Source organism: Streptomyces sp. NPDC042336 (assembly GCF_055581985.1).
The window spans coordinates 222,716-276,359 of sequence record NZ_JBVJEA010000007.1; the positions used below are offsets into that span (position 1 = coordinate 222,716).

Consider the following 53,644-nt stretch of genomic DNA (forward strand, 5'->3'; position numbering starts at 1 on the left):
GGCTCGTTCCGGATGCCCGACGGCGCGCGGGCCGTGGCGCGGGCACTGGAGGAGGGCGCGCGGCCCGACGCGTTGCTCTGCCTGAACGACCAGCTGGCGCTGGGTGCGTTGCGCGCCCTGCACGAGCACGGGGTGTCGGTGCCCGAGGAGGTCGCGGTGATCGGCTTCGACGACGTGGAGGGCGGGAGGTTCAGCGTCCCGACGCTGAGCACGGTGGCGCCGGACAAGGCGGCGGTGGCCAAGGTCGCCGTACAGCTGCTCCAGCACCGCATCGAGGAGGCGACGGCGCCGGACGGTGCCGTGTCGGGGGTGCAGGCGCCCCAGGACCGCATCGTGGCCCACCGGCTCGTCCTGCGGGAGAGCACGGAGGGCCGCGAGCGGCGTTGACGCTCAGTTCGTGTAGACCTCGGCCCGGTCGACGCTCACGAAGGACGCCCCGGACTGGGAGTTGTGCTCGCCGGTGACCCTGATCCGCAGGGTGTGCCTGCCGTTCGCCAGCCGTGGACTCGTGTACTGCACCGCCTCACCGACGCGGATCGGGCCGTGGAGGTCCACCCGCTGCTCGGGCCCGCCGTCGACACTGACGCCCGCGTAGCCGTTGCCGGTGTCCTTGACGGAGAGCAGGACGATCCGGGTGCCCGTGAAGGAGAAGGTGGCCGTGGCACCCGCCCGGTCGCTCCAGTGGTCGTCGCTCCAGAAGCACTGCGTGGCGCAGCCCGTGCCGGAGTTCCAGGCACCGGTGTAGGTGACGCCGCCGGGGCCGCCGGCACGGCCGTCGTCGTTGATCCAGTAGTTGCCCGAGCCGGGATCGCCGGAGGGCAGGTCCTGGGTGGCGCCCATGGCGAGCGGACGGCCGAAGTCGGGGGTGCCGTCGGCCCGCCAGGTGAACCGCTGCGCCCGCGTGGTGCGGTTGGTGTAGGTGTTCACCGAGGTGGTCTTGGCGTGGTAGACGATCCAGTCCTGGGTGCCGTCGGGGGACGTGAAGAAGGCGTGGTGTCCGGGCCCGAACACGCCCCGGTCGTCGGCCCGGGAGAACACCGGGCCCTGGTGCTGGTGCCAGTTCCCCGGCACCAGCGGGTCGGCGTCCAGCGGCATCGACATCATCCAGACCTGGTAGTCGGGCTTGCCCGTGTCGCAGGTGGAGTACGTCATCCAGACCCGGCCGTTGCGGTACAGGAACTCGGGTCCCTCCCGCACCTCGGGGCAGCCGCCCGCCGCGTCGATCGCGACCGCGTTCCCGGAGACCGTGTACGGGTTGGACATCGGGGCGATGTTGATCCCGTTGTGCTGGTACTGGTTGATGCCGCTGTAGGCAAGGTAGAGCCGCCCGCCGAGTTGGAGGATGCCCGCGTCGATGGCGAAGTCGTCCGCGTGGTTGGGCGGGGCGAGCTCGGCCTTGAAGTGGTACGGACCGGTGGGGTCGTCGCGCTCCGACTCCAGGACGTACAGCCGGTGGTGGTCGTCGACGCCGTCGTCGGCCGTGTAGTAGAGGTACCAGCGGTCGCCGAAGCGGTAGAACTCGGGGGCCCAGATGTTGCGGTTGCGGGACGGGTCGGTGTCGGTCCATACCGTGACCGGGTCGGCGGTGGCCAGGGTGCCCAGGGACGGGGAGCGCCACATCCGGATGCTGCCTCCCTGGGTGGTGGTCAGGTAGTAGGTCCCCTTCCAGTGCGTCATGAAGGGGTCGGGCCCGCTGTTGAGCGGGTTGCGGAAGGTGCCGGCCGCCGCGGCGGCTTCGGCAGGGGGTGCGGATGGGGCGGGAGCCGCGGTGGCCGGTCCGGTGAGCCCGGGCAGCAGGCCCACGACCAGCGCGAGAAGGGCGGCGAGGAGCGGGCCGAGGCGCGCGCCGGGACGGGAACGGGGGCGGGTTGCGGGGCTGGGAAGCACGTGGGGGTCCTCTCCCGAAGCCTTTACATCGATGTAACGACGGGGCGTCAGGTTAGGGACGGCCCACGGGGCTGTCAACGGGACCAAAAATGGTATTCCATTTGCCGCAGACCCCTTGACGGTGCGGTTTGGCGAAAACTACGTTCTGTTCACCGGAAAGCCGCTTCCGCTTTGTGGAACCCTCCAACTCCCCCGCACCTGATCCCAGGAGTCCCGTATGACTGCCCTGGAAGACCGCCGCTCGTCCGCCCGGGCCGGCGACACCGCCACCAGTTCCGGCCTCTACACCTACGACCTCGCCCCGACGAAGCGGGAAGGGCGCCGCTGGGGCGCCTACAACGTCTTCACGCTCTGGGCCAACGACGTGCACAGCCTGGGCAATTACGCCTTCGCCATCGGACTGTTCGCCCTCGGTCTGAACGTGTGGGGCATCCTCGCGGCCTTCGCGCTCGCCTCGGTCCTGCTCTTCCTCCTGCTCACGCTCTCCGGATTCATGGGCCACAAGACGGGCGTCCCGTTCCCCGTGATGAGCCGCATCGCGTTCGGCATCAAGGGAGCGAAGATTCCGGCCGCCGTCCGCGGCGCCGTGGCCATCGCCTGGTTTGGTATCCAGACTTACCTGGCCTCGGCCGTGCTGAGCGCCCTCCTGGTGGCCATGTTCCCGTCCCTGGCCTCCCTGGACACGAACTCCCTGCTCGGACAGTCGACGCTCGGCTGGATCACCTTCCTGGTGCTGTGGGCCCTCCAGGTGCTCATCGTCAGCTACGGGATGCAGATGATCCGCCGGTACATGGCCTTCGCCGCACCCACCACCCTGCTGACGATGTGCGCGCTCGCGGTGTGGATGTTCGTCCGGGCCGACGGCTCGGTGTCCGTGTCGATCGACGATCCGCTGACCGGCGGCGCGATGTGGCTCCAGGTGCTCCAGGCCGCCGCCCTGTGGGTGGTCATCTACGGGACGTTCGTGCTGAACTTCTGCGACTTCACCCGGTCCGCGCGCAGCCGCGGCTCCATCGTCCGGGGCAACGTGATCGGCATCCCGGTGAACATGCTCTTCTTCGCCGTCATCGTGGCCGTCCTCAGCGGAGCCCAGTTCACCCTCGACGGGCACGTGATCACCAGTCCGACGGACATCGTCAGGACGATCCCCAACATGTTCCTGCTGGCCGTCGCGTCGCTGTGCCTCATCGCCCTCACGGTGGCGGTCAACCTGCTGGCCAACTTCGTCGCGCCGATCTACGCCCTGGTCAACCTCTTCCCGCACCGGCTCGACTTCCGCCGCGCGGGTCTGGTGAGCGCGGTCCTGGGCCTGGTGATCACGCCGTGGAACCTCTACGACAGCCCGGTCGTCGTGAACTACTTCCTCGGCGGGCTCGGCGCGCTGCTCGGCCCCCTGTTCGGCGTGATCATGGCGGACTACTGGCTGCTGCGGAAGTCCCGCGTGAACGTGCCGGCCCTCTACACCGAGGACGCGGGCGCCGAGTACCACTACCGGCGCGGCTACAACCCGCGGGCCGTCGCCGCCTTCGTCCCCGGCGCCGCGATCGCCGTCGTCGTCGCGCTCGTCCCCTTCTTCCACGCCGCGGCCGGGTTCTCCTGGTTCATCGGAGCGATCATCGCCGCCGTGCTGTACGCGCTGATCGCCGACCGCGCATCGCTGTTCCGCGACGTGGACGGCGAGTCCATCGCCGTCGCCGCGGACTAGCCCGCGCCCTCCCGACCCGTCCCGTCGCGGCACACCCCGTCCGAGCAGAAGGCCCAGGCCCACCCATGCGCATCCTCGTGGTCAACGTCAACACCACGCAGTCCATCACCGACGCGATCGGCAGGCAGGCGGCCGGCGCGGCCGCTCCGGGCACCGAGATCGTGCCGCTGACCCCGGCCTTCGGCGCGGAGTCCGTGGAGGGCAACTACGAGAGCTACCTCGCCGCCGTCGCCGTGATGGAGGCCGTGCGCGCCCACCGGGAGCCCTTCGACGCGGTGATCCAGGCCGGTTACGGCGAGCACGGCCGGGAGGGGCTCCAGGAGTTGCTCGACGTGCCCGTCGTCGACATCACCGAGGCGGCGGCGAGCACCGCGCAGTACCTGGGCCGCCGCTACTCCGTCGTCACCACCCTCGACCGCACGGTCCCCCTCATCGAGGAACGGCTGGCGGTGGCCGGACTGAGCGCCAGGTGTGCCTCGGTGCGGGCCAGCGGGCTCGCCGTGCTCGACCTGGAGCGGGACGAGCAGGCCGCCGTGGACGCCATCACCGAGCAGGCCGCCCGCGCGGTGGAGGACGACCGGGCCGAGGTGATCTGCCTGGGCTGCGGAGGCATGGCGGGCCTCGCCGAACGCGTGGTGGAGCGTACCGGTGTCCCCGTCGTCGACGGGGTCGCCGCCGCCGTGACGGTCGCCGAGTCCCTGGTCCGGCTCGGTCTGTCCACGTCCAAGGTGCGCACCTACGCCCGCCCGCGCCCCAAGCGCATCGTCAACTGGCCCCCGCAGGCGGGCTGACCGTCGTCGCGCCGTCCCGCCCGGGCCGCCCGCGGGCCCCGGGGTATTCTGACGGGCCGCCCGACCGCCGCTGCGCACGGCGCGGTCGGCGTACCGCGAACGGGAAGAGCGACGAGGGACGGCGATGGCTGCGTCAGAGGGCTTCAGGCCCGAGTCCGAGCGGGTCACGCGGCGGTTGCGCGACGAGATCATCGACGGTGTGCGGGCCCCCGGCAGCCGCCTGGTCGAACGGGACCTGGCCGAGTCCCTCGGCGTGAGCCGGCTCCCGGTCCGCGAGGCCCTCAAGACGCTGGTGTCGGAGGGACTGGTGACGCCGCGGCCGCGGAGCTGGGCGGTGGTGCGGGAGTTCACCACCAGCGACATCGCCGACCTGGACGAGGTCCGCTCGGGCCTGGAGACCCTGGGTTTCCGCCTCGCCGCCCAGCGGCACACGCGGGAGGGACTGGAGCGGCTGCGCGCGACGGTGGACGCCGAACTCGACGCGGCCCGCGCGAACGACGCGGTACGGGCCCGCCGGGCGGCCGCCGACTTCCACGAGACCGTCGTCTCGCTGGCCGCCAACGAGCTGCTCAACGAGCTCGAACGGGTCCTGCGCAGCCGGCTGCGCTGGCTCCTGGGCCAGCACGACGACCTGATGGCCGTCGCCCTGGAACACGACGCCCTCTACCGGGCCATCGCGGCACGCGACGTGGACCGCGTCCAGGAACTGGTCCTGCACCATCTGGCGACGAGCCGCAGCGCGGCCCTGGGACACCTCGCGCAGGAGCGGTCCTAGGCTCGGCCGGCCCGCCCCCGGTGGTGACCCCGTGTGAACCGGGACGGCGGGACGCCGAAGGTGCGGGTGAAGGCGGCGGTGAACGCGGCGGGAGAGGCGTAGCCCAGCCGGCCGGCGACCTCGGTGACCGAACCGGACCGCAGCAGCGGCACCGCCGCGAGCAGGCGCGCGCGGCCCCGCCAGACGGCGGGGCTGTCCCCCGTCTGGGCCCGGAAGCGCCGGGTGAAGGCCCGTTCGCTCAGGTTCGTCCGCGCCGCCCACGCGGCGTTGGTGACCCCGGTGTCCGGGGCGGCCAGGTACTCCCTGCACAGCGTCGCCAGGTCCGCGGAGGCGGGGATGCTGACGTGGAACGGGAGCGGCGCGCGCGCCGCGATCTCGTGCAGGAGGAGGTCGGCGACGCTGCCCTCGCGCCCGGACAGGCTGTAGTCGGCCTCGAACTCGACAGCTGCCAGGAGCAGTTCGCGCAGGAGCGGCGGCACGTCCACCACCGTGCAGGTGCCGGGCCACCACGGGACGGCGTCCGGCTCGATGTACAGGCTGCGGGTGCTCACGCCCAGCATCCGCACCCGGTGCCGGGTGGCGGCCGGGATCAGCACGGCGCGCTCGGGCGGCACGGTCCAGGTGCCGTCGTCGGTGTCGACCACCATGACTCCGGTGGCCCCGTACAGGAACTGCGCGCGCCGGTGCTCGTGCCAGTCCAGGACGTGTCCCGGCGGGTAGTCGGTGCCGATCGGCAGCACGGCCCGGTCCACGTGGTCGACGTCGGCCAGGGAGACGTTCTTCACCAGGTCACCCTACGGCCGTCCTGGCCGGGTCGCGAAGGAAGAGTGCCGGACATCGAATGCGGGCCATGGCGCCGGGCTGGTGGAGTGGCCGGTGTGGATTTTGTGGCTCTGCTCGGAATCGGGCTCCTGACCGGTGTGACCACCGTCCTGTTCGGATTCGGCGGCGGTTTCGTCGCCGTCCCCGTCGTGGTGTGGGCCGACTCCGCGCTCGGCGCGGACGCGATACGGGTGGCGACGGCCACCTCGGCCCTGGTCATGGTGGTGAACGCCGCCTTCGCCACGGCCGTCACACCGCGCCGGGTGCTGACCGCCCTCCGGGGCGGCGGCCCGCTGCTCGTCCTGCTGGGCGTCGGCGCCTCGGCCGGGGCGCTCGCCGCGCGTCACGCCCCGGCCGGGCTGATCCGCTGGGCGTTCGTCGCGTACGTCGCGCTGACCGTCGTGGACCTGCTGCTGCGCCCCGGCTTCCTGCGCCCGCGCGCCCCGGACGCGGTCGCCCCGGGCACGCCGCGTCCGCTGCCGGCCGTCGTCGGTGCCCCCGTCGGCGCCGTCGCCGCCTTCCTGGGCGTGGGCGGCAGCGTCATGACCGTCCCCGCGATGCGGCGGGCCGGGCACACGATGCAGGTGGCGACCGCGCTGGCCAACCCGCTGACCCTGGCGATCGCGCTCCCGGCCGCCGGCGTCTTCCTGGGCGGCTCCGCGGGCCCGGCCGGGGCCCACGCGCACCCGGCCCTGGTGGGCCTCGTCGACCTCCGCGCGGCCGGGGCCCTGCTCCTGGGCGCCCTGCCGGTGATCGCCGTACTGCGCCGGCGCCCGCCGCGCATCCCCGACCGCCCCCACGCCTGGACGTACGTCGCGTTGCTCGGCGCGGTGGCGGTCGCGATGGTGCTGTGAGGCGCCGTCAGGCGATCACGGCCTCCCAGGTGTCGACGGCGAAGTGCACCGTCATGCCGTGGCGGCCGTACAGCCGCGGGGCGCCCGTCGCGTTGGCGGTGTCGACACCGAGGCCCACCGTGTCCCGGCCTCGCGCGGTGAAGTGCCCGAAGGCGTGGCGCAGGAGGAACCCGCCCAGGCCGCGGCCGCGGGCCTCGCTCAGCACCCCGATGCTCCGGATCCAGCCCATGGCCTCACGGTCGTCCCGGGCGAGCAGGAACCCGGCATCGCCCAGGTCGTCGGTCCCGGCGATCCACACCAGGGACCAGTCGAGGCCCGCGGCGTCGATGTCGTCGAGCCACAGCCGGTAGGGGCGCGGCTGGAAGTCGAAGTGCCGGTCGAACGACCGCTGGTACAGCTCGTGCACCCGGACGCGGTCCGCCTCCGTGGTGCACGCCCGCACCCGTACGCCCGCCGGGGCCTCGGGCGGGAGGTCGGCCGCCGGGTCCAGCGCGCGGCGCAGTACGTGGTGGGTGCGGACGACGCCCCAGCCGCGCTCGGCGAGGAGCGCGGTGTCGGTGGTGGGCTCGGTGTTGAGGTGGAGGTGGACGACGGCGCGCTCCGCGCCGTTGGTCCGGGCCTTGGCCAGGGCGCGGGTCTCCATGGCCGCCAGCATGCGCAGGCCGGTCCGCTGGTGGTCGGGCAGCACGTAGTGGTCGATGTCGACGCGCTCCCCGCCGGACTCGTCCCACAGCAGCCCGTACGCGACCAGCCGGCCGTCGTGGAAGGCGAGCCACGAGTCCTGGGCCAGGTCCCTCTGCTGGTGCTTCAAATCGGCTTCGACGGTGTGCTGGTCGGTCTCGGGGCGGCCGATCTCGATCCGGTCTATCTCGTTGAGGAGGTCGGTGACGGCGGGGGCGTCGGCGAGCGTGGCCGGCCGCAGGTCGGCAGGGGACATGAGGAGCAGAGTCGGGCACGGCGGCGGGTGACCGCAACGGATTATCCGCCGGACGCGACAGCATGACGTACGACGGCGAACCGGGGGCATAAGCAAGTCCCGAGGCCTTCTCCCCCGCCGACCCACGGGAGTCCCCTGTGACGCCGAGCCTGCGCACCGCCCGCGCGTGCCGTGCCGCCGCCGTGCTCCTGGCCGCCGCCGCCGTGTACGCGGCCACCCATCACTCCTGGCTCGCCCTGCCCGGCCTGTACGTCGCCGCGGTGTTCGCCTGGTGCGCCGCCCGTGAGGGCGCGGAGCACCGGCGCAGGGTCGCCATGGCCCAGCGGGCCGAGCTGCTGGCCCGGCCCCCGCTGCGGGACCCGTTCGCGCACGGTCTCGAGCCGTGCTGCGCGTTCTGGCGGCATTCCGACGGTGTCGTGCACGGACCGGAGTGCGCCCGCCCCTCGCTCTCCCGCGCTCCGCTGCCCGAGGACTGCTGCGAACGCTGGTGGACCTCGCTCGGCGCGCGGCACGACGCACAGTGCCGTCGCCGCAGCGGCGCCCCGGGCCAGGACCGCGCCCGGCCCGCGTCGCAGTAGCGGGGTCAGGCACCTGTCGGCTCCTGCCCCAGCGCCGTCCGCAGGGCCAGCCGGGGTGGCGGCGGCCCAGGCATGCGGCGAGCAGGAATGGGGGTAGGGAGCCGGCGCGGCGGTCGCCGAGCGGTCGTATCCGGCGAGGACCTCGGGCAGCCGGTGGCCGTGATGGGCCGCCGCCGCGACGAGTCCCTCCCTTCGAGGAGTTGCTGGACCACTGCGAGGCGGTGGCGTTCGCCGTGCCGCCCGCCGTCCAGGCCGAGCTGGCGCCGCTTGCGGCGAAACGGGGCAAGGACCTGTTGCTGGAGAAGCCGCTCGGGCCCGATCCGGCCGCGGCCCGGCGCGTGGCCGACGCGGTCGCCGAGGCCGGGGTCGTCACCGAGCTCGTACTGACCAAGCGCTACCACCCGGCCACCCGGGCCTTCCTCGAAGCCGCCCGCTCCTTCGAGGCGGCCGGGGCGCGCTCCTGCTGCCTCCACGGTGCCTTCCTGCAAGGGGAGTTCGCCACCGGCCGGCGCTTGGAGCACGGTGCCCTGCTCGACCTCGGCCCCCATCTGCTCGACCTGCTGGACGCCGCGGTCGGCCCGGTCACCGCCGTCCGCGCCACGGGCGACCCGCGCCGCTGGGTGGGACCGACCTGCGCACACGAGAACGGCGCCGTGAGCCAGGCCTCGCTGTCCGGTTCCGTGGCCGGCCCCCGCGCGCTGACCCGCGTCGAACTCTTCGGTGCCGCAGAGCCCCTGGTCTACGACACGGCCGGCATCGACCACGAGGAGTGCCGGCCCGTCCTGCGCCACGACTTCGCGACGGCCGTCCGCACCCGAACGCCGACACCGGTCGACGCCGGACGCGGCCTGTACCTGCAGAGTCTCCTCGACCGGGTCGTGTACGACTGGGCGGGGCAAGGGGGGTCAGTCGAGGACGGCGGTGGCCTCGACCTCGACCAGGTGCCCGGGCACGTCCAGCGCGGCGACGCCCAGCAGGGTGGCCGGCGCGAGCGGGGTCACCCCCAGCCGGGCGGCCGCCCGCTCGATGCCCGCCAGCAGGAGGGGCATCTTGTCCGGCGTCCAGTCGACGACGTGGACGTTCAGCTTGGCCACGTCCGCGAAGGAGGCGCCGGCCGCCGCCAGGGCGGTGGCGACGTTGAGGTAGCACTGCTCGGTCTGCGCGGCCAGGTCTCCTTCGCCGACCGTGACGCCGTCGGCGTCCCAGGCGACCTGCCCGGCGACGAAGACGAGCTTCGATCCGGACGCGATCGACACCTGCCGGTAGACGTCGACCGCGGGCAGCCCGTCGGGGTTCACCAGGGTGATGGCCATGACGTCGGTCTCCTTGCTCATGTGCTCTCTTGTGGTTACTCGGGAACCGTAGGAGAGCGACCGCCGACATGGAAGAACGCACTTCTCAGTGACTGGGGAACCTGTTGGTGACCCAGCAGTTCAGCGACTCGCCCGACCGCGCGGACCTGCGGCGCGCCGGTGGTCCGGGCCGCGGAAGACGGCCAGGCGCAGGACGACGAAGCGCACGACGGTGACGGCGACGGACGTGGCCGCGAGGACCGCGGTCTCGGCGGCGGGCGAGGCGTCGGGCAGCCGGTGCGTGAACCACAGCACGGCACCGGAGGTGACCAGATAGCCGAGCAGGAACAGACCGCCCGCTCCGAGGTGCGCACGGGCCGGTTTCGTGGCGGCGTGCCGGAACGTCAGCCTCCGGTTCGCCTCGGTGTTCAGCACCGTCAGCACGAGGAGGGAGACCAGGTTGGCGAGGGCAGGGGGCGACCACGGGCGCAGCCCCCAGTAGAGCAGCGCCTGCCCGGCGGTCGACGCGACACCGATCGCGACGAACCAGCCGACCTCCCGCGACCACACCACGCGCCCTCACCCCGTCGACCGGTCCGCGAACTCCCCGGTGGCGCAGCGTACTCGACCCCACCAGGCGCTTTGCCTTTTCTTTGCCCATCGGGAACCCTGTGGTCCCCGGGTGCGTTCATCGTGGTGACCGCGGGAGACCGCGACCGGGGACAGACCGATACGCAGCAACAGAAGCCGAGGTGGCACGAGTGGCGATGTGGGACAAGATCAAGGACCAGGCCAAGACCTTCCAGCAGTCCCAGGGCACTCGGGGAGCGAGCGGATCCGGCCAGGGATCGCACGGACCCTCGCAGGGCGGCAGGCCGGGCTCGTCCTCCGGCGGTTCCAAGGCCCAGCTGATCGGGATGTTCAAGTCCCAGCTCGCCTCGGCCAAGAACGAGCTCAAGAGCGGTGCCTACCGGGACGCCAGCATGGCCATGTGCGCGCTGGTCGCCGCGGCGGACGGCCGGGTGGAGCCGGCCGAGCGGCAGCGCGTGGAGGAGCTGATCGTCTCCAACGAGGTGCTGCAGAACTTCCCGGCGGACCAGCTCCGTCAGCGGTTCAACCAGCACGTGGACCGGCTCCTCGCCAACTTCGAGCAGGGCAGGGCCGAGGCGCTCCAGGTGATCGCCAAGGCCGCCAAGAAGCCCGCGGAGGCCCGTGCGGTCGTCCAGACCGGCATGGTCGTCGCCGGGGCCGACGGGTCCTTCGAGCCGTCCGAGCAGTACGCGATCCGCGAGGCCTGCACCGCGCTGAACATCCCGCCCTCGGAGTTCGGCGTCTGACCACCCGCCGGTCCGGCGGTCAGCCGTCGGCCCGGCGCCGGTGCGCCGCGACGCGCTCCCGGGTCGCGCAGCGACGTGAGCAGTAGCGGCGCTCCGGACCGCTGCCCCGGGTGATGAAGACGTTCCGGCAGCGGCCGGAGGCGCAGACCCTGCCGGGTGGGCGTTGACGGTCCCAGACCAGGACCGTCAACGCCAGGCAGGAAGAAGCCAGAAACCATTCCGGCCACGGTGCGTCGTCGTCGTGGTCCAGGTGGGGGTGCCAGGGAGAGGCACCCTGGTGCGACGTCAGGCGCAGGCGTCCCGTGTGCGCGCCGAGGAGACGGTTCAGGACGTGCGCGGCGGCGTCGGCGGACTCCGCCGCGAACACGTCCCGCAGCAGGGCGGCGGCCTCGCGCATCCCGTCCACGTCCCGGACGGTGAGGCCGGTCGGGTCGCTCTCGCCGTAGGCGCGCAGCACCTCCGCGACGGCTTCGGGGGTGGGTTCTCGGCCGGCGTCGGCAGCGTCCGCGCCGAGCACGTTGACGAGGGCGGCGGTGCGCCGCGCCGTGGACAGCACGGAGTGCCTGGTGGGCCAGTCGTCGTCGGGAGCGAGGGCGTCGCGAGGAGTGGACACCGGCCGAATGTAACGCATATTGCGGAGTTTTGAGTTACCTCCGTAACGTCTCCCCGATGTCAAAGGGTTACTCGTTACGCTCCTATCTGGCCGCGGCCACGGCGGCGCGCGTCGGGGACGAGATGTCGGGACCCGCGCTGCTGCTGGCGGGCCTCGCCGTCACCGGTTCGTCGACGGACGCGTCGACCCTGCTCGCGGGCATCACGGTCGCCGCCGCGATCGGCGGGCCGCCGCTCGGAGTGCTCCTGGACCGGGCGGTGCGGCCGGGCCGCCTGCTGGCCGGCACGCTGGCGCTGTACGCGACGGGGCTGACGATGGTCCTCGCCGGACTCGGCCGCCTCCCCCTGGCCTGCACCGTCCCGCTCGCGGTGCTCACGGGGCTGCTGGGCCCGGCGCTGTCGGGCGGCTGGACCGCGCAGCTCCCCCGCGTGACGGCGGACGCACGGCTGCCCAGGGCCAACGCGCTGGACGCGATGACCTTCGGCGTGGCGAGCCTGGCCGGTCCGGCCCTGGCCGGAGGCGTGGCCGAGCTGCTGGGAGCCTCCACGGCGGTCGCGGTCTCCGCGGCACTGATCACGGCGGCCGTGCCCGCCGCGTGGCGGCTGCCGGCGCGCCCCTCCCCTGACCGGGACACCCGGCCGGGAACGGTGACCGGCGCCCTCGCCGCCGGGTTCCGGGTCCTCCTGCGGCGTCCGCTCCTCGCCCGGGCGACCCTCGTCTCGGTCGTCTCCTGTGCCGCCCAGGGCATGCTGGTGGCCTGCGTCCCGCTCCTCGGCGCGCAGCTGCTCGGCGCGGCCGGTCGCGGTGTCCTGCTGTTCTCCTGCGCGGCGGTCTCCGCCCTGGCGGCCAACGCCGTCCTCGCACGGCATCCACGCGCCGTCGCCCCGGACACGGTCGTCCGGGCCGGCGCCCTGGTCCAGGCCGCCGCGCCGGCCCTAGCGGCGACGGGCCGGCCGGTGGCGCTCGTGGTCGCCGTGCTCCTCCTCGGCGCGGGCGAAGGCCCCCAGCTCACCGCGCTGTTCGCGATACGCCACCGGGAGGCCCCGGAACACCTGCGGGGCCAGGTCTTCACCACCGGGGCGAGCCTCAAGATCACCGCGTTCGCCCTGGGCGTGGCCGTCGCCGGTCCCCTCGCCGCGTGGTCCGTGCCGGGCGCGCTGACGGTGGCGTCGGGCATCGCGGCGGGCGGGGCTCTGGCCGGCGCTCCGACCGGTCGCGGCTTCCGGCGATGAGCGAGGGCCGCCGCGCACCTCGCCCGGCGCGAGCGCCGTCGGCCGGGAAAGCGTTTGACGCGCTTGCGCGTCGAAGGGTCGGATGAGAGCCATGAGTTCAGGGCAGCCGCATCCCTACCCGTGCCGCGTCGACGACCGTCTGGTACGGCGTCTGGTCGACGCGCAGTTCCCGCGGTGGTCGGGGCTGCCCGTCGAGCGCTTCCCCTCCGGCGGCACGGTCAACGCCGTGTACCGGCTGGGCGAGGACATGGTCGTACGGCTGCCGATGGTCGAGGGCGGCGTGGCGGACGTCGCGACGGATCGGGCGTGGCTGCCCCGGCTGTCGCCCCTGCTCCCCGCCGCCGTGCCCGAGGTGCTCGGGGAAGGGGTGCCGGCCGACGGGTACCCGTGGCCCTGGTCGGTCTACCGGTGGCTGCCCGGGGAGAACCCCGAGGCCGGAGCCCTGGCCGACCCCGTGCCGCTGGCGGAGGATCTGGCCGCCTTCGTGGCGGCGATGCGCGGCATCACCCTGCCCGACGCGCCGGAGGCGTACCGCGGTGGGCCGCTCACCGCGCTGGACGGGCCGACCCGGGTCGCGCTCGACGAGCTGCGCGGCCTGCCCGAGGAGGGCGTCGACTGCGACACGCTGGCCGCGGTGTGGCAGGACGCGCTGCGCGCCCCGGTGTGGCAGGGGCCGCCGCGCTGGCTGCACGCGGACCTGATGCCGGGCAATCTCCTGGTGAGCGGCGGCAGGCTGTCCGCGGTGATCGACTTCGGGTGCATGGGCGTGGGTGATCCGGCCTGCGACCTCTTCCCGGCGTGGAACCTGCTGCCGCCCGGCGCGAGGGAGGTCTTCCGCGAGGCGCTCGGCGTGGACGACGCGACCTGGCGGCGCGGCCGGGGGCGCACCCTCTCCCAGGCCCTGATCGCGCTGCCGTACTACCGCAAGAGCAACCCCGCGATGGCCGGCAACGCCCGCCATGTGATCCGGGCGGTGCTGACGGAGGCGGAGAGCCGCTAGGACAACGGCCCTCCGCCGGGTCGTGCGGCCTACGGCGCGATCCCCACGCCCTCGATCCCGCTCCACGCCCGCTCCTGCGCTGCCGTCATGGCGGGCCAGACGAGACCGCCCGGCCGGGGCAGCACCCGTGAGGCGTAGGGGGACGGGCGGAAGCCGGGGTCGTGGAAGCACCCCTCTCCGTACCTCGCGTCGAAGGCGGCGCAGGAGTCCGCGATCGAGCGCGGGCTCGGCCTGCGCCCGGTGCGCACCCAGGAGTCCAGTGCGGACAGGGAGTTGGCGTACTCGGAGTCGCTCAGCGAGCTGTGCTCGTGTTCCCGCGTGAAGGTCTGGACGAGGTTCCGCTCCCGGCCGGCGCCGCGGAGCGTGTCACGGTAGGCCGCCTCGTGCTCCACGAACGCGGTCGGGTCGTCGATGGCGTGCAGGGTGAGGACGGGGAGGGAGACCCTGCCGGTGAGATCGCTGTCCCAGGACAGGTCGCGCCGCGCGGTGGGGTCGGCCGAGAAGCGCTCGACGCCGGCGTTGAGCGCCTTGTCGTCGTGCGAACCCGAGTAGCGCACCCCCCGGTTGCTCCAGGGGTTCCGCCCGTCGAGCCGGTCGGTCACGATGTCGCGGAACGTGAAGGTGGCGAAGCGCAGATGCGACTCCAGGGTTCGCTCGGGGATGCCCGTGACGGCGAGGATGTCGTCGAGGTTGCGCTGCTGCGGTTCGGTGCGGTCCGCCGGGTCGGAGGCGTAGCCCGTGCACTCCTGGAGGCGGGCGCGCAGCCCCGCGGTCGTCATCGTGGAGCCGGGGCGCAGCCCCTGCCACAACGGGTACTGCGGCTCGGTCGGGCGCGGGTGGTTGTGGCAGTAGTACTGGTAGACCACCCGCAGGTCCACGCGGTAGTCGTAGCCGCGCGAACCCCCGCCGAGCACGCCGTTGGTCAGCAGCACCCCGTCGTAGGCGCCGGGGCGCCGGCCGTAGGTCTCGGCGGCCTTGGCGGCGACGTTCCCGCCCCAGGACTGGCCGTGCAGGTAGGTGTGTTCCGGCCGGCCGAACCGTTGCGTGAACAGGCGGCGCACGTTCTCGGTGTCGGCGGCCGCCATCCGGGCTCCGTAGCCGCCCCGCCGGTAGGAGGAGGCGGCCCAGGCGTACCCCTGGTCGACCATCACCGACCAGCGTTCCAGGTCCTCGGTGCTGCGGGCGGGGTCCGAGGCGTCGCCGAGGTCGGGGCCGCCGTGGGCGTGCACGACGAGGGACCCGTTCCAGCGGTGGGGCACGGCCATCGTGTAGTAGGCGCCGCCCGCGTCCCGGCCGGTGTAGCAGGCGGCCTTCTCGGCGACGGCCGGCGGACAGTCGGACGCCACCGGCTGCCCGGCCGCCGGGGCGGGGGCGGCGGAGACGTTGCCGAGGGTGCCGAGAAGGACGGCGGCGAGCGCGGCGGCGACCACCACGGGGCGGCTTCTGCGGCGGTCGGGCCGGATGTCGTGCCCGGGCGCGGGGGGTGTGGTCAAGGTGCGGCTCCTGTACTGCTGCGGACCTGCGCGAAGTTGCGCTGCGAGCGGGGATGCTAGGAATTCCCCGGATCCGGAGCCACCCCTTGGGCCTTTGCGTTCATAGTGTTCGCCGGTCACCGCCGACCCGGACGTCCGCGCCTTCCTGCGCGGCCTCTTGACGCCCCATTGGTCTCTGCCTGTCGTCACCGCCCGGTCCGAAGACCGTCCCGAGCCGGCTGTGCGGGGGCTCTGAGGGGGCGCGGACCGACGCCCGGTCAGCTGTCGTAGTCCACGGTCAGCTTCTCGGAGACCGGGTACGACTGGCAGGTCAGGACGTAGCCGGCGTCGACCTCGGCGGTTTCGAGCGCGTAGTTGCGGCGCATGTCGACACTGCCGTCGGTGACCAGGGCCCGGCAGGTCCCGCAGACCCCGCCCTTGCAGGCGAAGGGCAGGTCGGGGCGGGTCTGCTGGGCCCCGTCGAGCACCGACCGCTCCCGGGAGAGCGAGGCGGTCGTCGAGCGGCCGTCCAGGGTGATGGTGACCTCACTGACGGGGCCCTCGGGGCCGCTCTCCTCGTGGCGCACCTCCCGCACGGGCTCGTCGTCGGCGTAGAACAGCTCCCGGTGGACGCGCCCGGCCGGGACACCGAGGCCGGTCAGGACCTGCTGGGCGTCGGCGACCATGCCCTGCGGACCGCACAGCCACCAGTGGTCCGCGCTCTCCACGTCCACCAGGGAACCGATGAGCTCCGCGAGCCGTCCGGCGTCCAGGCGGCCGGAGAGCACCTCGGACTCGCGGGGTTCGCGGGAGAGCACGTGGGCGAGGTGGAAGCGGGTCGGGTGGAGGTCCTTCAGGTCGGCCAACTCGTCGGCGAACATCACCGTGTCGGTGCGGCGGTTGCCGTAGAAGAGGGTGACGGCGGAGCGCTCGTCGGCGGCGAGCACCGACTCGGCGATGGACACCATCGGGGTGATGCCCGATCCGGCCGCGATCAGTACGTGGTGGCCGGGGGTGCTCAGGTCGGGCGTGAAGAGGCCGGTGGGCGCCATCACCTCGACGATGTCGCCGGGCCGCACCTCGTCGACCAGCCACGCCGAGAACAGTCCGCCCGGCACCACCCGCACTCCGATGCGCGGCGCCGAGCCGGCCGGTGCGCAGATCGAGTAGGAGCGGCGCTCGTCCCGGCCGTCCACCTCGCGCCGCAGGGTGAGCGACTGGCCGGGCGCGAAGGCGAACTCCCCGGCCAGCTCGTCGGGGATCTCGAAGCTCACGGCCGCCGCGTCCGCGCACAGCCGCTCGACGGCCGCGACGCGCAGACGGTGGAAGGCGGGCCGGCGGCGGCTGCGCACCGGCGGCGCCGGGACGGGGGCGGTCGGGGCCATCAGATCTCCTTGACGTACTCGAACGGCTCGCGGCAGGCCCGGCAGCGCCACAGGGCCTTGCAGGACGTGGCGGCGAAGCGGGAGGTCTCCTCGGTGTCCGCCGAGCCGCAGCGGGGGCAGGGCACCGCGGGCCGGGTGGGCGACAGCACCAGGGAGACCGGGCCGCGGGGTGCGGCCCCGGGCGGGGCGATGCCGTGCTCGGCGAGCTTCAGACGGCCCGACTCGGTGATCCAGTCGCTGGTCCAGGGCGGGTCCAGGACGGTGCGGATCTCCACGCGCGGGTACCCCGCCGCCCGCAGCCGCGCGGCGACGTCCGCCCGCATCTCGGCCATGGCCGGGCAGCCCGAGTAGGTGGGGGTCAGGCTCGCGACCACGGTGCCGTCCCCGCCCACCTCCACGTCGCGCAGGACGCCGAGGTCGGCGAGGGTCAGCATGGGCAGCTCGGGATCGGGCACCTGCTCGGCGACCTGCCGGGCGCGGCGGGCGTCAAGGAGTGCGGCCTCTCGCGTCACCATGTCGCCTCCGGGTGGGCGCGGGCGACGCCCTGCAGCTCGGTCAGGAGCGGCGCCAGGTGTTCGGTGTGCCGGCCGGCGCGGCCGGATCCGGGCAGCGGCCGGTGGACGGGCAGGGTCAGTCCGGCGGCGTCGGTGACCTGGCGCAGGTCGTCGGCGACCTCGTCGCGGACGTCGTACGCCGTGTGCAGCTCGCCGAGGTAGGGGGCGACCTCGTCCAGCGCGGCGCGCATCCTGCGGTGCGACTCCTCCGTCCCGTCGCCCAGCCGCACGCACCACTCGGCGGCGTACTGGCGGTGGTACGTCAGCTCCTTGACCCCCTTGGCCGCGACCGCCGCGAGGATCGGGTCGGGGTGGGCCTTCAGCCGCCGGAAGTGCGCCAGGCGCCAGCTGGAGAGCACCAGCAGCCGCACTACGGCGAACGCGAAGTCGCCGCCCGGGAGTTCGGCCAGACGGACGTTGCGGAAGTCGTCGGCGTCCCGGAAGTAGGCATACGCGTCCTCGCCGCGTCCGGTGCCGTCGGCCTGGCCTGCCCGGGAGTAGAGCAGGCGGGCCTGGCCGAGAAGGTCGAGGCCGATGTTGGCCAGCGCCACCTCCTCCTCCAGCTCGGGCGCACGGGTGACCCACTCGGCGAGCCGCTGGGCGCTGACCAGGGCGTCGTCGGCGAGCGCCACGCAGTCCGCGGCCAGTGCGCCCGCGTCGACGCCCTCGGGCACGGTGGTGTCGACGCCGTGCAGCGGGTCCTCGAAGCCGGTGCCGTAGGCCCAGCGGGTGTCGTCCTCGTGCCCCTCGGCGAGGGTCATGTAGACGTGGTCGTCACTCATGCCCTGCTCCTAGATGTGGGGGACGTCGTCGGGGATGTCGTAGAAGGTCGGGTGGCGGTAGACCTTGTCGGCGCTGGGGGCGAAGAAGGGGTCCTTCTCGTCGCGGGTGGAGGCGGTGATGTGCTCGGAGCGCACCACCCAGATGCTCACGCCCTCGTTGCGCCGGGTGTAGAGGTCGCGGGCGTGGGTGAGGGCCATCGCGTCGTCGGCGGCGTGCAACGAGCCGACGTGCACGTGGTTGAGGCCGCGCTTGCCGCGCACGAACACCTCGTACAGCGGCCAGCCCCGCTTCTCGGGCTTCCGGGTCTCCTCGGTGCTCATGCCGCCGCTCCCTTCTCCGCGCGGGCGGCCTGCTTGGCGGCGTGGGCGGTGGCCGCCTCGCGCACCCAGGCGCCGTCCTCGTGGGCGGTGCGCCGCCGCTCCATCCGCCGGTCGTTGCAGGGGCCGTCGCCCTTGATGACGCGCATCAGCTCGTCCCAGTCGGGGGTGCCGAAGTCGTGGTGCCCGGTCTCCTCGTTCCAGCGCAGCTCCGGGTCGGGCAGGGTGACGCCGAGCTTCTCGGCCTGCGGGACGGTCATGTCGACGAAGCGGCGGCGCAGTTCGTCGTTGCTGTGCCGCTTGATCTTCCAGGTCATCGACCGGGCCGAGTTGGGCGAGGCGTCGTCGGGCGGGCCGAACATCATCAGGGACGGCCACCACCAGCGGTTCACCGCGTCCTGGACCATCTCCCGCTGGGCGTCGGTGCCGCGCATCATGGTCATCAGCAGCTCGTAGCCCTGCCGCTGGTGGAAGGACTCCTCCTTGCAGATGCGCACCATCGCGCGCGCGTAGGGCCCGTAGGAGCTGCGGCACAGCGGCACCTGGTTGCAGATCGCCGCGCCGTCCACGAACCAGCCGATCACCCCGACGTCGGCGAAGCTGAGGGTCGGGTAGTTGAAGATCGACGAGTACTTCTGGCGGCCCTCGATCAGCCGCTGGGTGAGGTCGTCGCGGTCCGCGCCGAGGGTCTCGGCCGCCGAGTACAGGTACAGGCCGTGGCCGGCCTCGTCCTGGACCTTGGCGAAGAGGATCGCCTTGCGGCGCAGCGACGGCGCCCGGGTGATCCACTCGCCCTCGGGCTGCATGCCGATGATCTCCGAGTGCGCGTGCTGGGCGATCTGCCGGATCAGCGTCTTGCGGTAGCCGTCGGGCATCCAGTCCCGCGGCTCGATGCGCTGGTCCCGCGCGATCGTCGCGTCGAAGTGCTCCTGCAGTCCGTCCGGCGCGTCCGGGGGCGGCACCTCGGCGGCGTGTGTCGTGGTCATCGTCACCAGCTTCCCAACCGACCATTCGTTCGGTGTCAGTGTGACGCGTTTCCGCGCGCCGGGCAAGAGCCGGACCTCCCCCGGTCACACTCTTGACAGCGCCGCCGCGCGGCTGGATTACTTGGCCTTGCCGCGCGCTAACCGAATGGTCGGTCGGGAGTCAAGGTGGTGGGTACGGTGTCGCAGGCCACTGATCGATCGCCCACGGAGGCGATGTTCTCCGCGGACGAGGCCTCCCGGGGGCTCGGCATCGAGCTGGTGGAGCACGGCGCGGGCAGCGCCGTGGTCCGCATGACCGTGACCCCGGCGATGGTGAACGGACACCGGATCGCCCACGGCGGCTTCCTGTTCCTGCTGGCCGACACCGCCTTCGCCTGCGCCTGCAACAGCCACGGTCCCGTGACGGTGGCGGCCGGCGCCGACATCGTCTTCGTCGCCCCGGCCCGCGAGGGCGACGTGCTCGTGGCCCTCGCCGAGGAACGCGTCCGGTACGGGCGCAGCGGCGTCTACGACGTGAGCGTGCGGCGCGGAGACGAGGTGATCGCGGAGTTCCGCGGCCGGAGTCGCAGCGTGCGGGACGACGGACGCGGCCCCGCGGCGGAGAACGGCGGACGCGGCCGCGGTGCGCGGGACGACACGGCGCGCGAGACGCCGGGCACGACGACGAAGGAGTCGCGATGAGCAGCGAGCCGACGACCGGGACGGCCCCGGCGCCCCGACCGGGCGATCCCCTCCCCCACGACCTGCTGGACGACGCCGAGCGCCTGTCCGGTGAGCAGCTCCGCGAGCTCCAGCTGGACCGCCTGCGCGCGACCCTGCGGCACGCCTACGACCACGTGGAGCTGTACCGCAAGAAGTTCGACGCCGCCGGGGTGAGTCCCGACGACTGCCGCAGTCTGGCGGACCTGTCCCGGTTCCCCTTCACCACCAAGGCTGACCTGCGGGACACCTACCCCTTCGGCATGTTCGCCGTCCCGATGGCCGACGTGCGGCGCGTGCACGCCTCCAGCGGCACCACCGGCCGCCCCACCGTGGTCGGATACACGGAGAACGACCTGTCCATGTGGGCGGACGTCACGGCCCGTTCGATCCGCGCGGCCGGCGGCCGGCCCGGCCACAAGGTGCACATCTCCTACGGCTACGGCCTGTTCACCGGCGGCCTCGGCGCGCACTACGGCGCCGAGCGCGCCGGCTGCACGGTGATCCCCGCCTCCGGCGGCATGACGGCACGACAGGTGCAGATCATCCAGGACTTCCGGCCCGAGATCATCATGGTCACCCCGTCCTACATGCTCACCCTGCTCGACGAGTTCGAGCGGCAGGGCGTCGACCCGCGCACCAGCTCCCTGAAGGTCGGCATCTTCGGCGCCGAGCCGTGGACCGAGGAGATGCGGCGCGAGATCGAGGAGCGCATGGACATCCACGCCGTGGACATCTACGGCCTGTCCGAGGTGATCGGCCCCGGCGTGGCGCAGGAGTGCGTCGAGACCAAGGACGGGCTGCACATCTGGGAGGACCACTTCTACCCCGAGGTGGTGGACCCGCTCACGGACGCCGTGCTGCCCGAGGGCGAGGAGGGCGAGATCGTCTTCACCTCCCTCACCAAGGAGGCGCTCCCGGTGATCCGCTACCGCACGCGCGACCTGACCCGCCTGCTGCCCGGCACCGCCCGTCCCGCCTTCCGCCGGATGCAGAAGGTCACCGGGCGCTGCGACGACATGATCATCCTGCGGGGGGTGAACGTCTTCCCCACCCAGGTCGAGGAGATCGTGCTGCGCACGCCGGGCGTCGCCCCGCACTTCCAGCTCCGGCTCACCGAACGCGGTCGCATGGACCACATGACGGTGCGCGTCGAGGCCCGGCCCGACGCCGGTCCCGAACAGCGCCAGGCCGCCGCGAGGGCGATCGGACAGGGCGTCAAGGACGGTGTGGGCGTCACCGTGGAGGTGGAGGTCGTCGAGCCGGAGACCCTGGAGCGCTCGCTCGGCAAGATCCGCCGGGTGTGGGACCTGCGGGGCGCGTGAAACGTGAGCACGGACACGTCCGTTCGTGGGTCGTGCTGGTGTGCGAGAAGAAACGGATGGGCAGTAAAGGCATGATCGGGGGAGGTTGAGTACATCCTGGGGGGACATCCCGTGCGTGTGTGTGTGATCGGTGCAGGCCTGTCGGGGCTGGCGGTGGGCCATGCCCTGAAGGAGCGCGGCATCTCCTTCGTCTGCCTGGAGAAGGCGGCCGACGTCGGCGGGATCTGGCGGCAGCCGGGGGCCGGTGAGCGGGGACCGGGCTATCAGTCCCTGCACCTGAACACCGCCAAGCAGCTGACCGGTTACGCGGACTTCCCGATGCCGTCCTCCTACCCGCTCTACCCCGGGCACAGCCAGGTCGCCGCCTACCTGCGGTCGTTCGCCGAGTGGGCGGGGCTGCTCGGCCACGTCGAGCTGCGGACCGAGGTGGTCTCCGTCCGCCGGGAAGCGGACGGCGCCTGGACGGTCGTCAGCCGGGGCGCGGACGGTGCGCACCTTTCGCGCCGGTTCGAGCAGGTGGTGGTCGCCTCCGGGCACCACACCGACCCGGCCCTGCCCGACCCCCTCCCGGCCGGCGCGGACTCCTTCGCCGGAACGATTCTTCACTCCCTCGACTACCGCGACGGCCGTGACTTCGCCGGGCAGCGGGTCGTCGTGGTGGGCCTCGGCGCCTCGGCGGTGGACATCGCGGCGGACCTCTCCCGGCACGCGGAGCGGACCCTGCTCTCGGTGCGCCGGGGACTGCACATCGTGCCCAAGCAGCTCTTCGGGATGTCGGTCGACGAGATCGCCGAAGCCCCCTGGTGGAACGAGATGTCCTTCGCCGAGCGGTGCCAGTGGGTGGAGCAGGCCCTGCTGGTGGCCCGCGGCAGACTGTCGGACTACGGCCTGCCCGAGCCCGACCACCCGGTCTTCTCCTCCGCGACCACGCTCTCGGACGAGATACTGAGCCGGATCCGGCACGGGGCGGTGACCCCGAAGCCCGCGATCGCCTCGTTCGAGGGCGACCGGGTCGTGTTCACGGACGGCGGCTCCGAGCGGGCCGACGCGGTCGTCTACTGCACCGGCTTCCACATGACCTTCCCCTTCCTGCCCCCTGGCTGCCCGGTGGCGGCGGACGGCTCGGTCGAGCTGTACCGGCGGGTCGTCCCGGCGGACCGGCCCGGGCTGTACTTCGTCGGGCTGGTGCGCCCCGTGGGCGCCATCACCCGGCTGGTGGAGGCCCAGGCGCGGTGGGTGGCGCGCCTCGTCGACGGCGCCGCCGCGCTGCCCGCGCCGCAGGAGATGCGCGAGGAGATCGGCACGTACCTGGCCGGCATCGTCCAGCGCTACGGCCGGACCGAGGGCGCCTCGATCCAGGTCGACGTGGGTCCGTACCTGGCGGAGTTCCGGGAGTCGCTGCCCGTGTGACCGTCCCGCCGGGCGTCGTCGGAGACGACGCCCGGCCAGGTCCCCGCCCAGGGCTCCCGGTGGATCGCACCGGGAGCCCTGCCGCGTGCGGACACTCCGGTCAGGACACCGACACCGGTTGGCGGACGGTCTCCACGAGCGGCGGCCGCACCGCGTACGCCTCCGAGGAGAGGTACGCCGTCACCCGCGGCGCCCGGTCCCGCTGGTGGGCCAGGGCCAGGTAGGCGATCAGGCCCACCCCGTCCTCGGGCCGCCGCTCGGTGAGGGCGGCCAGGGCGCGGTCGAGCACGGAGGCGTCGATGCCGTGGTGTCCCAGCACTCTCGACGCCCGGGTCAGGGCCTCCCCGTCGTGCCGTACGTAGTCCCGCACCGGGATGTGCAGGGTGAACCCGCTCGGCCGTACGGTGCCGGGGTCGGTGAAGGAGTGGCAGGACAGGCCGGGCCGTCCGCGGAGCCCTGCCGTGCCGGGGCCGGGGCCCGCGGCCGTGCGGAAGAAGCCCTCGACCGCCGCGGACCCCGGGCCCGAGTCCATTCGGCACAGGCGCCCGGCCTCACCGGCCGTGAGGTTGTCGTGGCGCACGTAGACCTTCGCCCGGGGTTCCGCCCAGTCCCCGAGGTCCAGGGCGAGGAAGGGATACCCGCTGCCCGGGGGCAGGCTGTCGAAGGCCCGACCGTGCCCGAGCCGGTGCAGGGCCTCGCGCACCGTCGCGGCGGAACGTTCCTCCCCGCCTGCCGCCGGGTTCAGGTAGACCTTGACCCCGGGTACGCCGCCGGGCCTGAGTTCCAGGGCGCACCACAGGGCGAGTGGTCCCTGGGGAGCGGGGGGCAGGAACAGGTCCAGGAGCGCGTCGAGGGCGTCGGTGGCGAAGTGCCAGCGCCGCGCCATCGTCCGGATCGCCTCCAGTCCGGCGCGGCCGTTGTGAACCAGGCTGTCTGCGCCGCAGCCCGGTTCCACGAGGACCCGCATGGCGGGTGCCGCGTCCGGCCGGAAGGAGAGGGAGAACTCGACGGGGGTGTGGTCGTCGGACAGGAACGTGCGGGCGGGCGGCGCCAGGCTCAGTGGCCGCGCGGCCACCGGGCCCAGTACGTCGGTCAGCACGTGGGCGTAGGTCTCGACGTCGGTCGGGGACAGGCCGGCGACCGCACCGAGTCTTCGGAGCTGACCGCCGGTGAAGGAGCCGAGCGTGGGCGTGCCCCGCGGGCCCGGTCCCGTCCGTGCGGGGGTCACCGGCCCGTCCCAGGCCGGGACCGCACAAAGCGATACCCGCCCCGGGGGGCGGGTATCGGTGGGTTCGGCGCCGGGAAAGCGGCGTTCGTGGATATGTGGTCCACGACACCTCCTTTGACTCGTAAGCAACTTGAATACCGCGTTGCTCACTACCCGTGCCGTTCGATCTTCATGCGAAAGGGGCGGATTGGGAGGGTGTTGCGCACATCACCGTGTGAGCCAGTTGAGGAACTGGCTCCACATCCCCTTGTGTTCGGCCGGACGGGCCGGACCGGTCGGCTGCTCCCGCTCGGCGTCCGCGGTGGCCGTGGTGACCGGGCCCGGCTCGCCGCGCCGCACGGCGCGCACCGGGGTGAACCGGGCCGGAAGTGTGGCCAGGGCCCGGTTGAAGGGGCCCGGACGCCACGTCAGGCTGTCCTCGGGGACGGCGAGTTCGACGTCGGGCAGTTCCTTGAGCAGATGCTCGATGGCCGTGACCGTGATGTGCCGGGCCGGTTCCTTGGACGGGCAGGCGTGCGGGCCGGCGCTCCAGGCGAGGTGCGCGCGGTTGCTGCCCGCCTGGCGGGAGGCCTTGAGCGCCGGGCCGGTGTTGGCCGCGGCGAAGCTGACCAGGACCAGGTCGCCCGCCTGCAGGTGCTGTCCGGCGAGTTCCGTGTCGGCGGCCGGGTAGTGCGGGGCGTAGTTGGCCATGGGCGGGTTCTCCCACAGCGTGTCGTCGAGCGCCTCGTCGATCAGTCCGCCCTCGCGGGCGTACCGCTCGTGGGTCAGGAGCCGGTGCAGGGTGTTGCCGAGGAGGTTGCGCAGGGGCTCGGCTCCCGCGCCGAGCAGCAGGGCGAGCTGGTGGACCATCTCCTCGTCGTCCAGCCGGGCCTCGTGCCGCATCAGCCAGGAGGTGACGTCGTCACCGGGCTTGCGCCGCTTGAGCGCGACGAGCTCCCCCACCGCCTGGAAGAGCACCGCGGTGGCCTTCTCGGCGTTGACGCCGTCGAACATGCCGGAGATGCCGAACAGCACCCGGTCGCCGATGTCGGCGGGGCAGCCGAAGAGTTCGTTGAACACGAACAGCGGCAGCTGCTTGGCGTAGTCCCCGAGCAGGTCGGCCGAACCGCGGGCGCCGAACTGGGAGACGAGGTAGCCGGAGATCTGCTCGGTGCTGCGGCTCAGCCGCCGGGTGTCCACCCGCGCCATGCTGTCGGTGACCGCCTGGCGCAGCCTGAGGTGGTCGGCGCCGTCGGCGAACATGCAGTTGGGCCGGTAGGCCAGCAGCGGCGCGACCGGGCTGTCCGGGCTGATCTTGCCCTCGTTGAAGGCCCGCCAGCGGCGCGCGTCCTTGCGGAAGGTGCCGGAGTCATGCAGCAGTTGGAGCGCCGCCGCGTAGTCCGTGACCAGCGTCGCCTCGACGCCCGGGGCCAGTTCGACGGGGGCCGCGGCCCCGTAGTGGCGCAGGTACTCGTAGTACGCCTGCGGGTGGGCGGCGAACTCCGGCCCGTGCAGCGGCACCCGGGCGCCGGAGCCGTGGGCCGGGCAGCCGGGCGGTGGCACCGGGGCGGTGTCGTGGGCGTTCATGTCTGCTCCCAGCTCCTAGCGGGTGCGGTCCAGCAAGTAGCGGACGAGGGTGGTCAGTGCGGCGGCCGAGGACTTCTCGTCGCGGGCGTCGCAGGTGACGACGGGGGTGTCGTCGAGCAGGTCGAGCGCCTCGCGCAGCGCCGGCTCGTCGCGCAGCGGCGTGCCGTCGAAGTGGTTGACGGCGATGGCGTAGTCGAGCCCGTAGTGCTCGATGAGGTCGATCACGGGGAAGGAGTCCGCCAGCCGCTCCGGGTCGACCAGCACCAGGGCGCCGAGCGCGCCGCGGGCCATGTCCTCCCACATCTGCACGAAGCGCTGCTGGCCGGGGGTGCCGAAGAGATACAGCACGACGCGGTCGCTGATGGTCAGGCGCCCGAAGTCCATGGCGACCGTGGTGGTGGTCTTGCCCTGGACCCCCTTGAGGTCGTCGACCGACTCGGCGGCCTGCGTCATCGTCTCCTCGGTGGACAGCGGCTCGATCTCGGAGATGGAGCCGATGAGGGTGGTCTTGCCCACCGCGAAGTGCCCGACGACGAGGATCTTCACCGCCGTCTGGGTCGCTCCCCCGCGTACGTAGTCCCGCTCATCCAAACTTGGCGCGGAGCCCATTGAGCACCTCCTCCAGGATCTCCTTGTCCGCGAGGCGGGCGCGGGCCACCGGCGGGCGGGTCATGAGGTGTCCGCCCTCCATCAGGGAGGCCAGCAGGATGCGCACGACACCGAGCGGGAAATGGGTGTGTCCGGCGATCTCGGCGACCGAGAGGTAGCCGGCGGAGCAGAGGTCGAGCAGGCTCTGCTCCTCGGGGGACAGCCGGGCCGGCCGCTGCGGCTGTCCGGCGGAGGCGGTGACCAGGGTGATGAGGGAGAGGTCGTCCTCGTCGGGCAGGCCGCGCCCCTTGGTGATGACGTACGGCCGTACTAATTCCGGGGCCTCGGGCTGCCAGCCGTCCTGGCCGCTCATGAGCGGGAGCCCAGGTTCTCGCGCGGCGGCGTCGTCAGCCGCTTGCCGAGCTGGGCCACGAGTTGCTGCATCCGGAAGGTGATGTCCGCCATGTCGACCTCCGGGGAGGCGGACACGCCGAGGTAGGCGCCCTCGCCGGCGGAGATCAGGAACACCCAGCCGCCGTCGAACTCGACCAGGGTCTGCCGCCAGGTCTGGCTGGGGTCCTCACAGAAGAAGGCGAGGGTGCGGCTGAGCGACTGCACGCCGCTCATCGCGGCGGCGACCCGGTCGGCGTCGTCCTTGTCGAAGTCCTGCGTCCGGGCCATCAGCAGGCCGTCGGCGGAGATCAGGACCGCGTGCAGGGCCCCGGGAATCTCCAGGGCGCTGTCGAGCATCCATGACAGATCGTCGTTCACGAGACCTCATGTCCTTCGCTGCTTGCACCAGGTGTGTCGCTCGTCCGGCCGGCGGTGTCCGGGCTCGCCGGTCCGGTGCCCCGGCCGGACTGCGTTCCGCGCTGGAAGGCACCCATGACCTGTGCCTGCTCGGAGTCGGAGCGGCCCGCCGCGCGCGGGGCGGACGGGCTGCCGGGCACGATGGCCATCGGCCGCTTGCGGCGGCGCCGGGGCAGACCGTCGCCGCTCTCGGGGGAGGCGAGCGACGCGGCCTCCGGTCCGCCGTCCGGGACCGGCCGGGCCGTGCCGCGGGCGGCCGGGGCGGGAGTGGCGGGCGCCTTCTTCTCCGGCATGGCGGTGAGCAGTTCGTGCGGCAGCAGGACCACCGCCCGCACACCTCCGTAGGGGGAGGAGGAGTCCACCGACACCTCGAAGCCGAATCGTTCGCACAGCAGGCCGATGACGGCGAAGCCGAACTGCGGCGGGTTGCCGAGCCCCGCCACGCCCGAGGCGCGCTCGGTGGCGAGCAGCTTGTCGGCGCGGGCCCGCTCCTCGTCGCTCATGCCGACACCGGCGTCGTCGACCACGACGCAGATGCCCTTGGGGACGGTCCGGATGTTGATCTCGACGACCGTGTCCGGGCTGGAGTAGCTGGTGGCGTTGTCGAGCAGCTCGGCGAGGGCCAGGGCGACCGGTTCGACGGCCCGGCTGGTGATGCCGAAGTCGACCTGGGAGAGGATGTCCACCCGGCGGAAGTGCCGGATGCGCCCCTGGGCGCTGCGCACCACGTCGTAGACGGACGCGGTGTCGCGCCGCCCGCCGAGCCAGCCGTCGCACAGCACGGCGATGGACTGGGCCCGCCGGCCGAACTGCGAGTTGGTGTGGTCGATCTCCAGCAGGTCCTGGAGGAGGGCCGAGTCGCCGTACTTGTTCTGCAGCCGGGAGAGCACCAGTTGCTGTTCGGCGGCGAGGCCCTGAAGGGTCCGCATCGCGGATTTCAGCACCGTCTTGGTCTCGTCCTCGGCGCGCTCCTGGGCGGCCTGCACGGACTTCCCGTAATCGTTCTCCAGCTCGGTGTAGTGATCCCTGAGCCCCTGGACCTGCTGCCGCAACGCCCGTGCCGCCTTGCGCTGGCGGCTGATGAGCACGGCGGCGGCGACGAGGGCGACGAGGGCGACCCAGAGCAATGGGTTCCCTGTGTATTCCGTCATAAGACTCTCTTCAGGCGACTGACAGCCGGCTTGCTGAATTCCCGTCCGTGCGGGCGGCCCGGTGGACTGCCCGCACCGGGGGTAGCTGCCCGGGCTGCCCCTTACGTCGGGGATGCCGTCTTTCACCCATCCGCCCGCTCCGCAAACGCGGTGATCGTATCACCGCATGATCAGCTGAGTTCACGTCAAGAAGTGTCTGCAGGTGACCGGTTGGGACCGGCGAACGGGCCGACCGGAGCGGTGGGTACAGTCGGCCCCGTGAACGATGCACAGGACGCCTTCCGGCCGCGTAGGGGCCTGGCGCGGGGCGGTACGGGGTGACACCCGAGGCCATGGCCGCGGTGTTCGCGGCGGGCGTCGGGGCCGGTGCCATCAACAGCGTCGTGGGCTCCGGCACCCTGATCACCTTTCCGGTACTGCTGGCCACCGGGCTGGCGCCGGTCACCGCCACCGTCTCCAACGCGCTCGGCCTCATCCCCGGCTCCATCAGCGGGGCCATCGGCTATCGCAAGGAGCTGCGCGGGCAGGGGCGGCGCGTGCTGAAACTGGGCTTCGGAGCGCTGCTGGGCGGCCTCGCGGGCGCCACGCTCCTGCTGACGCTGCCCGCCGACGCCTTCGAGACGATCGTGCCGGTCCTGGTGGGCCTCGCCCTGCTGCTGGTGGCGTTCCAGCCGCAGATCGGCAGGCTGGTCCAGCGCCGCCGGGCCCGCAACGGCACCTCACCCCGCCGCGACGGCGGCCCGCTGCTCTTCACCGGCCTGACGCTGGCCAGCGTCTACGGCGGCTACTTCACCGCCGCCCAGGGGATCATCTACCTGTCGCTGATGGGCATGCTCCTGGACGAACCCCTGCAGCGGCTCAACGCGACCAAGAACGTCCTCGCCGCCGTCGTCAACACCGTCGCCGCCCTCTTCTTCCTCTTCGCCGCGGACTTCGAGTGGACCGCCGTCGGGCTGCTCGCGGTCGGCTCGGGCCTCGGCGGCTATGTCGGCGCCAAGGTGGGCCGCCGCTTCTCTCCCGCGGTCCTGCGGGCCCTGGTCGTGACGGTCGGCACGGTCGCCCTGGTGCAACTGCTGCTCCGCTAGGACCTCGCCGGCCGCTCCCGGAAGGCCGGTGCGCCGTCCGGTCCCGTCCCTCCGGCATAACGCCGCGTTATGCGAAGCCGGGATTGTCCGGCCGGTGGCCGGGCCCGGCATGCTGTGGGCGCCCCCACACACCCGCACGCGCCCAGGCGCGTGTCGTCGGAATCGAGAAGCCTTGCGAACAACGAGACCCGTCCCCACCCTGCTGGCCGCGCTCGTGGCCGCGCTGCTGTCCGCCCTCGCCCTCGCGCCGTCCGCCTCGGCGGTGGAGCCCCGGCCCGGTGACGGCGGCCCCCAGCCGATCATCGGCGGCGGCTACGCGCAGAACGCGCCCTGGGCGGCCAGGCTGTTCTCCAACGGCACCCAGACCTGCACCTCGACCATCATCTCCCCCATCTGGATCCTCACCGCCAAGCACTGCGTCAGCGGCGGCAACCTGTCGTTCCGGATCGGCAGCCTCGACCAGGGCTCCGGCGGCACGGTGGCGAACGGCGTCCAGACCGTCACCAGCCCCTCCGCCGACCTCGCCCTGGTCCGGCTCGACCGCTCCGTCTCCGCCTCCTACGCGCGGCTCGGCCAGCCGGGCACGGTGCGGGTCGGCCAGACCGTGCAGGTCTACGGCTGGGGAGCGACCTCCCGGTGCGGCTCGGAGATCAACTGCCAGTCCCAGTACCTCAAGGTCGCCAATGTGAGCGTCACCCAGGGCTGCTACGACGCCTACTACGGTCAGGCGATATGTGCCCGTCCCGTCGACGGCATCACCGCGGGCGGCGACTCCGGCGGTCCGATGACGGCCGGCGGCGTGCAGGTGGGCGTCGCCTCGACCAGCGACCGGCAGAGCACCACGGCCTACACCAATGTGACCGCCTACCGCTCCTGGATCCAGTCGGTGGCGGGCGTCTGACCCCTCCCCGCCCTGCGGCGCCGGTCCCGCGCCCGCCCCGGTCACCACGGAGGCGGGCGCGGGACCGCGCGCTCGTCGCCCCGAGTGCCGTCACCGCCTCCGAGACCGCCGCTCACCGTCCAGAAAGCGGACGGCCCGGCAGCCGTGTGGTGAGTACATCTACTGTTCGCGGTGAACGGCCGAGGGGTGCGGCGCGCGCGAAGGAGTCACGGCATGACCGGTCAGACAGCCAGCTCCCGGATGGACGAGCCCGAGGCGGCCGTGCTCCGGCTCCAGGACGTGAGCGTGCGCCGCTTCACGACCGACCAGCTGATCCTCGACGCCGTCGACTGGACGGTCCGGCCGGGCGAGCACTGGGCGCTGCTGGGCGCCAACGGCGCCGGGAAGACCACCCTGCTGCGGCTGCTGGGCGCGCTCATGCACCCCACCACGGGCACCGTCGAGGTCCTCGGCAGCCTGCTCGGCCGGGTGGACGTCCGTGAGCTGCGGGCACGCATCGGCCACGTCAACTCCGCCCAGCGGGTGCCCCAGGACCTCACCGCCCACGCGGTCGTGCTCACCGGCCACAGCGGCACCGTGCAGCCCCTGTGGCGGACGTACGACGAGGAGGTCCGCCTGCGTGCCCGCGACCTCCTGACCGAGCTGGGCGTCAAGGAGCTGACCGACCGGCCCTACGGCGTCTGCTCGGGCGGCCAGCGCGCGCGGGTCCTGATCGCCAGGGCCCTGATGGCCGACCCCGCCCTGCTGCTCCTGGACGAGCCGTTCAACGCCCTGGACCTGCCCTCTCGCGAGGACCTCGTCGAGGCGATGCACCAACTGGCCGAGGGGAGGCCGCAGCTGGCCACCGTGACGGTCACCCACCATCTGGAGGAGCTGTTCCCCGCCGTCAGCCACGCCCTGCTGCTGCGCGAGGGCCGGATCCTTTCCCGGGGTGCGGTGGACGAGGTCCTGACCGACTCCCTGCTGACCGCCTGCTTCGGCCGGGACATCACGGTGGCCCGGCGCGACGGCCGCTGGTCGGCCTACTCGGGCCGCCGCGTTTCCGGAACATGACACGCCCACGAAGGTGTCGTTGCACTCCCGGCGGAGCCGACCGGTAGGCCTTGACCGGGTTTCACCCCCTGGTTAGCGTCCACGGCATGCGGACATCCCGGCAGTTCACGAAGCGGCGCGCCATCGATCTGATGCGCGTCGCCACCGCGGTGTGTAGCTGAACTTCCACCGCCCGGCTGCCCCTTTCTCCCGTATCCCGTGAAGGCCGTCATGACCTCTCGCACACCCATGCCCGGATTCCGGCGCCTCTCCGTCCTGGCCGTCCTGGCCCTCCCGTTCGCCCTCGCCTCCTGCGTGACCCCGGCCCGGTCCGCGACGGACGGCAGGGACGTCTCGGACGAGCGGATCCCGGCCGCGGTCGCCCGCGACACCACGCTCACGGTCGGGGCGCCCGACCTCAAGGTCGCCCTCGAACTGTCGGGGCAGATCGACCGACTGCCCTTCAAGGTGAAGTGGGCCAACATCAGCGGCGGTCCCCAGTGCTCGGAGGCCTTCCGCGCCGACGCCCTCGACGTCTGCTCGGCCGCGGACATCCCGTCGATCAACGCCCACTGGACGGGCCTCGACACCAAGCTCGTGGCGGTGAAGTTCCGCGCCGATCCGCTCAAGAACCCCATCTACGAACTGGGCACGGCCCCGGGCTCCGGCATCAGGACCCTCGCGGACCTGCGCGGGAAGAAGATCGCCTACAGCCCGGGGCAGGCCCAGGGCGCTCTGGTCCTGCGCATCCTGAAGAAGGCCGGGCTCACCCAGCAGGACGTCGAGCTGGTCGAACTCGCGAGCACCGGTGACGTCTATCCCACCGCGCTGGGGAACCGCCAGGTGGACGCCGCTCCCATCGCGGACGTCAACATCAAGCGCTATCTGGCCAACTACGGCAAGGAGGGTGGCTCGACCATCAAGCACGGGCTCCGGGACGACCCGGCACACCTGTGGGCGCTGACCGATTCCGTCGCCGACGCTCAGAAGTCGGCGGCCGTCCGCGAACTCGTGAAGTTCTGGGCGCGGGCGCAGACATGGATCGACAAGCACCCCGCGGAATGGGTCACGGGCTACTACGTCAAGGACCAGGGCCTGGACCGCGAGGACGGCGAGTACCTCGTGCGGCGAGCCGGCCATCCGGACCTTCCCGCGGACTGGACCGAGGCCATCCACCGGCAGCAGCAGACCATCGACCTGCTGGCCGAGGAACAGGACCGCGAGCCCTTCGACGCGGGTCTGCTCTTCGACCGCCGCTACGAGGCGGTGGCCGCACGGGCCGTCGCCGGTGAAGGGACGTCGTCATGAGCACCACGACCTTCGAGAAGCAGGCGCCACCGGCCCCGCCGCCCGCACCGGCCGCGGTCCGTCCCCACCGCTCCCGCCGCAGGCGCCCGGGCCCCGGCAGGCCCGTCCCGTACGGCTGGGCGATCGGACCGGTGCTGCTGCTCGCCCTGTGGGCGGCGGGCTCGGGGCTCGGCCTGTTCGACGTCCGCAGCCTGCCCGCACCGTGGACCATCGCCGGCACCGCCGGGGACCTCCTGGACAGCGGCAAGCTCCAGTCCCATCTCGGCACCTCGGCCCAACGCGCGCTGCTGGGCCTGCTGTTCGGGGTCGCGGCCGGGCTGGTGCTCGCCCTCGTCTCGGGGCTCAGCCGGGTGGGCGAGGCGGTGATCGACGGCCCGGTGCAGATCAAGCGGTCCATTCCCTCACTCGCCCTGATCCCGCTGCTGATCCTCTGGTTCGGCATCGGCGAGACGATGAAGGTCGTCACGATCGCCCTCGGTGTTCTCGTACCGGTCTACATCCACACGCACAACGGGCTGCGCACCATCGACAGCCGCTACGCGGAACTCGCCGAGACGGTACGCCTGGGCCGGTTCGCCTTCGTCCGGCACGTCGTCCTGCCCGGCGCCCTACCCGGCTTCCTGCTCGGCATGCGTTTCGCGGTGACCTCGGCGTGGCTGGCCCTGGTGGTGGTGGAGCAGGTCAACGCCACCAGCGGCATCGGCTACATGATGGAGTTGGCGCGGACGTACGGGCAGACCGACGTCATCATCGTCGGTCTCGTCGTGTACGGCCTGCTCGGCCTGGTCTCCGACGCACTCGTACGGCTCGTGGAGAGGAGGGCCCTGTCATGGCGGCGCACGCTGGCGGGCTGAACGCGACCGGGGACCGCGCGGCGGTCCGCATCGAGAACCTGGTGCGGTCCTTCGGCGACCGCAGGGTGCTGGACGGGCTCGACCTGTCCATCGCGCCGGGTGAGTTCGTGGCGCTCCTCGGCCGCAGCGGCTCCGGCAAGAGCACGCTGCTGCGCGCCCTGGCCGGGCTCGACCACGAGGTGGCGGGCAGCGGCGACCTGACCGCCCCCGAGCACGTGTCCGTCGTCTTCCAGGACGCACGGCTGCTGCCCTGGAAGCAGCTGCTCGACAACGTCGTGCTGGGCCTGTCCGGTCCCTCGGCCGGGGACCGGGGACGCGACGCGCTCGCCGAGGTCGGGCTCGCCGGGCGCGAACGGGCCTGGCCCGTGGAGCTCTCGGGCGGTGAACAGCAGCGGGTCTCGCTCGCCCGCTCCCTGGTGCGCGAGCCGCAACTGCTGCTCGCCGACGAGCCGTTCGGCGCGCTGGACGCGCTGACCCGCACGCGGATGCACACCCTGCTGCGGCGGCTGTGCGAGCGGCACCGGCCCGCCGTACTGCTCGTCACCCACGACGTCGACGAGGCCATCACGCTCGCGGACCGGGTCGTGGTCCTGGACCGGGGCCGGATCGCGGCCGACCTTCCGGTGGAGCTCCCGGCACCGCGCCACCACGGCGGAACCGCCTACGCGGCCCTGCGCGGCCGGCTGCTCGCCCACCTGGGAGTGGACATCACCGAGAACGCCGACGGCACCGAGGAGGAGAAGGCGGCATGAGCGCCCGGAGCCTGCGTCTGAACCTGTTCGTCTACCCGGGCGGGCACCACGAGGCCGCCTGGCGTTACCACGGCACCGACCCGGAGCGCATCCTGGACATCGGCTTCTACCAGGAACTCGCCCGCCGGGCGGAAGCGGCGGCCTTCGACGCCGTGTTCTTCGCCGACGGCCCGTCCCTGGCGGACAACGTGCGCTACGCCAGCCGCTTCCGGCTCGAACCGTTCACCTGGCTGTCGGCCGTGGCCGCGGCCACCGAACGCATCGGCCTGATCGCCACCGCCTCGACCACGTACACGGAGCCGTACAACCTGGCCCGGCTGTTCTCCTCCCTCGACCACCTCAGCTCGGGCCGGGCGGGCTGGAACATCGTCACCACCGGCGCCCCGCAGGCCGCCGGGAACTTCGGCCTCGAAGAGCACCCGGTGCACGCCGAACGCTACGAGCGCGCACGGGAGTTCGTGGAGGTGGTGACGAAGCTGTGGGACAGCTGGGAGGACGAGGCGCTCGTCGCCGACCAGAAGTCCGGCGTGTTCGCCGACACCGACCGCATCCACGAGATCAACCACACGGGCCGCCGGCTGAGGGTGCGCGGGCCCCTGAACCTCCCCCGCTCCCCGCAGGGCCGCCCGGTGTACGTGCAGGCGGGGTCCTCCGAGGACGGCCGCTCCTTCGCCGCCGCGTACGCCGAGGCCGTGTTCACGGCCCACCAGACGCTCCGCGGCGGCCAGGAGTTCTACGCCGACCTCAAGGCGCGGGCCGCGGCACTGGGCCGTGACCCGGACCGGCTGCTCGTCCTGCCCGGCATCAGCCCCTTCATCGGTTCGACCGAGGCGGAGGCGCGGGCGCTGCACAAGGAGTTCGACGAACTCACCCAGCCCGAGTACTCGCTCCAGCTGCTCCGACGTCTGCTGGGCCTGGAGCTGAGCGCCGCCGAGCTGGACGGTCCCGTGCCCCGGCAGCTCATCGAGACCCGGGGCGAGCGCGGCAACGGCAGCCGCTTCCGGCTGGTCCTGGACATCATCGACCGTGAACAGCCCACCGTGCGCGAGCTGCTGCACCGTCTCGCGGGCGCCCGCGGCCACCGCGTGGTGACCGGGACCCCCGAACAGGTCGCCGACCAGATCCAGGAGTGGTTCGAGCACGGGGCGGCCGACGGCTTCAACGTCATGCCGCCCTGGCTGACCGGGGGCTTCGACCTCTTCGCCGACCAGGTGGTGCCGGTCCTGCGGGAGCGGGGCCTGTTCCGCACCGCCTACGACGGCGCCACGCTGCGCGAGCACTACGGCCTGCCGCGGCCCGCCGCGGAACTCGTCCGCTGAGGGCGGGCGGCGGCCCGGGGCGTCTCGGCGTACGCGACGTCAGGGGGCCGCCGCTCCGCTCCCCCGTCAGGCGCAGCCCCAGGCGGACATCCCCTGCATACGGGCCAGGCGTTCCGCCACGGCGATCTGCTCGGCGCGGCTGGCGAGGTCGGCACGCGGGGCGTACTGGAGGCCGCCGGCCGCGATCCAGCTGGACCGTGCGAACTGGAGCCCGCCGTAGTAGCCGTTGCCGGTGTTCGCCTGCCAGTTGCCGCTGGACTCGCACGCGGCGATGGCGTCCCAGTCGGTACGCAGCGGCACCGACGGCGCGGCCACCGCTTCGCCGGTCGTGCCGAGGGCGGTCGCGGCGACCAGGGTCACCGCGGCGGTGCGGATCCTGCGGCCACGCGAACCGCGCACGTCGCTCTGACGATCATTTCGTCTACAGATCATACGAAGACTGATACATCAGGTGATCGCCCGCCGCCGCACCGGCGGTCGCGTCTTGCGCCAGTCGGAGCACACATGTCCCCCGTTCGTCACCCGTCTCACGGCGCCGACCGTACGCGCTCCGCTCCCTCCGGCACCGCCGCCTGGGCGGCGAGGTAGTCCGGGACCGCCTCCTTGTCGACGAGCCGGTTCAGGCGGCTCGGGACGTCGAAGCCGATCAGCAGGATCACCACCAGGGTCAGCGAGAAGGTGAGTACGGCGAGCGACTGGCCCAGGGACATGGTCGACGCCAGCCTGGCGCCGAGGACCGGGGCGACGGCGCCGCCCAGCGCACCGACGTTGTAGGTGAAGCCCAGGGACGCGGCCCGGGTCTCGGTCGGGAAGTGCCCGGCGATGTACTTGGGCAGCAGCCCGGAGATGCCCTGCATGCACGCGAGCATCAGGAACAGCAGGATGCCCAGCTGGAGTTGGCTGTCCCGGACGGCGAAGACGGGGAAGACGAAGGCGATGCCCACCACCAGGGTGCAGGCGTACGCCCTGCGGGTGCCGAACCGGTCGCCGACGAAGCCGGTGACGACGCAGCCCGCCATCGTGCCGAACCCGGCGTAGTAGAGCGCGTCGCTGACCTGTGCCGGGGTGAAGCCCAGCTCGGTCTTGAGGTAGGTGGGCAGCAGTGCCTGGACCGGCCAGCTGTAGAGGAAGGCGCAGAAGACGGTGACGCAGAGCGCGACGAACAGCACCCATCGCCTGCGGCCGCCCAGTTGCACCGCGAAGGCGAGGAGACAGGCCGTCGCCAGGACCGACAGGACGGGCACGGCGCCCGCGCCGAGCGGAGTGAACACGGCGAAGAGCGAGCCGGTGGCGACGACCGCGAGCACCGTGTTGACCGTCGCCCGGCGGCGGCCCGCGAACAGCGGCCGGAAGGGGTTGGGCCGTTCACCGGTGGCCCCCACCCGCGCCTCCCAGTCGTCGGCCTCGGGCAGCGCCCGGCGTACCCACAGGGCGACCAGGACGGGGAACAGGCCGATGTAGAACAGCCAGCGCCAGCCGTGCCCGGGCACCACGTGCTCGTAGACCTCGGCCGCCAGGACGCCGCCCAGCGAGAAGCCGGAGATGAGGAAGCCGGAGGCACGGTTGCGCAGCCGGGCGGGCCAGCTCTCCAGCACGTAGGTGGCGCTGGCGCTGTACTCGCCGGCCATGCCCATGCCGATCAGCAGACGGGCCGTGAACAGGCTGGTGTAGTCCCAGGCGAAGCCGCAGGCGAAGGTGCCGACCGAGTAGAGCAGGATGCTGGCCACCATCGCGCTCTTGCGACCGAACCGGTCACCGAGCGCGCCCAGCACCGCGCCGCCGAGCCAGCGGGTGATGAAGGCTCCCGAGACGAGGCTGGCGGACTCGACGGCCGACAGTCCGAAGTCGTCGGCGATCTCCGTCAGGACGAGGGTGATGAGGACGAAGTCGAAGCCGTCGAGGAGGTAGCCGATCCAGGCGGCGAAGAAGGACTTCCACTTCTCCCGGGTGATCTCGCGGTACCAGGGCGGGGAGGTCGGGGTGGTGCGCGCAGATGACATGGCGATCCAATGCGGGTGGGAAGACGCGCGTCGGGGACGGGGCTGGGCGGGACCGGGCCGGCGGTCACCCGGCCGGTCCCGAGGGGGTCACAGGAGTCCGGCCTCGGTGAGCCGGTCGCGGACCCGGGCGACGGCGGGCGCGTCGAGCGGTACCTGCGGTGCGGCGGTGGCCGGGCAGTCGATGAGGCCCAGCAGGTGGGCGGCGGCCTTGAAGGCACCGAGCGCGCTGGAGCTGCCGCCCATCAGCGCCGGGTCGCCCGCGTCGGTGAGGGCGAACAGGGCCGCGAGCCGGTCCTGTTCGGCCCTGGCGCCGGCCCAGTCCCCGGCCCGGGCGGCCGCGTAGAGGCGTACGTAGCCATGGGCGTCGACGTTGCCGAGGCCGGGCACGACTCCGTCGGCGCCGGCGAGCAGCGCGCCGTCGACGGTCAGCTCGGAGCCGGTGAGCACGGTGAAGCCGGGGGTGCGGCGGCGCAGTTCGACCAGCAGGCGGCGCAGGGAGCCCTCGTCGCCGCTGGAGTCCTTGAGCCCGGCGAGGGTGCCGTCGCCGGCCAGGTCGAGGACCACGTCGCGGGGCAGCTTGGTGTGCACGGCGGCCGGGATGTCGTAGGCGAACAACGGCAGGCCGGCGCCCTCGCGCACGCGTCGGAAGTGGTCGGCGATCTCCACGGGATGGGTGCGGGTGTAGAAGGGCGCCGTGGCCACGAGCGCGTCGGCGCCCGCCCGGACCGCGTCGGCCGCCCGGTCCAGGACCCGGGCCGTGGTGGTGTCGATGATCCCGGCGAGGACGGGGACGCGGCCCGCGGCGGCGTCCACGGCGCTCTCCAGCGCGGTCAGCCGCTGGGCGTCGGTGAGGTAGGCGGCCTCGCCGCTGGAGCCCAGCAGGAACAGGCCGTGCACACCGGCCGCGATCAGGTGCTCGGTCAGCCGGCGCACGGAGGCGGTGTCCACCTCCCCCTTGGGGGTGAGGGGGGTGATGACCGGGGGGACGACGCCGCTCAGCGGCGTGGGGATGGGCATGCGGTACTCCATGTCGTGCTGCTCTCGTCCCGGGACGGCGGCGGGCAGCAGCGCGCCTAGGCCCTGATGGCGAGGGACGTAGGATGTCCCACGTCCTGTTAGAGTGACACATGGCAGAGCAGGGGATGTCAAGGGTCGAGAGGGGACGCCGGATGCGCTCGGTCGCCGCCGACGCCGAGGAGAAGATCAAGGAGCTGATCGTCGAACAGGGCCTCGGCCCGGGCGACCCGCTGCCCACCGAGACGGAGCTGATGGAGCGCTTCGGCGTCAGCCGCAACTCGCTGCGGGAGGCGCTCAAGTCCCTCCAGGCCATGCACATCGTCGAGATCCGGCGCGGCTTCGGGACCTATGTCGGGACCATGTCGCTGGAGCCGATGACGGAGGCCATGGCCTTCCGCACGGTGGTCGGGCACCGCCGGGGCCGGGGCAGCCTGCTCGAACTGCTGCAACTGCGCGAGGCACTGGAGGCGGGGCTCATGCACCAGCTCGCCGGCCGGCTGCCCGACGAGGACCTGGCCGAGCTGGACGCGCTGGTGGAGACGATGCACAGGGAGGTGCGCGAGGAGGGCGAGATCGCGGCCCGCACCGACCGCGCCTTCCACCGGGTGCTGCACCGCTCGCTGGACAACGACCTGCTCAGCGAGTTGCTCGACGCCTTCTGGAGCGCCTTCCACCGGGTGCGCGCGCAGGCGCGGGGGCTCGGCGCGGCGGCCGACGGCGAGGAACTGGCCCGGATGCACGCCAGGATCGTCGAGGCCGTGCGCTCGGGTGACGCCGAGGCCGCGGAGACGGCCGTGCACCGGCACTTCGACGACATCCGCGGGCGGCTGTCGCGGCACTGACCGCCCGGGGAGCGCCCCTCGTTCGTGTGAAGAAGCGCGACGGTGTCGTCCAGTCGGGTGACGGCCGGGCGGGTGCGTCGCCGCGCGCGCTTACCGTTTCGCGGTGACCTCGATCTCCACTGACCCGCGCCCCCTGCGAACCGCCGACCTCGGCACCCTCGTCATCATGTCCTGGAGCCGTGAGACGCCCGCCGGCGACGTCCCCTTCCTCCTCGCCTGCTCGCTCGGCGACGGGGAGGGCGGCCCGGAGGCGACCCCGGCCGCCGTCGAGGGGCTGCTGAGCCGCTCCGGGGTGGCGGTGGGCGGCGACACCGTCCTGGACGCCACCGTCCTGCCCGGCCTGCCGATCGGCCTGCTCGTCGTACCGGGCGCGGCGGCTCTCACCATGCCGGGGGTCAACGCCCAGTTCGTGCCCACCGGGCAGTGGCGTGCTGCGGTCGACCGGCGTGGGTACGCCTGTCTCATCTTCGCCACCCGCCCCTGGTCCGGGGGCGAGCCCGGCGACGGCGAGGCGGTCGCCGCCTTCGCCAACCACGAGGACACGCTCTCCTCGGCGGCGCAGATCCTGCTGCCCGTACGCAGCCTGCGCGGCTGACGCCGGGCGCGCGGCCCGCCGCCGTCGCGGCGGCGGGCCGGCTCACGTCCACAACTCGCCGCTGTCGCACACCCGGGCGCCCATGTTCCGCTCCATCATGCGCAGCGCCGCGTCCGCCAGGTCGGCGTGGATGTGGGCGACCGCGTCCCGCGGGACGATGACCTGCAGATGGCGGATATGGGCGTCCAGCGCCGAGTAGAGCACGCACTGCTCGGTCACCTGCCCGCACAGCACAAGCCGGTCGATCCCCTGCTGGTGGAGCAGATAGGTCAGCGGCGTCTCGAAGAACACCGAATGGCGTGCCTTGACCACGAAGAGGGAGGACTCGTCGGGCTTCAGCGGCTCGACGAGCCGGGAGTGCGGCCCGGAGAGGGCCTTGTCGAGGATCTCGCCGTGGTGCGAGCGCCACTCCCCGAAGTTGTCGTTGACGTAGATCACGGGGACGCCCTGCCGCCTCGCCCGGTCCAGCAGGCCGGTCACGTTCGGCAGTACGGATTCCACGGCGGGGATCAGGAACTCGGCGTCCTGGTGATCGTAGGTGTTGATCATGTCGATGACGATCAGCGCGGTCTTGCCCATGCCGCCCAGGTTGCCACTGGACGGCGGTTCAACGGTCTTTCGTGACACGCCGTCGGATGGCTTATCCCGCCTCCGGTCGAATAATTCGGGCATAACGTGCGCAATATGAAGAAATGCCATGTCGTGTACCTGGTGTGCACCGCAGCCATGATCGGGACGGGGCTCGGCGCGGCCCCGGCGTCCTCCGTCCCCAGGACCCACCTGGTCCACCCCGGGGAATCGATCCAGAAGGCGGTCGACGCCGCCAAGCCGGGCGACACCGTGCTCGTCACCACCGGCACCTATCGCGAGAGCGTGAAGGTGAGCACCCCCGGTCTCACCCTGCGGGGCATGGGCCGCTCCACGGTCGTCATGCCCAGCACCCAGAAGGCGGCCGACAACACGTGCGCCGAGGGCGGCAACGGCATCTGCGTGATCGGCACGAAGGACAAGAACGTCAAGGGCGTCACCGTCTCCGACCTGACGGTCACCGGGTTCACCCGTACCGGTGTGTTCTCGATGGCCACCGACGGGCTGACGGTCCGGAACGTGAACGCGGTGAAGAACGGCGTCTGGGGCATCGCCCAGGAGCGGTCGGTCCACGGCATCATCCGCGGCAACACCGCCCGCGACAACGGCGACGCGGGTGTCTTCCTCGCCAACAACATCAAGGCCGAGGAAGGCGCCGCCGACACCGAGGGCACCCTCGTCGCGCACAACCGGCTGGAGGGCAACCGGATCGGCGTCACCGTCCGGCGCCTGCGCAACCTCGCCGTCGCGGGCAACGACATCACCGGCAACTGCGCCGGCGTCTTCGTCGTCGGCGACGAGAACGCGCCCAAGGCCGGTGACCTGGTCGTGCGGGACAACCGCGTCGTGCGCAACAACAAGTCGTGTCCGAAGACCGACCGGCTGGAGGCGCTCCAGGGTTCCGGCATCGTCCTGACCGGCGTCGAGAAGGTCCTGGTCGCCGACAACACGGTCGAGGGCAACGCGGGCAAGTCGTCGATGTCGGGCGGCATCGTCCTGGCCGCGAGCATGGTGGGCACCGCCAACTCGAAGAACGAGGTCAACGGCAACCGGCTGCGCGAGAACTCCCCCGCCGACCTGGTCAACGCCGGGACCGGCGACACCGGCAAGAGCAACACCTTCACCGGCAACACCTGCGGCGCCTCCAAGCCCGCGGGCCTGTGCTGAGCCGGCCGTAATCCCCCGTGGACCGCAAAGGGCCCATGGACCGAAGAAGGAAGGAAAGCGGCACATGACGACCGCACAGACTGCCCCACCCCCGCCCATGCGGCTGAGGGAACTCGTGTTCGGGGCGGCATGTGCCGCCGCCCTCCGCGCGGCCGCACGGCTCGGCGTCGCCGACGCGCTCGGCGACACCCCCATGGCCGTGGAGGACCTCGCGGCCGCGGTGAAGACCGAGCCCAAGCCGCTGCGCCGGCTGCTGCGCGCCCTGACCTGCTACGGCGTCTTCACCGAGCACAAGAACGGGACGTTCGCGCACACCGACATGTCCCGCCTGCTGCGCGAGGACGACCCGCACAGCCTGCGCAACATCACCCTGTGGTGCACCGAACCGTGGACCTGGGACGCCTGGCCCCTGCTCGACGAGGCGGTGCGCACCGGCTCCAACGTCGTCGAGGGCCTGTACGGCAAGGAGTTCTTCACCTACCTCAACGAGGACGCGCCCCAGTCGGCCGAGGTCTTCAACCGCGCCATGACGACGTCCAGCCGGCAGTCGGCCCAGGACGTCGCCGCGCTCCTCGACCTGTCGGGGAGCAGCTCGGTCGCCGACATCGGCGGCGGCCAGGGGCACGTGGTGGCGAGCCTCCTGGAGAAGTACCCCGCCATGCAGGGCACCCTGCTCGACCTGCCGCGGGTGGTGGAGAACGCCGACCCCCGGCTGCGCGAGGGCGGTGCGCTCGCGGACCGCGTCCGCATCGTGCCGGGCGACTGCCGCGAGGCCATTGCGGTGCGGGCCGACGTGTACGTCATCAAGAACATCCTGGAGTGGGACGACGACAGCACGGCCCGCGCGCTGCGCAACGTCATGGCGGCCGGCGGCCCGGGCGCCCGGGTCGTCGTCATCGAGAACCTCGTCGACGACACGCCCTCGATGCGGTTCAGCACCGCCATGGACCTGCTGCTGCTCCTCAACGTCGGCGGCGCCAAGCACACCACCGACAGCATGGTCGGGCGGCTGACCGAGGCGGGGCTCGTCATCGACGACATCCGCCCGGTCAACCCGTACCTGCACGCCTTCGACTGCACCGTGCCTGAGTGAGCCGACCCAGGACGCGCACGCGTCGGCCGCCGGACCGCCCTGTGGCGGTGCGGCGGCCGACGCGTGCGCGGGTCTTTCAGGCGTCCGGCGCGCGCCGGTCGGTGACCAGCTCCATCCTGGCGCCCTCCAGCGCGCGGACGAGCCCGCCGCCCGTCGGGGAACCGGCGTCCGTGAAGCCGTCCAGGAGGGTCGTCAGCTCGGACACCGGGCCGGCGTCCGCAAGACCGAGGGCCACCGCCGGATCGCCCTCGTGGAGGTCTCCGCGTACGTCGACCAGCCGCACCACGACGTCGTCGCGCTGGAAGATCGTGCTGCACAGGACGCGGCTGCTCGCGTCTCTGGCCGCCGCCTCGTCGTGCTCGGCGAGCAGCTGGGCCAGCCGCATGCCGCAGCCCGGCCGGGCCGGGTACGACAGCGCGTGCCGCTGCGCCTCGCCCCGCTGCTGACCCGCGGTCACGTGGTGGACGGCGGGCAGCGCCGCCCGCGTGTAGAACACCCGGGCGGACTCCGGGTCGCCGAGGTCCCGGTCCTGTTCCAGGTACGGGTTGATGGCCTCCTCGACGGCCCGCACCTCGGGCTGTTCGGCCACGTGCCGCAGCGCGGCGAGCAGGTCGCCCCGCACCTCGATCGCCCGCACCACCCGGTTGCCGTGCAGGAACAGGGACGTACGGCACAGGCGCGTGGTGTCGTCGACCCGCGGCTCGGGGGAGGCGTAGTCGGCGAGGATCTTGCCGACCGCCTCCTCGCTGCCCGGCTTCACCGTGAAGGTGAGCGCGTGCCGGATGACGCCGTCGCCGACCCGCGGCGCGGCCTGCAGTCCGCCCCGGGCGGCATCGGCGCCGGCCGCCGGACGGCCGGTCTCGCGGACCACGTGGAAGCGGAGCGACCTGGTGTCCCGCACACAGCTGTGCAGCGGCTTGACCATCCGCACGTGCTCCTCGCTGCTCACCCAGTTCAGGAACGGCGGTGCGCTCTCCCACTCGCTGGTGATCAGCCACTGGGAGGGGTTCTCGATGGACTGGCACAGCTGCTCGCCGATGTGTCCGGGGACGGACTCGACGTGGCTGCGCAGGTTCTCGTACGTCTCCAGGAACTGCTGCTGGGCTCCGTCGTAGACCTCCACCAGCAGGATGACCCTCAGGCGGGAGCCGTCGAACACGGACTGGGAGACCTGGTGCGACAGCGATCGCGTCAGCGGTTCGGAAGCGGGGGTGGAGGTGGTGGTCATCCTGCGCACATCTCCTTCGCGGGGGCGGAACTGAACGTCGGCCGCGGTGATGCCACGCCGGCTTGCCTCGATCCTGTGCCCGGCCCCGACGGCGCGCGACCGGTGTGCACTGCGCGGGTGACCGGCACCGCGGACGGCCGGGCGCGCGGCGTCAGGCGAGGTGGGCGAAGACGACCAGGTTGTCCGTGTAGTCCTTGACCTTGTGGTCGTAGTCGCCCGCACAGGTGATGAGCCGTACCTCGGGCCGGTCGGCGTCGCCGTAGACGCGGTCGCTGGGGAACTCGTCCTTGGCGTAGGTCTCCAGGCTGTCGACCACGAAGGTCGCCTCGCGCCCGTCCGCGCGCCGGACCTGGAACTTGTCGCCCTTGTCGAGCTGGTCGAGACGGGCGAAGACGGCGGCCGACGTCTTCGTGTCCACGTGCCCGGCGATGATCGAGGTGCCCTTCTCACCGGGGGAGACGCCCTTGGCGTACCAGCCGACGAGGTTGGTGTCGCCGGCCGGCGGTGGCTGGAGCTGCCCCTTGTCGCCGATGGCGAGGTCGGTGAAGGGGGCGTCGACGGAGATCTCCGGGATCAGCAGGCGCACCGGTTTCGACCGGGGCAGGCCGGATCCCGGCGCACCGGTCGCGGGCGGGGCGGACGAGGCGGTCGTGCCGGGGTGGGCGGGCAGCGGGGGGCGGGCGGAGTCGGTGGACGTGTCGTTGCCGCCGACCAGGCTCACCGCGAGGATCAGCAGGGCCACGGCGCACAGCACCATCAGGCCCGAGCGGGAACCCTGACCGGTCGTCGTCTCGTCGTCGGCGGGGGCGGAAGGGGGGACTGACATCGGGGACGACCTCACTGGGGCACGGCGGCGGGGCGGACACGGTGGGCGAGGGGGAGCGAGCCGGGCCGCCCCGTGATTCCTGGGTGGCGGCCCGGCTGCTATCGCGCCCGGCACGGCTTACGCCACTCCGTGAGCCGACTTCTTGCGTCGGACGGCGTACATGCCGGTCGCGGCGACGGCGAGGACGGCCAGCCCGCCTGCGGTCGTGGTCGGCGTGGACAGGCCGCCACCGCCGGTGTGCATGCCACCGCGCGGCTTCTCGTGCTCGCCACCGCCCCTGGAGCTCTCGCCCTCGTCCTGCTGGTAGGTCTGCGAGCCGCCTTCCTTGGACTCGCGGCCGCCGGAGTCACGGCCGCCGCCGTCCCAGTCGCCCTCGTTCACCGCGGCGAGCGCGCCACCGCCGGTGTGCATTCCACCGCGCGGCTCGTCGTGCTTGCCGCCGTTGTCGTGCTTGCTGCCGTTGTCCTGCTCCTTGCCGCCGGACTCACTGCCGCCGCCGTCCCAGTCGCCCTCGCTCACCGCGGCGAGCGCGCCACCGCCGGTGTGCATTCCACCGCGCGGCTCGTCGTGCTTGCTTCCGTTGTCGTGCTCCTTGCTGTAGGAAGAGTCGTCGTGGTCCCAGTCGCCACCGGCCGCCGCGTAGGCACCGGGAGCGCCGAGGACGAAGACGGCCGAGGCCGCCGCCGTGGTCAGGAGCATGCGAGCAGAACGCATCTGTGGTTCCTTCCGTCACGACCGGGCAGCTGGTGCTTCGTCAGCTGAGGTGACCCGGTCCCGACGTGAATCACCGTCAGCCCGCCGCACGTCTCGCACCACTCAAGGCGCTCAGCCGGGTGAACACCCCGTCCGTCCGGGTACCGGCAACGCCGCGTGGGGGGTCACCAACACGTCTGGGTAGCCGCGGAGTTGGGCCGGTCCGGACGGGGTGTCACCCCGCGACGCCCCGTCACCCCCGTCGGCGGAGTGCCCCGGGCCGCCGCTTCCCCGGGTCCGGCTACTCCCCCGGGTCCGTGTGGGTCGGGTCCTGCACCTCGGCCTCCTGGCGCAGGGAGCCGGGAGCGGCCCGTTCGGGGGCGGCCTCGCTCTGCCCGGACTGGGGCGGCGGGGGCGGCTCGGTGTCGCCGGGGGCGCCCATGCCGGCGGCGGGCAGGCGCAGGGCGAGCAGGGCGACGTCGTCCCCGCGGGGCGCGATGCGCGCGAGCAGTTCGTCGCAGAAGTCGTCGACGCTCCACCTGTCCACCCGTCCGGCCAGTACACCGGCGTGGTGGCGGAGCTGGTCCATGCCCACGTCGATGGGGCGGTCCCGGCTCTCCACCAGACCGTCGGTGTAGAGCAGCAGGATGCTCTCCGGCGGGAGGTCCTCGCGCGTGTCGGGCCAGTCCAGGCCGAGGCGCAGGGTGGCGCTCATGCCGATGAGCGGGCCGTGGCCGCCCTCCAGGAAGCGCGTTGCGCCCTCCCGCGTGATCAGCAGGGGCGGGGGGTGTCCGGCGTTCACCCAGTGCAGCCGCCAGGGGCCGCCCTCGGCGCCTTCGACGCGGGCGAAGACGAGGGTGGCCATGGGCGCGTCGCTGGTGTTGGTCACGGCTTCGTCCAGGCGGCGCATGATCACGCTGGGCGGCTCCTGGTGGTCCCAGGCGAGGGCGCGCAGCATGTTGCGGACCTCGGCCATGTGGGCGGCGGCCTGCAGGTCGTGTCCGACCACGTCCCCGATGACCAGGGCCATCACGCCGTCGCCGAGCAGGAAGGCGTCGTACCAGTCGCCCCCGACCTCCATGGCGCTCTCGGCGGGCCAGTACCGGGCGGCCATGCGGAGGTGGTCGACCTGCGGGAGCGGGGTCAGGAGCTGGCGCTGCATGGTCTCGGCGACGTTCTGCTGCTCGTGGTACAGGCGGGCGTGGTCCAGGACCATGCCGACGCGGCGGCCGATGTCGGCCAGCAGGGCGACCTCGGCCTCGGTGTGGGCGGGGCGCTCCCCCGCGCGGGCCACGGTCAGGATTCCGTAGGACCGCTGCCGGGTACGGAGGGGGACGACCACGGCCGCGTGGCCGCCGAGGCGTTCGAACAGCACCCGGTGGGTGGCGGCGAGGGGGTGCTCGGGGTCGTGGAACAGCTGCTCGGCGCTGAGCGGGACGGGCCGGTCGCCCTTGATGAGCAGGGTCAGCGCGGCGCGGGCCTGGTCCGGCAGCGAGGTCATGGGCCCGCGCAGTGGTCTGGCCCGGTCCGGCTGGTCGCTGCTGCGGACGGCCACCCGTTCCAGTACGCCCGACTGGCCCGGCCAGACGTCGACGGCCGCCCACTGGCCCAGTTCCGGCACGAGCAGCCGCACGAGGCGGCGCAGGGTGGTGGAGGTGCGCTCGGTGGGGACCAGCACGGTGGAGATCTCGGCGACCAGGTGCAGCTGGGCGGTGAGGTTCTCCAGCGCGGTGGTCCGCGCCTCGGTCTCCTCGGCGGCGCTGCGGTGCAGGCTGAAGTCGTGGAAGACGAGCACCAGGCCTTCCTGCCGTCCGCCGCGGACGAGGGGGGTGGTGGCCCAGATGATGGGGACGGTGGTGCCGTCGGCCCGCTGGAAGTACTCGTCGCTCCCCTCCTCGGCGGGCACTCCGTGCAGGGGTCGGCGCAGCGCGCAGCGCTCGCGAGGCACGGGGGTGCCGTCGGCATGCCGGTGCAGGAGGTCGTGCGCGTCGTGCCCGAGCATCTCCCGCTCCGACCGTCCCAGCAGGTGCTCGGCCCAAGGGTTCACCGAGGTGATCCGGGCGGTGGGGCCGAGGGTGAGGACGCCGGCGCCGAGGGCGCGCAGGACGGCGCGGGAGAAGTCGGGCTCCGCCGGCTCCGGTGCGCCGTCCGCACCGTCCCCCGCGTCGTGCCCTGGTTCCTCGCCGTCCGGGTGGCCCGCCCAGCCTGACGTCACGAGCCTCACAGCCTTCCGATGCCGTCCATCCCGCCAGGTTCCCCCGGCGGGCGGGGATGAACCGCTCAGCGCGGCCGAAGGGGGAGGTCCCGGGCAGTAATCCGGTAGCTCCGCCGGGCCGGACCCCGTACCTTCGCGTGATGCCCGAACTGCGAACCGATCGTCTCGTACTCCGCGACTGGCGGACCTCCGACCTGGACCCATGGGCGGCCATGAACGCCGACCCGGTGGTCCGCGAGTACTTCCCGGAGGTGCTGACCCGGGCGCAGAGCGAGGCGTCCGTGGCCCGCTTCCAGGCCGGCCTCGACCGGCGGGGCTGGGGCTGGTGGGCGGTGGAGATCGCCGCCACCGGCGAGTTCATCGGCTTCGCCGGGCTCGATCCCGTGGAGGACGGCATGCCGTTCACCGGAGTGGAGGCGGGCTGGCGCCTGGCCCGCCCGGCCTGGGGCCACGGCTACGCCACCGAGGCCGCGCGGGCCGCGGTGACCCACGCCTTCGACGCCCTCGGCCTGCCGGAGGTGCTCGCGGTGACCGCGGCCGGCAACCTGCGCTCGCGGGCCGTGATGGACCGCCTCGGCATGACCTACGACCCGGCCGACGACTTCGACGACCCGGAGATCCCCGAGGGCAGCCCACTGCGCCGCTCGGTCGTGTACCGCCTCCGCGCCGGGGCCCATCGGCCGGACGGCCGGTAGCCCCGGGGCCGCTGCGTACAGCGGGGGCTGCCCCAGGGTGACGGACGGGCGCCCGGGGCTGTTGACAGGTGCTGCGCCGAGTGCGGCTTCGGGCGGAGGACGGCGACTCGGTGAGATGGCGACTCCGCGCCAGTTGCCGTCGCCGCACTCCCGGGTGGCGTGTGCCCGCCCCCCGCGGGTGCGGGGCAGCGGCGCGTTGCCGCGCGCGGCGGGTCAGGCCGACCGGCCGAGAGCCTCCGCGCCGTCCACGCCGGAGACGTGCGGCCGCTGCCTCCGCACACGGGGAGGCATGCTGCCGCCAGACCAGTGACGCGTCGCCGCACAGGCCGACGGGCATCGCCGCGCGCCGCGCCGATGCGTCGGCGGGCAGGCCGATACCTAGAGCCTCCGCGCCATTCAGGCCAAGGGCCCGTCACCGCGCAACGGCCAAGGCGTGTCACCACCCGGGGAAGCGCGGTGCGGGTGGGGCAGCGGCGCATCGCCGCGCGCCGCGCCGGTGCGTCGGCGAGGCAGAAGGACCGGCCGAGAGCCTCCGCGCCGTCCACGCCGGAGACGTGTGGCCACTGCCTCCGCACACGGGGAGGCATGCTGCCGCCAGACCAGTGACGCGTCGCCGCACAGGCCGGCCGGCATCGCCACCCCAATGCGTCGGCGGGGCAGACCGATGGCCGAGAGCGCCGAGCCGTTCAGGACGGAGGCCCGGCGCCGTCCAGGGCAGTGGCGTGGCGCCGCTCAGAGCGGTGGGTGTGCCGCGTGCAGCGGTGGGTGTGCCGCGTGCAGCGGTGGGTGTGCCGCGTGCGGCGGTGGGTGTGCCGCGTGCGGCGGTGGGTGTCGCCGCGTGCGGTGGTGGGTCAGGCGGGCTGGCCTACGGCGGCCCTGCCGTTCAGGTCGTCGGCGAGGGCCACCGCGGCCCTCATGCGCTTGCCCACCGGCTCCCGGTGCACCTCGAAGCTCTGACAGACGGCCATGACGATCTCCAGCCCGTGCCGGCCGATCCGGCCGGGGTCCGCGGCCTCGGGCACGGGGAGCACCGGCGCGCTGTCCCACACCGTGACTTCCACCCGGTCCTCGGCCAGTTCGAGATCGACCAGCGAGGGGCCGGGCGCGTACTTGCAGGCGTTCGTCAGCAGCTCGCTGACCACCAGTTGCACCACCTCCACCGTGCGGTCGGGCACCGGGACCCCCCGGGCCGCGCGCACGCGCGCCAGGAACGCCCGGGCCAGTTCCCTGCCCCTGGCGATGTCGCCGGGCCTGCCCTGGTACTCCGCCGAAACCTTGACCGGCACGTCGCTCAGCCGATCCCCCGTGTGGGCAGCCCCGTCCATCCGATCCGCCCTCTTCCTGAGCCTTGACCGTTACGCCAGCCCGTCTACCCCCGAATCCGGCAAACATCACCGCCCCGGCGCCGGGCCGCGCCCCAGCAGGTCCGAAGGCGTCCGATCAGGCGGATTCCGGGGCTGGTCAACGCCGGGCGGGTGGCCGATCCTGTTGACCACGTCGTCGGGCCGTGGGCGGTCGCCGGGGCCGCACGGCCGGACTGGGGGGGTGGCCACGGTGGCGCAGGACGGACAGGCGTCCGCGCGGAAGGCCGACCGGGGACGGGCCGGGCCTGCGTGCCCGGTCGACCGGGCGGCGGACGGCACCTGGCGGGTGCACGACTTCGCCGTCGCGCGGGCGCTGCTGCGCACTGCGGGCACCGTGCAGGCCGGGCTAGGCGTCGAGACGGTGGAGAAGCTCCCGCCGCGCGTCCGCCGGCCCGTGCTGTACCGGGACGGCCCCGAGCACCGGGAGCACCGCAGGCAGACCGCCCGCTACTTCACTCCCCGCCGGGTGGACGAGCACTACCGCGCATTGATGGTCCGGATCGCGGAGGAACAGCTGGCCGTCCTGCGCTCGGCGGGCGAGGCCCCGCTGTCCGATCTGGCCTTCGGGCTGGCCGTCGGCGTGGTGAGCGAGGTCGTCGGGCTGCGCTACAGCAGGCCCGGCATCCGCCGCAGGCTGGAGCGGTTCTTCCCGCAGGAGTTCGGCGAGCCCGGACTGACCAGTGTGCGGGGCCTGTACTGGCTGGTGCGGCAGAACACCAACTGGCTGCGCATCCACCTGGCCGACGTGCGGCCCGCCGTCCGCGCGCACCGGCGCCATGAGCACGACGACCTCATCTCCCACCTGATCGCGGAGGGCTGCTCGGACGTCGAGATCCTCGGTGAGTGCCTGACGTTCGCCGCGGCCGGCATGGTCACCACGCGGGAGTTCGTGTGCCTGGCCGCCTGGCACCTGTTCTCGGACGCCGAGCTGCTCGGCCACTACCGGTCGGCGGACGAGACCGGGCGCCTCGCCGTCCTCCAGGAGCTGCTGCGGCTGGAACCCGTCATCGGACGGCTGCGCAGACGGGCCACCGAGCCGGTGGAGCTGCCCTGCCCCGACGGTCCGGTGACCGTGTGCCCCGGCGAGTACGTCGAGGTCCTCCTGGACGACGCCAACACGGACCCGAAGGCCGTGGGCGAGGACCCGCTGCTCGTCCGCCCGGAACGCGCCGGGGCGGTCGGTGCGGGGCTGTCCTTCGGCGACGGGCCGCACCGGTGCCCCGGGGCGCACATCGCCCTCCTGGAGACCGATGTGTTCCTCAGCCGCCTGTTCGCCCTCGACGGCGTCCGGATGAGCGGTGAGCCGCGCGTCGTCTTCCAGGAGGCCATCGACGGGTACGAGGTCCGCGACCTGACGGTGGCGCTCCCCCGGGCCGGTCGCGGCTGACCGGCCCGGGGGCCGCCGCAGGGCGTCGGCGCCGCGGCGTCAGCCGCCCAGGGCACCGAGGACGACGAGCTTGGCCTCGTCCTGCACCTGCCGGAGGTGGTCCGCGCCGAGGAACGACTCGCCGTAGATCTTGTAGACGTCCTCGGTGCCGGAGGGGCGGGCCGCGAACCAGGCGTTCTCGGTGGTCACCTTGATGCCGCCGATGGGCGCGCCGTTGCCCGGCGCCTCGGTGAGCACGGCGGTGACCGCCTCCCCCGCGAGGGTGTCGGCGGTGACCTGGGCCGGGGACAGCTTGGCGAGGCGAGCCTTCTCCTCGCGGGTGGCGGGGGCGTCGATGCGGGCGTAGGCGGGTTCACCGAACCGGGCGGTGAGCGCGGCGTAGTGCTCGGAGGGCGTCTTCCCGGTGACGGCGGTGATCTCGGAGGCGAGCAGGGCCAGGATGATGCCGTCCTTGTCGGTGGTCCACACGGAGCCGTCCCGGCGCAGGAAGGACGCCCCGGCGGACTCCTCGCCGCCGAAGCCGAGGGAGCCGTCGACCAGTCCGTCCACGAACCACTTGAAGCCCACGGGTACTTCGACCAGGCGGCGGCCGAGATCGGCGGCGACCCGGTCGATCATGCCGGAGGACACCAGCGTCTTGCCCACGCCCGCGTCGGCGGGCCAGTCGGTGCGGTGGGCGTAGAGGTAGGCGATGGCGGTGGCGAGGTAGTGGTTGGGGTTCATCAGGCCGCCGTCGGGGGTGACGATGCCGTGGCGGTCCGCGTCGGCGTCGTTGCCCGTGGCGATGGTGAAGCGGTCGCGCTGCTCGATGAGGGAGGCCATCGCGTGCGGCGACGAGCAGTCCATGCGGATCTTGCCGTCCCAGTCCAGCGTCATGAACCGCCAGGTCGGGTCGGCGAGCGGGTTGACCACCGTCAGGTCGAGGCGGTGCTGCTCGGCGATCCGGCCCCAGTACGCGACGGAGGCGCCGCCCAGCGGGTCCGCGCCGATGCGCACGCCCGCCGAGCGGATCGCGTCGAGGTCCAGGACGCTCGGCAGGTCGCGGACGTAGGCGTCGAGGAAGTCGTGGCGGCCGGTGCCGGGGGCGGCGAGGGCCCGCGCGTAGGGGATGCGCCGTACGTCCTTCAGTCCGGCCGCGATGATCTCGTTGGCCCGGTCCTGGATCCAGGAGGTGGCGTCCGAGCCCGCGGGGCCGCCGTTCGGCGGGTTGTACTTGAAGCCGCCGTCGGCGGGTGGGTTGTGCGAGGGGGTGACGACCACGCCGTCGGCGAGGCCCGAGGTGCGGCCCCGGTTGTGGGTGAGGATGGCGTGGGAGACCGCCGGGGTGGGGGTGTAGCCGTCCGCGCTGTCGATGAGGACACTCACGTCGTTGGCGGCGAACACCTCCAGTGCGGTGACCCTCGCGGGCTCGGACAGGGCGTGGGTGTCGGCGCCCAGGAACAGCGGGCCGTCGGTGCCCTGTGCCGAGCGGTACTCGCAGATGGCCTGGCTGGTGGCGGCGATGTGGTCCTCGTTGAACGCCGCCACCAGGGACGAACCCCGGTGCCCGGACGTTCCGAAGGCCACGCGCTGCCCCGGCTCGGCCGGGTCCGGGTGCAGCGCGTAGTACGCCGTCACCAGCCGGGCGACGTCGATCAGGTCCTCGGGGCCGGCCGGCTTCCCGGCTCGGTCGTGCTGCATGCGCCCACTCCTCCGCTTGGGTCGGGACTTCGCTCGCGATCCCATCTTCCCCTGTCCGGCGAGTGGTGCCGTGCGTGGTGGCCGTGTCAGATCCGGCCGCCGGTGAGGCGGGTGAGGGGCCCGTGCGTGTGACGTCCGGCGCGCCGGCCCATCGCGTACGACGCGGCGGTCACGGCGGTGAGGCCCGCGCCCACGCCGGCGGCGACGAGTTTGCGGTGGGCGACGACCGTCCACGCGGTCTTCGCCGTGGCCGCGACCTGCCCCGAGGTGGTGGCGACGGCCTGGCGGCCGGCCGCGACACTCTTGGCCGCCGTCTGCACGGCGCCGTTCGCGGCTTCGGCGGAACGCCGGGCACCGGCCTTGGCGGCCGACGCGGCGTCACCTGCCTTGCCCGCGGCTGCCTGTCCCGCCCGTGCGGCGGGCGCGGCCGTCTTCTCGGCGGCGCCGCGCGCCTTGGACTCGGCGGTCCGCGTGCTGGTGGGCTTCTTGTTCGTGTCCTTGCTCGGATCGCTCATGGACACCGCCTTGCCCCTCACCGCGTCCGCAAACGCGGATGCCGCGCCCGAGTGGACGACGGCCGGTGCGCACCCAACGGGGCTCCGCCGCTGGGGCGTTGTCCCGTTCACCGTCGTGGAGCGGGCAGCTCCCGCGGCTCGATCCTCTCCTCCACCGCCGTGTCCCCGTCGCGGACGACCACGTAGGCGCCCTTGCCCGGGACCTCCGTGACCGCCTCGACGAGTTCGGTGCCGCGGTAGACGAGGCCGACTCCGTCGTCCGTGCAGTGGGCCGTCGGGAGGGTGCCGTCGGCGACGAGGCGGTGGATCAGGGGGCGGCGGCCCGGGTCGACGTCGTAGTGGACTCCGTTGCCGTAGGGCAGGAAGTCCAACGCGTCGGTGACCGGGCGCA

56 protein-coding genes and 2 pseudogenes (2 of these 58 cut by a window edge) are annotated in these 53,644 nt (G+C 72.9%); 27 read left to right on the forward strand and 31 right to left on the reverse strand.

What is annotated here, in order from left to right:
* Positions 1 to 387 carry the 3' end of a LacI family DNA-binding transcriptional regulator gene (locus ACZ6IM_RS17845; protein WP_052840297.1) on the forward strand. The gene continues 657 nt to the left of window position 1, outside the view, so only the last 387 of its 1,044 coding nucleotides appear in the window; its start codon lies beyond the left edge, outside the window; the stop codon is at positions 385 to 387.
* Positions 388 to 390: 3 nt separating this feature from the next.
* Here the strand turns inward: ACZ6IM_RS17845 and ACZ6IM_RS17850 are convergent, their stop codons facing one another.
* A complete protein-coding gene (locus ACZ6IM_RS17850; RefSeq protein WP_469557447.1) occupies positions 391 to 1,887 on the reverse strand; it encodes a family 43 glycosylhydrolase in 1,497 nt (498 codons plus the stop codon).
* A 217-nt stretch (positions 1,888 to 2,104) separates the two neighbouring features.
* On the opposite strand from ACZ6IM_RS17850, the gene ACZ6IM_RS17855 reads away from it, so the two are divergent.
* From ACZ6IM_RS17855 to ACZ6IM_RS17865, 3 genes are all read left to right on the forward strand, one after another.
* A complete protein-coding gene (locus tag ACZ6IM_RS17855) occupies positions 2,105 to 3,592 on the forward strand; it encodes an NCS1 family nucleobase:cation symporter-1 (RefSeq protein WP_469557449.1) in 1,488 nt (495 codons plus the stop codon).
* A 65-nt stretch (positions 3,593 to 3,657) separates the two neighbouring features.
* Positions 3,658 to 4,383: an aspartate/glutamate racemase family protein gene (locus ACZ6IM_RS17860; protein WP_469557451.1), complete on the forward strand. Its 726-nt coding sequence runs from the start codon at positions 3,658 to 3,660 to the stop codon at positions 4,381 to 4,383.
* Between the two features lie 124 nt (positions 4,384 to 4,507).
* Positions 4,508 to 5,158: a GntR family transcriptional regulator gene (locus ACZ6IM_RS17865; protein ID WP_052840301.1), complete on the forward strand. Its 651-nt coding sequence runs from the start codon at positions 4,508 to 4,510 to the stop codon at positions 5,156 to 5,158.
* On the opposite strand, the gene ACZ6IM_RS17870 is transcribed toward ACZ6IM_RS17865, so the two are convergent.
* Positions 5,155 to 5,943 (reverse strand): helix-turn-helix transcriptional regulator, encoded by a 789-nt coding sequence (locus ACZ6IM_RS17870; RefSeq protein ID WP_052840302.1) that lies wholly within the window; start codon positions 5,941 to 5,943, stop codon positions 5,155 to 5,157. The genes ACZ6IM_RS17865 and ACZ6IM_RS17870 overlap by 4 nt on opposite strands.
* Before the next feature lie 93 nt (positions 5,944 to 6,036).
* On the opposite strand from ACZ6IM_RS17870, the gene ACZ6IM_RS17875 reads away from it, so the two are divergent.
* Positions 6,037 to 6,834, forward strand: coding sequence for a sulfite exporter TauE/SafE family protein (locus ACZ6IM_RS17875; protein ID WP_469557454.1), 798 nt, complete (start codon positions 6,037 to 6,039; stop codon positions 6,832 to 6,834).
* Positions 6,835 to 6,841: 7 nt separating this feature from the next.
* Here the strand turns inward: ACZ6IM_RS17875 and ACZ6IM_RS17880 are convergent, their stop codons facing one another.
* Positions 6,842 to 7,771, reverse strand: coding sequence for a GNAT family N-acetyltransferase (locus ACZ6IM_RS17880; RefSeq protein ID WP_469557455.1), 930 nt, complete (start codon positions 7,769 to 7,771; stop codon positions 6,842 to 6,844).
* A gap of 137 nt (positions 7,772 to 7,908) precedes the next feature.
* Here ACZ6IM_RS17880 and ACZ6IM_RS17885 point away from each other — a divergent pair, with 137 nt between their 5' ends.
* On the forward strand, positions 7,909 to 8,349 hold the full coding sequence (locus ACZ6IM_RS17885; protein WP_052840305.1) for a hypothetical protein: 441 nt from the start codon (positions 7,909 to 7,911) through the stop codon (positions 8,347 to 8,349).
* 5 nt (positions 8,350 to 8,354) lie between these two features.
* On the opposite strand, the pseudogene ACZ6IM_RS17890 reads toward ACZ6IM_RS17885, so the two are convergent.
* Positions 8,355 to 8,535: pseudogene (locus ACZ6IM_RS17890) on the reverse strand (hypothetical protein); the annotation flags it as partial.
* A gap of 47 nt (positions 8,536 to 8,582) precedes the next feature.
* Here ACZ6IM_RS17890 and ACZ6IM_RS17895 point away from each other — a divergent pair.
* Positions 8,583 to 8,660, forward strand: a pseudogene (locus ACZ6IM_RS17895) (hypothetical protein); the annotation flags it as partial.
* Between the two features lie 594 nt (positions 8,661 to 9,254).
* On the opposite strand, the gene ACZ6IM_RS17900 reads toward ACZ6IM_RS17895, so the two are convergent.
* The gene (locus ACZ6IM_RS17900; protein WP_469557604.1) at positions 9,255 to 9,662 is read right to left on the reverse strand and encodes a RidA family protein; all 408 of its coding nucleotides are present in this window, start codon (positions 9,660 to 9,662) and stop codon (positions 9,255 to 9,257) included.
* A gap of 120 nt (positions 9,663 to 9,782) precedes the next feature.
* Entirely contained in the window at positions 9,783 to 10,214 is a 432-nt protein-coding gene (locus tag ACZ6IM_RS17905; protein WP_469557458.1) for a GtrA family protein, read from the reverse strand.
* Between the two features lie 188 nt (positions 10,215 to 10,402).
* Between ACZ6IM_RS17905 and ACZ6IM_RS17910 the strand changes: the two genes are divergently transcribed.
* A complete protein-coding gene (locus ACZ6IM_RS17910; protein ID WP_052840306.1) occupies positions 10,403 to 10,978 on the forward strand; it encodes a tellurite resistance TerB family protein in 576 nt (191 codons plus the stop codon).
* A gap of 19 nt (positions 10,979 to 10,997) precedes the next feature.
* Here ACZ6IM_RS17910 and ACZ6IM_RS17915 read toward each other — a convergent pair whose 3' ends face one another.
* Positions 10,998 to 11,609 carry a CGNR zinc finger domain-containing protein gene (locus tag ACZ6IM_RS17915; RefSeq protein WP_469557460.1) on the reverse strand — a complete coding sequence of 204 codons (612 nt, stop codon included), beginning with the start codon at positions 11,607 to 11,609 and terminating at the stop codon, positions 10,998 to 11,000.
* Between the two features lie 38 nt (positions 11,610 to 11,647).
* On the opposite strand from ACZ6IM_RS17915, the gene ACZ6IM_RS17920 reads away from it, so the two are divergent.
* Both ACZ6IM_RS17920 and ACZ6IM_RS17925 read left to right on the forward strand, forming a co-directional pair.
* Positions 11,648 to 12,823: an MFS transporter gene (locus tag ACZ6IM_RS17920; RefSeq protein ID WP_469557461.1), complete on the forward strand. Its 1,176-nt coding sequence runs from the start codon at positions 11,648 to 11,650 to the stop codon at positions 12,821 to 12,823.
* 91 nt (positions 12,824 to 12,914) lie between these two features.
* Positions 12,915 to 13,823 (forward strand): aminoglycoside phosphotransferase family protein, encoded by a 909-nt coding sequence (locus ACZ6IM_RS17925; protein ID WP_469557463.1) that lies wholly within the window; start codon positions 12,915 to 12,917, stop codon positions 13,821 to 13,823.
* A 29-nt stretch (positions 13,824 to 13,852) separates the two neighbouring features.
* Here the strand turns inward: ACZ6IM_RS17925 and ACZ6IM_RS17930 are convergent, their stop codons facing one another.
* The 6 genes from ACZ6IM_RS17930 to paaA all read right to left on the reverse strand — a co-directional run bounded on the left by ACZ6IM_RS17930 (position 13,853) and on the right by paaA (position 19,320).
* Positions 13,853 to 15,316, reverse strand: coding sequence for an alpha/beta hydrolase family protein (locus ACZ6IM_RS17930; RefSeq protein ID WP_469557465.1), 1,464 nt, complete (start codon positions 15,314 to 15,316; stop codon positions 13,853 to 13,855).
* A 257-nt stretch (positions 15,317 to 15,573) separates the two neighbouring features.
* Complete coding sequence (gene paaE / locus ACZ6IM_RS17935) at positions 15,574 to 16,680, reverse strand: 1,2-phenylacetyl-CoA epoxidase subunit PaaE (protein WP_052840311.1); 1,107 nt, start codon at positions 16,678 to 16,680, stop codon at positions 15,574 to 15,576.
* Entirely contained in the window at positions 16,680 to 17,195 is a 516-nt protein-coding gene (gene paaD / locus ACZ6IM_RS17940; RefSeq protein ID WP_052840312.1) for a 1,2-phenylacetyl-CoA epoxidase subunit PaaD, read from the reverse strand. The genes paaE and paaD overlap by 1 nt, the downstream gene beginning before the upstream one ends.
* Positions 17,189 to 18,016 carry a 1,2-phenylacetyl-CoA epoxidase subunit PaaC gene (paaC, locus tag ACZ6IM_RS17945; protein ID WP_469557467.1) on the reverse strand — a complete coding sequence of 276 codons (828 nt, stop codon included), beginning with the start codon at positions 18,014 to 18,016 and terminating at the stop codon, positions 17,189 to 17,191. Before paaC ends, paaD begins: the two co-directional genes overlap by 7 nt.
* A 9-nt stretch (positions 18,017 to 18,025) precedes the next feature.
* Positions 18,026 to 18,337, reverse strand: a complete 312-nt coding sequence (gene paaB, locus ACZ6IM_RS17950; RefSeq protein WP_052840314.1) for a 1,2-phenylacetyl-CoA epoxidase subunit PaaB — start codon at positions 18,335 to 18,337, stop codon at positions 18,026 to 18,028.
* A complete protein-coding gene (gene paaA, locus ACZ6IM_RS17955) occupies positions 18,334 to 19,320 on the reverse strand; it encodes a 1,2-phenylacetyl-CoA epoxidase subunit PaaA (RefSeq protein WP_469557470.1) in 987 nt (328 codons plus the stop codon). Before paaA ends, paaB begins: the two co-directional genes overlap by 4 nt.
* A 165-nt stretch (positions 19,321 to 19,485) precedes the next feature.
* On the opposite strand from paaA, the gene paaI reads away from it, so the two are divergent.
* The 3 genes from paaI (at position 19,486) to ACZ6IM_RS17970 (ending at position 22,754) form a co-directional block, all read left to right on the forward strand.
* Positions 19,486 to 20,001 (forward strand): hydroxyphenylacetyl-CoA thioesterase PaaI, encoded by a 516-nt coding sequence (gene paaI / locus ACZ6IM_RS17960; protein WP_469557472.1) that lies wholly within the window; start codon positions 19,486 to 19,488, stop codon positions 19,999 to 20,001.
* On the forward strand, positions 19,998 to 21,344 hold the full coding sequence (paaK, locus tag ACZ6IM_RS17965) for a phenylacetate--CoA ligase PaaK (RefSeq protein ID WP_469557473.1): 1,347 nt from the start codon (positions 19,998 to 20,000) through the stop codon (positions 21,342 to 21,344). The genes paaI and paaK overlap by 4 nt, the downstream gene beginning before the upstream one ends.
* A 111-nt stretch (positions 21,345 to 21,455) precedes the next feature.
* Positions 21,456 to 22,754: a flavin-containing monooxygenase gene (locus tag ACZ6IM_RS17970; RefSeq protein ID WP_469557475.1), complete on the forward strand. Its 1,299-nt coding sequence runs from the start codon at positions 21,456 to 21,458 to the stop codon at positions 22,752 to 22,754.
* 100 nt (positions 22,755 to 22,854) lie between these two features.
* Here ACZ6IM_RS17970 and ACZ6IM_RS17975 read toward each other — a convergent pair whose 3' ends face one another.
* The 6 genes from ACZ6IM_RS17975 to ACZ6IM_RS18000 all read right to left on the reverse strand — a co-directional run bounded on the left by ACZ6IM_RS17975 (position 22,855) and on the right by ACZ6IM_RS18000 (position 28,097).
* A complete protein-coding gene (locus ACZ6IM_RS17975) occupies positions 22,855 to 23,982 on the reverse strand; it encodes a tryptophan dimethylallyltransferase family protein (RefSeq protein WP_052840318.1) in 1,128 nt (375 codons plus the stop codon).
* Positions 23,983 to 24,189: 207 nt separating this feature from the next.
* Positions 24,190 to 25,548, reverse strand: a complete 1,359-nt coding sequence (locus ACZ6IM_RS17980) for a cytochrome P450 (protein WP_052840319.1) — start codon at positions 25,546 to 25,548, stop codon at positions 24,190 to 24,192.
* 15 nt (positions 25,549 to 25,563) lie between these two features.
* Positions 25,564 to 26,157, reverse strand: coding sequence for a GTP-binding protein (locus ACZ6IM_RS17985; protein WP_052840320.1), 594 nt, complete (start codon positions 26,155 to 26,157; stop codon positions 25,564 to 25,566).
* Entirely contained in the window at positions 26,132 to 26,509 is a 378-nt protein-coding gene (locus ACZ6IM_RS17990) for a DUF742 domain-containing protein (RefSeq protein WP_052840321.1), read from the reverse strand. The genes ACZ6IM_RS17985 and ACZ6IM_RS17990 overlap by 26 nt, the downstream gene beginning before the upstream one ends.
* Complete coding sequence (locus ACZ6IM_RS17995) at positions 26,506 to 26,907, reverse strand: roadblock/LC7 domain-containing protein (protein ID WP_052840322.1); 402 nt, start codon at positions 26,905 to 26,907, stop codon at positions 26,506 to 26,508. The genes ACZ6IM_RS17990 and ACZ6IM_RS17995 overlap by 4 nt, the downstream gene beginning before the upstream one ends.
* On the reverse strand, positions 26,904 to 28,097 hold the full coding sequence (locus ACZ6IM_RS18000) for a sensor histidine kinase (RefSeq protein WP_052840323.1): 1,194 nt from the start codon (positions 28,095 to 28,097) through the stop codon (positions 26,904 to 26,906). The genes ACZ6IM_RS17995 and ACZ6IM_RS18000 overlap by 4 nt, the downstream gene beginning before the upstream one ends.
* A gap of 332 nt (positions 28,098 to 28,429) precedes the next feature.
* Between ACZ6IM_RS18000 and ACZ6IM_RS18005 the strand changes: the two genes are divergently transcribed.
* The 8 genes from ACZ6IM_RS18005 (at position 28,430) to ACZ6IM_RS18040 (ending at position 35,348) form a co-directional block, all read left to right on the forward strand.
* Positions 28,430 to 29,182 carry a sulfite exporter TauE/SafE family protein gene (locus ACZ6IM_RS18005; RefSeq protein ID WP_469557478.1) on the forward strand — a complete coding sequence of 251 codons (753 nt, stop codon included), beginning with the start codon at positions 28,430 to 28,432 and terminating at the stop codon, positions 29,180 to 29,182.
* Between the two features lie 172 nt (positions 29,183 to 29,354).
* Positions 29,355 to 30,083, forward strand: a complete 729-nt coding sequence (locus ACZ6IM_RS18010; RefSeq protein ID WP_469557480.1) for a S1 family peptidase — start codon at positions 29,355 to 29,357, stop codon at positions 30,081 to 30,083.
* A 213-nt stretch (positions 30,084 to 30,296) separates the two neighbouring features.
* A complete protein-coding gene (locus ACZ6IM_RS18015; protein WP_052840326.1) occupies positions 30,297 to 31,136 on the forward strand; it encodes an ABC transporter ATP-binding protein in 840 nt (279 codons plus the stop codon).
* Between the two features lie 86 nt (positions 31,137 to 31,222).
* On the forward strand, positions 31,223 to 31,297 hold the full coding sequence (locus ACZ6IM_RS18020) for a putative leader peptide (RefSeq protein ID WP_352146619.1): 75 nt from the start codon (positions 31,223 to 31,225) through the stop codon (positions 31,295 to 31,297).
* Between the two features lie 49 nt (positions 31,298 to 31,346).
* Entirely contained in the window at positions 31,347 to 32,423 is a 1,077-nt protein-coding gene (locus ACZ6IM_RS18025) for an ABC transporter substrate-binding protein (RefSeq protein ID WP_469557482.1), read from the forward strand.
* Positions 32,420 to 33,277: an ABC transporter permease gene (locus ACZ6IM_RS18030; RefSeq protein WP_469557484.1), complete on the forward strand. Its 858-nt coding sequence runs from the start codon at positions 32,420 to 32,422 to the stop codon at positions 33,275 to 33,277. Before ACZ6IM_RS18025 ends, ACZ6IM_RS18030 begins: the two co-directional genes overlap by 4 nt.
* Positions 33,253 to 34,029 (forward strand): ABC transporter ATP-binding protein, encoded by a 777-nt coding sequence (locus ACZ6IM_RS18035; protein WP_469557486.1) that lies wholly within the window; start codon positions 33,253 to 33,255, stop codon positions 34,027 to 34,029. Before ACZ6IM_RS18030 ends, ACZ6IM_RS18035 begins: the two co-directional genes overlap by 25 nt.
* Complete coding sequence (locus ACZ6IM_RS18040; protein WP_469557488.1) at positions 34,026 to 35,348, forward strand: LLM class flavin-dependent oxidoreductase; 1,323 nt, start codon at positions 34,026 to 34,028, stop codon at positions 35,346 to 35,348. Before ACZ6IM_RS18035 ends, ACZ6IM_RS18040 begins: the two co-directional genes overlap by 4 nt.
* A 66-nt stretch (positions 35,349 to 35,414) precedes the next feature.
* On the opposite strand, the gene rpfE is transcribed toward ACZ6IM_RS18040, so the two are convergent.
* From rpfE to ACZ6IM_RS18055, 3 genes are all read right to left on the reverse strand, one after another.
* Positions 35,415 to 35,780 carry a resuscitation-promoting factor protein RpfE gene (gene rpfE / locus ACZ6IM_RS18045; RefSeq protein ID WP_052840331.1) on the reverse strand — a complete coding sequence of 122 codons (366 nt, stop codon included), beginning with the start codon at positions 35,778 to 35,780 and terminating at the stop codon, positions 35,415 to 35,417.
* 95 nt (positions 35,781 to 35,875) lie between these two features.
* Positions 35,876 to 37,348 (reverse strand): sialate:H+ symport family MFS transporter, encoded by a 1,473-nt coding sequence (locus ACZ6IM_RS18050; RefSeq protein WP_052840332.1) that lies wholly within the window; start codon positions 37,346 to 37,348, stop codon positions 35,876 to 35,878.
* Positions 37,349 to 37,435: 87 nt separating this feature from the next.
* A complete protein-coding gene (locus tag ACZ6IM_RS18055; protein ID WP_052840442.1) occupies positions 37,436 to 38,365 on the reverse strand; it encodes a dihydrodipicolinate synthase family protein in 930 nt (309 codons plus the stop codon).
* A 152-nt stretch (positions 38,366 to 38,517) separates the two neighbouring features.
* On the opposite strand from ACZ6IM_RS18055, the gene ACZ6IM_RS18060 reads away from it, so the two are divergent.
* Both ACZ6IM_RS18060 and ACZ6IM_RS18065 read left to right on the forward strand, forming a co-directional pair.
* Positions 38,518 to 39,207 (forward strand): FadR/GntR family transcriptional regulator, encoded by a 690-nt coding sequence (locus tag ACZ6IM_RS18060; RefSeq protein ID WP_052840333.1) that lies wholly within the window; start codon positions 38,518 to 38,520, stop codon positions 39,205 to 39,207.
* Between the two features lie 103 nt (positions 39,208 to 39,310).
* The gene (locus tag ACZ6IM_RS18065) at positions 39,311 to 39,802 is read left to right on the forward strand and encodes a DUF5949 family protein (protein WP_052840334.1); all 492 of its coding nucleotides are present in this window, start codon (positions 39,311 to 39,313) and stop codon (positions 39,800 to 39,802) included.
* 42 nt (positions 39,803 to 39,844) lie between these two features.
* Here ACZ6IM_RS18065 and ACZ6IM_RS18070 read toward each other — a convergent pair whose 3' ends face one another.
* Positions 39,845 to 40,381: a cysteine hydrolase family protein gene (locus tag ACZ6IM_RS18070; RefSeq protein ID WP_052840335.1), complete on the reverse strand. Its 537-nt coding sequence runs from the start codon at positions 40,379 to 40,381 to the stop codon at positions 39,845 to 39,847.
* Positions 40,382 to 40,486: 105 nt separating this feature from the next.
* Here ACZ6IM_RS18070 and ACZ6IM_RS18075 point away from each other — a divergent pair, with 105 nt between their 5' ends.
* Positions 40,487 to 41,557, forward strand: coding sequence for a right-handed parallel beta-helix repeat-containing protein (locus tag ACZ6IM_RS18075; RefSeq protein ID WP_052840336.1), 1,071 nt, complete (start codon positions 40,487 to 40,489; stop codon positions 41,555 to 41,557).
* A gap of 64 nt (positions 41,558 to 41,621) precedes the next feature.
* Entirely contained in the window at positions 41,622 to 42,650 is a 1,029-nt protein-coding gene (locus tag ACZ6IM_RS18080) for a methyltransferase (protein WP_052840337.1), read from the forward strand.
* 76 nt (positions 42,651 to 42,726) lie between these two features.
* On the opposite strand, the gene ACZ6IM_RS18085 is transcribed toward ACZ6IM_RS18080, so the two are convergent.
* The 4 genes from ACZ6IM_RS18085 to ACZ6IM_RS18100 form a co-directional block, all read right to left on the reverse strand.
* The gene (locus tag ACZ6IM_RS18085; RefSeq protein ID WP_052840338.1) at positions 42,727 to 43,878 is read right to left on the reverse strand and encodes a SchA/CurD-like domain-containing protein; all 1,152 of its coding nucleotides are present in this window, start codon (positions 43,876 to 43,878) and stop codon (positions 42,727 to 42,729) included.
* A gap of 151 nt (positions 43,879 to 44,029) precedes the next feature.
* Positions 44,030 to 44,704, reverse strand: coding sequence for a class F sortase (locus ACZ6IM_RS18090; protein WP_469557491.1), 675 nt, complete (start codon positions 44,702 to 44,704; stop codon positions 44,030 to 44,032).
* 117 nt (positions 44,705 to 44,821) lie between these two features.
* Positions 44,822 to 45,418: a hypothetical protein gene (locus ACZ6IM_RS18095; protein ID WP_469557493.1), complete on the reverse strand. Its 597-nt coding sequence runs from the start codon at positions 45,416 to 45,418 to the stop codon at positions 44,822 to 44,824.
* 280 nt (positions 45,419 to 45,698) lie between these two features.
* Positions 45,699 to 47,612: a SpoIIE family protein phosphatase gene (locus ACZ6IM_RS18100; protein WP_469557495.1), complete on the reverse strand. Its 1,914-nt coding sequence runs from the start codon at positions 47,610 to 47,612 to the stop codon at positions 45,699 to 45,701.
* 140 nt (positions 47,613 to 47,752) lie between these two features.
* On the opposite strand from ACZ6IM_RS18100, the gene ACZ6IM_RS18105 reads away from it, so the two are divergent.
* Complete coding sequence (locus tag ACZ6IM_RS18105) at positions 47,753 to 48,307, forward strand: GNAT family N-acetyltransferase (RefSeq protein WP_052840341.1); 555 nt, start codon at positions 47,753 to 47,755, stop codon at positions 48,305 to 48,307.
* A gap of 851 nt (positions 48,308 to 49,158) precedes the next feature.
* Here the strand turns inward: ACZ6IM_RS18105 and ACZ6IM_RS18110 are convergent.
* The gene (locus ACZ6IM_RS18110) at positions 49,159 to 49,632 is read right to left on the reverse strand and encodes an ATP-binding protein (protein ID WP_469557496.1); all 474 of its coding nucleotides are present in this window, start codon (positions 49,630 to 49,632) and stop codon (positions 49,159 to 49,161) included.
* Between the two features lie 229 nt (positions 49,633 to 49,861).
* Between ACZ6IM_RS18110 and ACZ6IM_RS18115 the strand changes: the two genes are divergently transcribed.
* Positions 49,862 to 51,058, forward strand: coding sequence for a cytochrome P450 (locus tag ACZ6IM_RS18115; RefSeq protein ID WP_469557498.1), 1,197 nt, complete (start codon positions 49,862 to 49,864; stop codon positions 51,056 to 51,058).
* Between the two features lie 39 nt (positions 51,059 to 51,097).
* Here the strand turns inward: ACZ6IM_RS18115 and pgm are convergent, their stop codons facing one another.
* The 3 genes from pgm to ACZ6IM_RS18130 all read right to left on the reverse strand — a co-directional run.
* A complete protein-coding gene (gene pgm / locus ACZ6IM_RS18120; RefSeq protein ID WP_052840343.1) occupies positions 51,098 to 52,738 on the reverse strand; it encodes a phosphoglucomutase (alpha-D-glucose-1,6-bisphosphate-dependent) in 1,641 nt (546 codons plus the stop codon).
* Between the two features lie 86 nt (positions 52,739 to 52,824).
* Positions 52,825 to 53,253 (reverse strand): hypothetical protein, encoded by a 429-nt coding sequence (locus ACZ6IM_RS18125; RefSeq protein WP_052840344.1) that lies wholly within the window; start codon positions 53,251 to 53,253, stop codon positions 52,825 to 52,827.
* Between the two features lie 107 nt (positions 53,254 to 53,360).
* On the reverse strand, positions 53,361 to 53,644 hold the final stretch of the coding sequence (locus ACZ6IM_RS18130) for a Type 1 glutamine amidotransferase-like domain-containing protein (RefSeq protein WP_052840345.1). Its footprint extends 457 nt past the window's final position; only the last 284 of its 741 coding nucleotides appear in the window; its start codon lies beyond the right edge, outside the window; the stop codon is at positions 53,361 to 53,363.

What these genes read in the sequence shown, in the direction of transcription:
- ACZ6IM_RS17855 (WP_469557449.1), top strand. Translation starts at nt 2,105, where the DNA reads ATGACTGCCCTGGAAGACCGCCGCTCGTCCGCCCGGGCCGGCGACACC.
- ACZ6IM_RS18095 (WP_469557493.1), bottom strand. Translation starts at nt 45,418, where the DNA reads ATGCGTTCTGCTCGCATGCTCCTGACCACGGCGGCGGCCTCGGCCGTC.
- ACZ6IM_RS17900 (WP_469557604.1), bottom strand. Translation starts at nt 9,662, where the DNA reads ATGGCCATCACCCTGGTGAACCCCGACGGGCTGCCCGCGGTCGACGTC.
- ACZ6IM_RS18060 (WP_052840333.1), top strand. Translation starts at nt 38,518, where the DNA reads ATGCGCTCGGTCGCCGCCGACGCCGAGGAGAAGATCAAGGAGCTGATC.
- ACZ6IM_RS17865 (WP_052840301.1), top strand. Translation starts at nt 4,508, where the DNA reads ATGGCTGCGTCAGAGGGCTTCAGGCCCGAGTCCGAGCGGGTCACGCGG.
- ACZ6IM_RS17990 (WP_052840321.1), bottom strand. Translation starts at nt 26,509, where the DNA reads ATGAGCGGCCAGGACGGCTGGCAGCCCGAGGCCCCGGAATTAGTACGG.
- ACZ6IM_RS18110 (WP_469557496.1), bottom strand. Translation starts at nt 49,632, where the DNA reads ATGGACGGGGCTGCCCACACGGGGGATCGGCTGAGCGACGTGCCGGTC.
- pgm (WP_052840343.1), bottom strand. Translation starts at nt 52,738, where the DNA reads ATGCAGCACGACCGAGCCGGGAAGCCGGCCGGCCCCGAGGACCTGATC.
- ACZ6IM_RS18125 (WP_052840344.1), bottom strand. Translation starts at nt 53,253, where the DNA reads ATGAGCGATCCGAGCAAGGACACGAACAAGAAGCCCACCAGCACGCGG.
- ACZ6IM_RS18050 (WP_052840332.1), bottom strand. Translation starts at nt 37,348, where the DNA reads ATGTCATCTGCGCGCACCACCCCGACCTCCCCGCCCTGGTACCGCGAG.
- paaK (WP_469557473.1), top strand. Translation starts at nt 19,998, where the DNA reads ATGAGCAGCGAGCCGACGACCGGGACGGCCCCGGCGCCCCGACCGGGC.
- ACZ6IM_RS18105 (WP_052840341.1), top strand. Translation starts at nt 47,753, where the DNA reads ATGCCCGAACTGCGAACCGATCGTCTCGTACTCCGCGACTGGCGGACC.
- ACZ6IM_RS18025 (WP_469557482.1), top strand. Translation starts at nt 31,347, where the DNA reads ATGACCTCTCGCACACCCATGCCCGGATTCCGGCGCCTCTCCGTCCTG.
- ACZ6IM_RS18015 (WP_052840326.1), top strand. Translation starts at nt 30,297, where the DNA reads ATGACCGGTCAGACAGCCAGCTCCCGGATGGACGAGCCCGAGGCGGCC.
- ACZ6IM_RS18085 (WP_052840338.1), bottom strand. Translation starts at nt 43,878, where the DNA reads ATGACCACCACCTCCACCCCCGCTTCCGAACCGCTGACGCGATCGCTG.
- paaD (WP_052840312.1), bottom strand. Translation starts at nt 17,195, where the DNA reads ATGGTGACGCGAGAGGCCGCACTCCTTGACGCCCGCCGCGCCCGGCAG.
- paaA (WP_469557470.1), bottom strand. Translation starts at nt 19,320, where the DNA reads ATGACCACGACACACGCCGCCGAGGTGCCGCCCCCGGACGCGCCGGAC.
- ACZ6IM_RS18080 (WP_052840337.1), top strand. Translation starts at nt 41,622, where the DNA reads ATGACGACCGCACAGACTGCCCCACCCCCGCCCATGCGGCTGAGGGAA.
- ACZ6IM_RS17920 (WP_469557461.1), top strand. Translation starts at nt 11,648, where the DNA reads ATGTCAAAGGGTTACTCGTTACGCTCCTATCTGGCCGCGGCCACGGCG.
- ACZ6IM_RS17980 (WP_052840319.1), bottom strand. Translation starts at nt 25,548, where the DNA reads ATGAACGCCCACGACACCGCCCCGGTGCCACCGCCCGGCTGCCCGGCC.
- ACZ6IM_RS17860 (WP_469557451.1), top strand. Translation starts at nt 3,658, where the DNA reads ATGCGCATCCTCGTGGTCAACGTCAACACCACGCAGTCCATCACCGAC.
- ACZ6IM_RS18070 (WP_052840335.1), bottom strand. Translation starts at nt 40,381, where the DNA reads ATGGGCAAGACCGCGCTGATCGTCATCGACATGATCAACACCTACGAT.
- rpfE (WP_052840331.1), bottom strand. Translation starts at nt 35,780, where the DNA reads ATGATCTGTAGACGAAATGATCGTCAGAGCGACGTGCGCGGTTCGCGT.
- ACZ6IM_RS18000 (WP_052840323.1), bottom strand. Translation starts at nt 28,097, where the DNA reads ATGACGGAATACACAGGGAACCCATTGCTCTGGGTCGCCCTCGTCGCC.
- paaE (WP_052840311.1), bottom strand. Translation starts at nt 16,680, where the DNA reads ATGGCCCCGACCGCCCCCGTCCCGGCGCCGCCGGTGCGCAGCCGCCGC.
- ACZ6IM_RS18055 (WP_052840442.1), bottom strand. Translation starts at nt 38,365, where the DNA reads ATGCCCATCCCCACGCCGCTGAGCGGCGTCGTCCCCCCGGTCATCACC.
- ACZ6IM_RS18035 (WP_469557486.1), top strand. Translation starts at nt 33,253, where the DNA reads ATGGCGGCGCACGCTGGCGGGCTGAACGCGACCGGGGACCGCGCGGCG.
- ACZ6IM_RS17985 (WP_052840320.1), bottom strand. Translation starts at nt 26,157, where the DNA reads ATGGGCTCCGCGCCAAGTTTGGATGAGCGGGACTACGTACGCGGGGGA.
- paaC (WP_469557467.1), bottom strand. Translation starts at nt 18,016, where the DNA reads ATGAGTGACGACCACGTCTACATGACCCTCGCCGAGGGGCACGAGGAC.
- paaB (WP_052840314.1), bottom strand. Translation starts at nt 18,337, where the DNA reads ATGAGCACCGAGGAGACCCGGAAGCCCGAGAAGCGGGGCTGGCCGCTG.
- ACZ6IM_RS18075 (WP_052840336.1), top strand. Translation starts at nt 40,487, where the DNA reads ATGAAGAAATGCCATGTCGTGTACCTGGTGTGCACCGCAGCCATGATC.
- ACZ6IM_RS18005 (WP_469557478.1), top strand. Translation starts at nt 28,430, where the DNA reads ATGGCCGCGGTGTTCGCGGCGGGCGTCGGGGCCGGTGCCATCAACAGC.
- ACZ6IM_RS18090 (WP_469557491.1), bottom strand. Translation starts at nt 44,704, where the DNA reads ATGTCAGTCCCCCCTTCCGCCCCCGCCGACGACGAGACGACGACCGGT.
- ACZ6IM_RS17915 (WP_469557460.1), bottom strand. Translation starts at nt 11,609, where the DNA reads ATGCGTTACATTCGGCCGGTGTCCACTCCTCGCGACGCCCTCGCTCCC.
- ACZ6IM_RS17925 (WP_469557463.1), top strand. Translation starts at nt 12,915, where the DNA reads ATGAGTTCAGGGCAGCCGCATCCCTACCCGTGCCGCGTCGACGACCGT.
- ACZ6IM_RS18030 (WP_469557484.1), top strand. Translation starts at nt 32,420, where the DNA reads ATGAGCACCACGACCTTCGAGAAGCAGGCGCCACCGGCCCCGCCGCCC.
- ACZ6IM_RS17880 (WP_469557455.1), bottom strand. Translation starts at nt 7,771, where the DNA reads ATGTCCCCTGCCGACCTGCGGCCGGCCACGCTCGCCGACGCCCCCGCC.
- ACZ6IM_RS18040 (WP_469557488.1), top strand. Translation starts at nt 34,026, where the DNA reads ATGAGCGCCCGGAGCCTGCGTCTGAACCTGTTCGTCTACCCGGGCGGG.